This window comes from Pseudoalteromonas sp. 120-MNA-CIBAN-0494, assembly GCF_040308885.1.
Taxonomy (GTDB): Bacteria; Pseudomonadota; Gammaproteobacteria; order Enterobacterales; family Alteromonadaceae; genus Pseudoalteromonas; species Pseudoalteromonas nigrifaciens.
Map to the genome: position 1 here is coordinate 115,344 of NZ_JBEOOE010000004.1, position 57,671 is coordinate 173,014.

Below are 57,671 nucleotides of genomic sequence, written 5' to 3' on the forward strand. Positions count from 1 at the left end.
GGTGTAATTGCCCACAAAACAAGCTACTTGCTGCTGTATTAAGGTTTTACAATCGCTTTGTGCTGCAGCTTTACTTTTATAAGAGCCTAGCTTTAATCGATACAAAGTAACTTTGTTAGCTACTACAGGCTCGATATTAACGACTGTTTCAGTATGTATTATGTTTGGGGCTTTTAACTTTAATTGCGCTAATGCGCTATGAAGTGCGGGCTCATTTTTAAAAGCACCGACTTGTATAGAAAATAATGCTGGGGGTTTATCTAACCGAGTATTTAAATTAAATATTGTTTCTTTAGGTTCGCTTAAGGGGGGTTCTGACTGCTCTATTTGTTGCATAAGAGTGGCTGTTAGCTGCGTTAATTTGTGTTCTAGCTGGCTTATTTTGTCAACATTAGTTTGAGCATTTTTCCACTGTTTTGCAGAGTCTTGTAGTAAAACTAAATCTGCTTTTTTAATAAGTATACTTTGCGGCGCATTTACTGCGCCTTGTTTTACAAGCGGTTCTGCGCTTTCATTTTGCTTAGTTGTATTGCATGCACTTATAACTAATGACAATCCTAGTATTAGTGTAATGCGCTTAAAGTTCCATTTTAAAAGCATTAGGATTATTAACCTTTTTTGTTTATTTTTTTATAATTAATTTATAAAAAGCAGCTTAGGTAAGCTGCATATTCTATTGATAAATAAAGCATAAGCAACTTTATATTTAAAGCTAGTTGGTATAACTACAGCTTTACCGGTTTATCTGTGTAGTTACTTACTATGCAGTCGAGTTTATAAAGTTTAAACACGTTGCAATCGGCTTGGGCATTTTTAAAGTTTTGATACACGCCTAACTTTAATCGATAGTAGGTTTTATTATTAACATTTGCTGTTTCAACATTGGTGCGAATTTTATCTCTAAATAACGGCGCAGCTTGCTCATTGAGTTCTTGCCATGCTTTAACTAAGTCTTTTTCGGAATCGAGCGACGCAACTTGCAATGCAAAAACGTGCTTTGGGGTGTTTAATTTTACCGTTGGCTTTGTATTATAAGCTGGTTTAATTGCTTGCTGAGCTTTACTTGAGTAGCGTTGTTTGCGCGTGGGGCGATTATATTGGTTGTGATTTTTTTGATTAGACTGCGCAATTGCTTTGCTATTTATAATATCTATATGGTTTACCAAATAGGTAATATCTTTTTCTAGCTTTAAAAGTCGTTCAATCCCAGAGCGGGCTTGCTGCCATTGCATTGCAGCATCTTTTAATTGCGCCAGCTCTAATGCAGTAATAGACACATATTCAGGCGAGTCGTTTATTGGCTCTGCTAATAGCGTTTTGTTGGGCGCAGTTGCACAAGCAGTGCTAAACAAGAGTATAAGCAAACTCAATATTAAAGTATTATTTTTTTTATATTTAAACATGCATTCGCTGCCCTGAAAGTAGTGTAAGTACACTTACATTTCAGTTAAACATTCTTATAAGTAAGCGTTTAACTTTATTAATTGTGCTTGGATATATAACTGAGTTTATTTTATATCAATGATTACTGAAGCAATTAATGTACTTTTTAGCTTAGTAGTCAACAAATCAAACAGTAATTAACACAAATGTTACATTATATTTTGCAGCGTGTCTGCAGTTATAATGTTTTTATCGCCAAAGACTACGATATTAACGACTATAAAACAAAAAAGACGCCATATAGGCGTCTTTTAGTTACTTTTATAAAAAGTAGGTATGTTAAATTAATGTTTTAATAAACGTTTTTAACTCGTCAGCAAATTCTTCACGACGCAGTGCAAACTCAATAGTTGCTTTAAGATAACCAATTTTACTACCACAATCGTGGCTGCGCCCTTTAATTGCGTATGCATCAACAGTTTCGTGCTGCATTAGCATGGCAATAGCGTCAGTAAGCTGAATTTCGTTACCAGCTCCTTGCGGGGTTTTAGCGAGTAATGGCCAAATATTTTTACTTAATACATAGCGCCCTACTACTGCAAGGTTTGATGGTGCTTCATTAACTGGTGGCTTTTCTACCATGTTATGAATTGGCGAACTTTCGCCTTGTTTTAGCTCAACACTGCCTAAGTCAACAACACCAAATTGATCAACTTCAGCCATTGGAACTGGCTCTACCATTATTTGGCTATGTTGAGTTTGCTCAAAGCGGCTGATCATTTCGGCCAAGTTATCTTTACTAAGATCACTTTCCATATCATCAATTATTACATCGGGTAAAATAACCACAAATGGTTCGTTACCTATAATTGGCGCTGCACAGTTAATTGCATGCCCTAGGCCTTTGGCCTCGCCTTGGCGTACTTGAATAATGGTTACATCTTTAGGACAAATAGACTGTATTTCGGCAAGTAGCTGTCGTTTTACTCGTTTTTCTAGTGTGGCTTCAAGCTCAAAACTGGTGTCGAAGTGGTTTTCGATTGAGTTTTTACTTGAATGCGTTACCAGTACTATTTCTTTAATACCTGCGGCAACGGCTTCGTTAACTACGTACTGAATTAGTGGACGGTCAACAACCGGCAGCATTTCTTTTGGAATTGCTTTGGTGGCTGGTAACATGCGTGTTCCGAGGCCCGCTACGGGGATCACTGCTTTCATGGTGTTTTCCTTAATCTGTTTTGTTATACCGAAAATGGGTATTGAATAGCTTCGTGACACTCATAACCTGTCACTTCAAAGTCATCGCGTGTTACCCAGGTTTCTATATCGTTTAGTGATTTAATGTTTGGATTAATTTTTAACTGCGGCGATGCAAATGGCTCGCGTTTTAACTGCACATCGCGCATTAGCTCAAGCTGGTTTTCATAAATATGCGCGTTGGTAATTTTATGATACGCCTTACCCGCTTTATGCCCAGTAATTTGCGCCACTAATGCCAGTAATACAAAACACTGAATTTGATTAAAATTAAGCCCTAGCGGTACGTCGCAGCTACGCTGAATTGACGTTAAATAAAGTGTGTCACCTAATAATGAAAACGTGTGCGTGTGCATGCACGGGCGTAAACAGCCAAGCTCAAATTCGCCTGGGTTGTAAAAACTAATTATTTCACCGCGATCGTCTATACCATTTTTTAAGTTATTAATTACTTTTGCTAGTTGGTCTAGCGTTGAGCCATCTGGGCGCTGCCAAGCACGCCCTTGTACGCCATAAACACGCCCCATGTCGTCCTCACCTTTACGGTGCAGATTATTAAGCCAAGCGCTATTTTCGTTTGCGTTTGCATCCCAGGTTTTACAGCCTATTTCGCGAAACTGTGCCGCGCTATCGTAGCCACGCAAGTAACCGAGTAATTCGGCAATAGCTGCTTTGTAATAGCTTTTACGTGTGGTGATCATAGGAAACTGATTATTCGCCACATCGTACTCTAAATCGGCGTTGATCACGGTTAAACAGCGTGTGCCCGTACGTTTGTTTTCTACCCACTGGCCTTCATCAACAATACGCTGACATAATTGTAAATATTGTTTCATGGTATTTATTCTAACCCTTTACCGCTGTTTTTTGTGGTGCTTGCTTATAAGCCCAAATTAATAAGCCTAACCCGCCTACTATCATAGGCAGCGAGAGTATTTGCCCCATCGAGATAAAGTCGGCAAATAAACCCAGCTGTGCATCTGGTTGGCGAAAGTACTCAATACAAAATCTAAATGTGCCGTAACCTAGTAAAAATACACCCGCTACACTACCAGCAGGGCGAGGCTTTTTAATAAACCACTGTAAAATTAAAAATAATACTAAGCCTTCAAAAAATGCTTCGTATAGCTGCGATGGATGGCGTGCTAACGGCCCGCCGGTTGGAAATACCATAGCCCATGGTACATCGCTTACTCGACCCCAAAGCTCACCATTTATAAAGTTACCTATACGTCCAGCTAATAAACCTACCGGTACAAGCGGTGCAACAAAGTCGCCTACTTGCAGTATTGACTTTTTACGTGTCCAAGCAAAAATAACAACCGCGGTTATCACTCCTAAGGTGCCACCATGAAACGACATTCCACCTTGATCTATCCTGAACAAATATAGGGGGTTTTCTATAAAATAGCTAAATTGATAAAATAATACATAACCAATACGCCCACCAAGAATTACCCCTAGCATGCCGTAAAATAGGAAGTCGCCTACTTGGTCTTTAGTCCAACCTGAATTTGGTTTTGCCGCTTGGCGATTTGCAAACCACATTGCAAATGCAAAACCTATTAAATACATTAATCCGTACCAACGTACACTCAGTGGCCCGACAGAAAATATGATCGGATCGATTACAGGAAATTCCAGTGCCATAAAAATAAACCTTTAGCTAAAAACCATTTTAATTGCGATGATAACAAGTAACACCGCGAAAACTTTCTTTATTGTATTAACCGGTAAATAGTGGGTTGCTTTAGCGCCAATAGGCGCTATAAACCACGAGGTAATTACAATCCCAAATAATGCGGGTAAGTATACAAACCCTGCAAAACCGTGTTCTAAATCGGTAACCTGCCATCCGGCACTGATATAACCAATAGAGCCAAAAAAGGCGATAACAATTCCGCATGCTGCAGCGCAGCCTATGGCCTTTTTAATATCAACCGAAAAATAATGCAGTAAAGGCACTATTAGTGCGCCACCACCTATACCTATTAATCCAGATAGTGCCCCCATAATGGCGCATAAGCTGCCTAGAATAGGACCCGACGGTAAAGGTTTTTCTGACAAAGGTTTATTGCGAGCTGATAACACCATTCTTAAAGCAATAAATACCACGCTTACAGCAAATACTGTGCGTAATATTTGCTCGGGTATTAAGCTTGCAGCAAAGCCACTAATTAGCGCGCCAACAGCTACGCCCGACATAACCCAAGGTGCAATAACCCAAGGCACGTTATCATTTTTATGATGAGCCAGCGCTGAAGATGTAGAGGTAAACAAAATAGAAGCAAGCGATGTTGCAATGGCAATAACTAATACGTTTTCAACAGCCGTTACATTAAAAGCGAGTAATAAGGCACTTAATACGGGAACAATAATTAAGCCACCACCAATTCCGAGTAATCCGGCTAAAAATCCGACAACACAGCCTAGTAGCGCGCAACTTGCAACCAATAATCCTAGATCATACATAGTTATCCCATATACCTTTTATTATGCGCGTATCTTAATGGATTCTGATTACAGTTAACACGAGAATTTATTTTGGGGTGTAAAATAAGTTGCCTAATTCATGCTCTATCATAAAGCTGCGAGTTAAACGTAATACTTGCTTAGCCGACGATTGCGCTAAGCACTCTTTAAGTAATGCTTCCATTTCGCTGACATGTAAGCGCCTAAGCACCCATTTAACTTTATTTAATGATGATAAGTTCATACTTAAACGACGATACCCCATGGCAATAAGTAATATTGCGCCTTCAGGATCGCCGCCAAGCTCGCCGCATAAACTAAACGGTAGCTCGTATTGCTGGCACTCACGAGCCACATTATTTAACACTCTGAGCACTGCAGGGTGATACGGGTTAAACAGTTCTGCAACCCGCGCGTTTGATCTGTCTACAGCGAGCAGGTATTGCGTTAAATCGTTACTGCCCACTGAGCAAAAATCGACTTTTTTAGACCAGTCTGCCAGCATAAATACACTCGACGGTACTTCAAGCATAATACCTATATCGGGTCGTTCAATTGTTTGCTCTGGGTATTGCTCGTTAAGCTCAAAATACGCTTGCTCAAAAAGAGCTAATGATTCGTCTACTTCTTCTGTACCACTTATCATCGGCAGCATTATTTTTAAATTACCTAAGCCTATATTTGCTTTAAGCATGGCTTTGAGCTGATCTAAAAATAGCTCAGGGTGATCTAAACTAATGCGAATACCGCGCCAACCTAAAAAGGGATTTTCTTCGGTAATATTAAAATAATCGAGAACTTTATCGCCACCAATATCCAACGTTCGCATTACTACCGGATTAGGGTAATAACTATTAAGCACTTCTCGGTACCAGGTTTCTTGCTCTGATTGCGATGGAAACTGCCCTTTTTGCATAAACCAGGCTTCGGTGCGGTACAAGCCAACGCCGTCACAAATATGGGCACTGTTTTGCTGCGTGTTTAACTCCAGCCCCGCATTGAGTAGTAAACTTATGTGTTCACCATCAAGGGTGACCGCTGTAAAGTTTTGCTCGGCTAAAAAACGATTATTAAGTAAGTTGTCTTGGTGTTGTAATTCTGTGTATTCATCAATTAGCATTTGCGATGGGGAAATATATAACCGCCCCGAAAACGCATCCAAAATCATTGGTTTACTATTTAATTGCAGTAATGGAATATCTTCGATGCCCCAAATAGCAGGCACGCCCATAGCACGGGTTAATATTGACGCATGACTGTTTGCCGAGCCATTTATGCTCACCACCCCCACTAGGCGATCGTTAGGCACCTCAGCCAGCATGGCTGGAGTAAGTGTATGCGCTATAAGTATGGTATTGGGTGGATAATCTTTTATTGCGAATTCGGTATTAACAAGGTGGTGCAACACTCGCAGGCCAATGTCTTTAACATCAACCGCGCGCTCTTTTATGTATGGGTCTTGCATGGCATTAAACTGAGCGATTAAACGCTCAATTACTATTTTTAAGGCGCTTTTTGCACACCAACCTTGTTGCAACTCCATCTCAACGTTATGACCTAAGCTTTTAGCATCGAGTAATTGCTGATAAACATCAAAAACAGCCAAAGCCTCATGCGGAATAGAATCACTTAGTGTCATTGATAGTGTATTAAATTCTTTTCGGGTTGCCGCTACGGCTTGGGTAAATAAGCGTCGTTGCTCATTTACATCGCTTTCTTTTTCAAGCTCAATTGATTTAAAGTTAACTTTAGGAATAACTACAAATGCATGGCCAATACTAATACCCGGAGCACTCGACACCCCTTTTAATACCGAGGTTTGATGAGAAGACTCATCTTGACGCAATACTTCTTTTATTTCAGCATGCGCTAATTGTGAGGCAAGTTGCGCCGACAAAGTAATTAAAAACGATTCTTCATCTTGGCTAAATACACGCGCCATTTTTTGTTGTACTACAATAACGCCCAGTACTTTTTTTTGATGCACCACAGGCACAGACAAAAATGCGTTATAGCCTTCTTCGTTTACTTCTGGGGAGAGCTTAAAGCGGGGATGAGATTTGGCAAAGGCAATATTAATTGCCTCCTCGCGCTGTGCCACCAGCCCTACTAGGCCTTCGGTAAAGCCAATTCTAAACTTACCCACCGCATCGGGGTTTAACCCTTCGGTGGCCATAAGTACAAAGTTATCTTGGCTGTAGTCAGCAAAATAAATAGAGCAGCACTGGGTTTGCATGGCTTCTTTAACCATTGTCACAAAGCACGCTAAAGCACTGTCTAAATTCGCTTGTTGCGAAACCGACTCTGCAATAGACCTAAGTGTTGCCAGCATGTCCTGCTCCTTTAATTTACTAAACTAACTACCTTTTATTTCGCCAATGATCTTTTTGCTGTTCGCGTTTATTAAAAGGCATAGCAAAAGGAGCAAACTCTTTCATTACACGCCGATAAACATCGCGTTTAAACGACACCACCTGCCTTACCGGATACCAATAACTTACCCAGCGCCAATCATCAAATTCAGGATGATGGGTTTTAAGTAAATTTACGTCCTCATCTTTACAGCGTAGTTTTAGTAAAAACCATTTTTGTTTTTGCCCAATACATACCGGACTTGAGTCACGGCGTATTAATCGTTTGGGTAACTTATAGCGTAACCAATGTTTAGAACTTGCGACTATCTCTACATCTTCTGGTCGCAAGCCTACTTCTTCGTGTAATTCGCGGTACATGGTTTGTTCTGGCGTTTCACCATCGTCAACACCGCCTTGGGGAAATTGCCAAGAATGTTGACCATAACGTCTAGCCCAAAACACTTGTCCTTGGTTATTGCAAATTACAATTCCGACATTGGCACGAAAACCTTCGGCATCAATCACCTTAGTGCCTCATTTGTAAGTCGATTTTTAATGATTGTTCCACATTACCTGCTTTACGGCAAACAATATTGGAATATTTACTGTGGTTACTCACAGCTTGTGCATAACTTTTGTAAAACACGCTCATTTAGCAAACAAATCCACAATATAAGATCGCAAAACTGGATTTCTCCACAGATTCTGTGGATAAACATGTTTATATATGTGTACTCATTCAAACAACCTTAGTGTCACTTAATGAAAACTGAACAGTTTATTTTTAAATTTCATTATAATTCATGGGCTTATATTTATTTAACTGTTTATTAAAGTGTGTAAAATTGCACCAAACCCAAGGTGCACAAAAAACACTCAAAGGCAAAGATATCCACGGCTGGACTGATTTGCTATCATGGCGATGGTATTTATTCAACTTAAATAAACAGTATGCGACCTATAAAACCACATTCAATTAATGACTTAATGCAGCGTGTTAATAATATTGCTGGGCTTACCCTTGGCCAATTAGCCAATGAGTATAACTTTAAAACGCCTGACGATTTACTCCGTGAAAAAGGCTGGACGGGGCAATTAATTGAATATGTATTAGGCGCAACTGCTGGCTCAAAACCACTGCCCGATTTTGAAGATTTAGGCATAGAGCTAAAAACATTGCCAATTTCTTATAAAGGCAAGCCGCTAGAAACCACCTTTGTGTCGGTAACCCCACTCATTAACGTTACTGGCATGACCTGGCACGTAAGCAGCGTGCGTAAAAAACTAAACCATGTACTTTGGTTGCCTATACTCAGCGAGCGCGACATAGCCCCGTTTGATAGGATCATAGGCAGCGGCTTTTTATGGCAACCCACACCTGAGCAAGACGCTTTACTGCAACGCGATTGGGAAGAACAAATGGAGCTTATTGCGCTAGGGCGTATTGATGAAATATCGGGGCATTTAGGTGACGCAATTCAAATTCGCCCTAAAGCCGCGCACAGTAAAATAGTAACCGATGCTATTGGCCCTAATGGTAAAATTATTAAAACCCTGCCCCGTGGCTTTTATTTAAAAACCAGCTTTACCGGCGAAATTTTAAAACAGCAGTTTCAACTTTAATTTGTACAAATAGAAGTAAATTAGGGCGGCATAAAATTAAACTTGAGGCGACAACTAACTTGAAAAACTCCGTTGTGAGTAAATCATTTAAAATTTTTGCACAAAGAGAAAAAATGAGAGTAAATGAGCAGTGACAAGACACATTATTTAGTCTTTTTAGCTTCTCTAAAGCGTAGCGCCTCATAACCTCTTTGTGCATATATTCACTTAAAGTCTTTTCACACTACTTTTAACATATTTAAACTAAAAAGAGAGATAGAAAACCCCACCTAAAAATCGTATTTAAACTGTTACTGACAGTTATCTCACTTCTGATTTTCTGGTTACTGTTTTACTTTTTTTACCTAGGCAAAAAAAATCCCCACCAAAGTGAGGATTTATAAGCTTAAACATCATATTCTAATTAAAGAATTACTGACCTTTAACTTCTTTTAAACCGTTGTACGGTGCTTTAGCGCCTAATTGCTCTTCAATACGAAGCAATTGGTTGTACTTAGCAACACGATCAGAGCGGCTTAATGAACCAGTTTTAATTTGACCTGCGGCTGTACCTACTGCTAAATCTGCAATGGTTGAATCTTCAGTTTCGCCTGAGCGATGAGAAATAACAACTGTAAAACCAGCATCTTTAGCCATTTTAATTGCAGCTAATGTCTCAGTTAAAGAACCAATTTGGTTAAACTTAATTAAGATTGAGTTAGCAATACCGTTGTCGATACCACGTTTTAAAATCTTAGTATTGGTTACAAATAAATCGTCACCCACTAATTGGATTTTATCACCCATTAGTTTAGTTTGGTGTGCAAAGCCATCCCAGTCAGACTCATCAAGGCCATCTTCGATAGACACGATTGGGTACTGCTGAGTTAAATCTTGTAAGAAGAAGTTAAATTCTTCAGAGGTGAACTTTTTGCCTTCACCTTTAAGATTGTAAATATTTGCTTCTTTGTCGTAAAACTCAGAGGCAGCACAATCAAGCGCTAATGTAATGTCTTTACCTAGCTCGTAGCCTGCATTTGCAACAGCTACTTTAATTGCAGCTAGTGCCGCTTCGTTAGATGCAAGGTTTGGTGCAAAACCACCTTCGTCACCTACCGCTGTTGAGTGACCGTCTGCTTTTAGTACTTTAGCTAGGCTGTGAAATATTTCTGCGCCCATGCGTAGAGCTTCACGGAAGTTTTTAGCGCCAATAGGTTGGATCATAAACTCTTGAATATCTACAGAGTTATCTGCATGTTCGCCGCCGTTGATAATGTTCATCATTGGCAATGGCATAGAGTAAACACCCGGAGTACCGTTTAAGTCAGCGATATGTTCATAAAGCTCAACTTTTTTAGATTGTGCAGCAGCTTTAGCCGTTGCTAGCGATACTGCTAAGATTGCGTTAGCACCTAGTTTTTCTTTGTTTTCGGTACCATCTAAATCTAGCATTACTTGATCAACAGTGCTTTGCTCAAGTGCATTTTGGCCTGCTAAAGCGGTTGCGATTTCATTATTAATAAAACCAACGGCTTTTAATACGCCTTTACCTAAATAACGAGATTTATCACCATCGCGTAATTCTAATGCTTCGCGAGTCCCTGTAGATGCGCCAGACGGCGCCGCAGCACGGCCCCATGAACCATCAGCTAAATGTACATCAGCTTCAACAGTTGGGTTACCACGCGAATCCATAATTTCGCGACCAATTACTTTTACGATTACTGACATCTTGATTCCTCTATATTCCCAAAATGGTGAATTACTGCCAACTTAATTTAAACTAATTTGGTTGGCATTTAAAACAAATAAGCCGTGCAATATGCACGGCCTATTAATATTACGAAGACGCTTTTTGGTGGATGTGAGCCGCAGCTACAAACCCTTCAAATAGCGGGTGACCATCGCGTGGTGTTGAAGTGAATTCCGGGTGGAATTGCGCTGCAATAAACCAAGGGTGATCTTTGTTTTCAATAATTTCTACTAGTTTTTTATCTTCTGATAAACCAGTAAAGCTTAAACCTGCTTTTTCTAGCTGCTCTACAAAGTTATTATTAACTTCGTAGCGATGACGATGACGTTCTACTATTTCATCGCTACCGTATACTGCATGCACTTTAGAACCCGGTGTTAAATGACATTTTTGTGCGCCTAAACGCATAGTGCCACCTAAGTCTGATTTTTCATCACGCTGCTCTACTTTACCTTCAGCATCTAGCCATTCGGTAATTAAGCCAACTACAGGGCTTGCAGATTGTGCGTTAAATTCAGTTGAGTTTGCATCAACAAGGCCGGCTACGTTACGAGCGTATTCAATTAACGCCACTTGCATACCTAAACAAATACCTAAGTAAGGCACTTTGTTTTCACGCGCGTATTTAGCCGCTAATATTTTACCTTCAACGCCACGACCACCAAAACCACCAGGCACTAAAATAGCATCTAGATGAGCTAACGAATCAACGCCTTTGGTTTCTAAGTCTTGTGAGTCAATGTATTGAATATTTACCGTTAAACGATTTTTCAGACCGGCATGTTTCAATGCTTCGTTTACAGATTTATACGCATCTGGTAATTCAATGTATTTACCTACCATACCAATAGTTACTTCACCTGTAGGGTTAGACTCTTGATAAAGTACTTGTTCCCATTCAACAAGGTCAGCTTCAGGGACATCTAAATGAAAACGACGACATACAAAGTAATCTAAATCTTGCGACTTTAATAGCGCAGGAATTTTATAAATACTGTCTACATCTGGTAGTGATATAACCGCTTTTTCTTCTACGTTGGTAAACAATGCAATTTTTGCACGTTCGTTACTTGGCAGCTTACGATCTGAGCGACAAATAAGAATATCTGGTTGAATACCAATTGAACGTAGTTCTTTAACCGAGTGCTGCGTTGGCTTAGTTTTCACTTCGCCTGCAGGGCCTAAAAATGGTACTAGCGTTAAGTGAATAAATAACGCACGCTCACGGCCTATTTCTGTACCCATTTGACGAATTGCTTCTAAAAATGGTTGTGACTCTATGTCACCCACTGTACCGCCAATTTCAACAAGTGCTATATCATAACCTTCAGCGCCAGAATAAACACGTTGCTTAATATCGTTGGTAATATGTGGAATTACCTGAATTGTTGCTCCAAGGTACTCGCCACGTCGCTCACGATGTAATACATCTTTGTATACACGACCTTGTGTAAAATTATTGCGACTTGTCATCTTGGTGCGAATAAAGCGCTCATAGTGACCTAAGTCTAGATCGGTCTCTGCGCCGTCTTCTGTAACGTATACTTCACCATGTTGAATTGGGCTCATTGTGCCTGGATCAACGTTGATGTAAGGATCCAGCTTTAAGATAGTAACATTTAAGCCACGGGCCTCTAAAATAGCTGCCAATGATGCTGCTGCAATACCTTTACCCAACGAAGAAACAACCCCGCCGGTAACGAAGATAAATTTTGTACTCATGCGAACCCTAGAATATCAGGAATTAAAAGGAATATAATACCCAAACAAGTGATTTTGGAATATAAACAGGACGGGGAGAAATTGTACCAAAGCATAGCCAATCAATCCAGCTAAAATTAGAAATTGTAAGCACAAAAAACAGCCATAATTTTACTACAAACTATTTGACTTTTTTGATCTCATCCCATGCTGCATCCATCTCATCAAGCGTGGCAGACTCTAAACATTTACCTTGGGCATTTAAATAAGCTTGGACTTTTTCAAAGCGAGTTGAAAACTTGTCGCTGGCGCTGCGCAGTAATTGCTCTGGGTCGCGCTTTATATGGCGCGCAACGTTTACTGTAGCAAACAGTAAATCGCCCAGCTCTTCTGCACTATGATCTGAATACGGATTGTGAGCGAGTGCTTCTTTTACTTCGTCTACTTCTTCGCTCACTTTATCCAATGCACCATGGTAACTTGGCCAATCAAAACCAAGAGCTGCTACCCGCTGCTGAATTTTTTTAGCTTTGCTTAAGCTTGGCATATTAACGGGAATATCTTGCCACAGCGAAGATGTAGCGCTTGCAGTTTTAGCGCTGCGCTCTTGTGCCTTAATTGCTTGCCACTGCGCTGCAAGCTCATCATCGCTTAGCGCTGTTTGCTTGTCGAACACATGAGGATGGCGGCGCGTAAGTTTAGCGTTTAATTGTGTCACTATATCGTTAAAATCAAATAGTTTTTGCTCATTTGCAAGTTGAGCATAAAACACAATTTGAAAGAGTAAATCGCCAAGTTCATTTTTAAGCTCACCTAAATTGCCCGATTCAATGCAATCGGCTACTTCAAACGCTTCCTCAATAGTGTGCGGCACTATTGAGCTAAAAGTTTGCTTACGATCCCAGGGGCAACCAAGCTCAGGATCTCTTAGCGTTTTCATTATATTTAGTAGTTGCGCAAGCGCGGCGTTATCTTCCATATTTATTGCCCTCGCTTTGCACTGTGTACACCTTCAATTTGGTGTAACTTAGAAAGCACTCTATTAGTACCCGACAGATCGTGTACCTCTATTTGCATAGTAAATATAGCAATTTGATTATCATCAACGGTATTTACATTCATATTTAGCACATTCACTTTTTCGTTGGCTAACACTACACTTATGTCGCGAATTAAACCTGAGCGATCGCTGGCTTCTATTCTAATACTTAGCGCATAGGAGTTATGAATATCGTCTGACCAGCTTACTGAAATAACCCGCTCTGGGTGCTGAGTTTTTAAATTATCAAACGAGTCGCAATCATCACGATGTACACCAATACCGCGCCCTTGCGTTATATAGCCAATAATTTCATCCCCCGGAACCGGACGACAACATTTAGCAACATGACTCATTAAACTGCCTACGCCGTCAACCACAATACCGTTATTATCGCCGGTTACTTTTGTTGGGGTTTTAAAGCGTATTACCGGCTCGTCTTCGGCGCGATCGGTAACAAAGTTAAGCATTTGATTAAGGCGAATATCGCCTGCGCCAATGGCGACCATTAAATCGTCGAGCTCTTTAAAGTTAAAACGCTTAATAGCGGGTGCTAAGTCTCTATAATTTAAATCAAGTTTTTGCAGTTCGTTATCGAGTATTTCTTTACCGGCACTAAGATTTTTGTCGCGATCGAGCTGTTTAAACCAATGGTGTATTTTTGCTCTAGCACGCGATGATTTTATATAGCCTAATGACGGATTTAACCAATCGCGGCTGGGGTTTGGCTGTTTTTGGGTAAGAATTTCTACCTGATCGCCGGTGCTTAACTGATGGGTAAATGGCACAATTTTGCCAAATACTTTAGCGCCAATACAACGATGCCCCACATTAGAGTGAATATAATAAGCAAAATCTAATGGTGTTGCTCCCAGTGGTAAATCAAAAATATCGCCGCGGGGGGTAAATACGTATACGCGGTCTTCTACCACTTGGTTTTTAAGCTCTTGTGCTAGGTCGCTGCCATCAACCACTTCTTCTTGCCATTGTAATAATTTACGCAGCCAGCTAATTTTTTGCTCATAACCTGAGCCTCGCCCTGGCAATGCGCCTTCTTTATACATCCAATGCGCAGCAACACCCAGCTCGGCATCTTGGTGCATATCGCTGGTGCGAATTTGAATCTCTACCGTTTTGCCTTCGGGGCCAAATACCACGGTATGAATAGACTGATAGCCATTTTGCTTTGGCGTGGCTACGTAGTCGTCAAACTCTTTATGCAAATGACGCCAGTTAGTGTGCACTATGCCCAGTGCGCCGTAACAATCTTGCAGGCGCTGCACCACAATACGCATTGCACGAATATCAAACAGTTGATCAAACTCGTAGTTTTTTTGCGCCATTTTTTTATAAATGCTGTAAATATGCTTTGGTCGCCCGTAAACCTCAGCTTCTATGCCCGCCTCGCTTAAGCGCCTTTTAACTTGCGCTACCATGTCTTCCATGTAGGCTTCACGCGCTAAGCGTTTGTCATCAAGCTGTTTGGCAATGTTTTTATAAATATTGGGGTGTAAATACCTAAACGATAAGTCTTCAAGCTCCCACTTTAATTGCCCTATACCTAAGCGGTTTGCCAGTGGTGCAAAAATGTCGGCGGTTTCTTTGGCGGCAATAACGCGCTCTTCTTCTGCGGCATTTTTTACATTGCGTAAATGACATACTTGCTCTGCTAACTTAATAACAACCGCGCGCACATCCTCTACCATAGCAAGTAACATACGGCGAATATTATCAACCTGTACCGTGCCTTTTCCTTGATGCGCCAAAGTGCTAATAGTCGCCATTTGTGCGACCCCGTTTAGCAATACCGCAATACTGCTACCTAGCTGCTCTTCAACAGTTTCAAGGGTGACTAAGTTATTTATAAAATACGGCGTTAAATAAGCAGTAGCTAATGAGTCTGCATCAAGATTAAGCTCGGCTAAAATTTCGACCATTTCAATGGCTGTGCTTTGTCGGGTGGTATTGTCGCACGCTAAACAAAGTGCCTGTGCTTTATTAAGCAGCTCTACTTTTTCTGCCGACAGAGCAAGTAACTTTAAGCGACTAGCAAAATCCCCGGTTTCATCCTGTTGATGTGATTGACGTGTAGCTACCATAATGCGCTTTACCTCCGTTGAAATAACGCCATAGTTTCAATATGTCCGGTGTGCGGAAACATATTCATTAGCCCAATTTTATGCAGTTCAAAGCCTGCTTGCGAAATAATAGCGCTGTCACGGGCTAAAGTAACAGGGTCGCATGAGACGTATAAAATAGTTTTAAACTGCTTTAAAGGAAGTTGTTCTAATACCGTTATTGCCCCAGTACGTGAGGGGTCTAATACCAGTACATCTAAATTTTTATTAAACCACGAAGCCGTTTCAATTTTATTTGTTAAATCAAAGCAATTAAATTGAGCATTAGTGATTGAGTTAGTGTGCGCATTTTGCGTTGCCATTGCAACCGCTGAAGCAACCCCTTCTACACCAATTACTGTTTTTGCTTGTTTTGCCAGCACTAGTGAAAAGTTACCAATACCACAAAATAAATCTAATACGTTTTCGTCGCCTTTTAGTGCCAGCCAATTTTGTGCTTGTTTAAGCATTGCTTGATTAACGCTAGCATTAACTTGGATAAAGTTATTTAAGCCAAATTCAAACTTTAACCCTAACTCTTCAAGTGCATAAAATGGCATGGCTAAATGTGAGTGTTCAATCACTTCACTTTCGCTTTGCCACACTAATTGCCATTGTTGCTCAGCGGCACTTTGTGCTACCAATGCTTTTATACTCTCTGAAATAGGTTTTGTGTGGCGAATAATAACAAAGTTTTGCTCATCGCCTTGGCACAATTGCAAGTGAGATACACTGTGCAATGCCTTGTGTTGATTAATTAAGTTATCAAATACAGTAAATACATTTGCAAATACTTCACTTAGTACTGGGCACTCATTAATACTAATAATACTTTTAGAGCCACTTGCTCTATAGCCTACATGCATTTTTTTTGCTTTTTTATCAAACATTACCGCTAAACGAGCACTTCGTCGGTAATGAGTGGCTTTACTTAATAAGGGTGCTTGCCAGTTTAATTCATCAAGCTTGGCAAACTTTTCAAATAATTTGCTCACTGCTATTTGCTTTTCGACTACCTGTTGGCTGCTATCTAAATGCTGTAACTGACAACCACCACATTGATTATAATGCTCACAAAACGGCGCTACGCGATATTCACTCGCCTGTAATACTTTATGCGTTTGCGCTTCGCTATAACGCGCTTTGTCGGCGATAATGGTGGCTTTTACTTGCTCGTTTGGCAAAGCATTACTTACAAAGCACACTTTATTATTATGTTTAGCTATGCCGCGACCATGGTGATCCATGGCGGTGATATCGAGCACTAAAGACTGTTGTTTTAGCGGTTTTTTTGTTGCTTTAAATATTTGCGCCATTAGGCATTACCTTAAACATTTGATGAATCGACTCCAATTGCAGAATACCTCATTATCCGTATATACTCTGAGCATGCTAATAACAATAATAACGCTCCCAATATGACTAAATTAGGCTTACGCGATTCTGTTTTAACACTCACTCTGATCCCCACGGTGATCATTGGATTGTTACTCGGTGGTTATTTTACAATAAATCGTTACATTGAGCTTGATGAAATTTTATATCAACAAGGGACGACTATTTCAGAGCCCCTTGCTATTGCGCTTGAGCAGCCATTACTTGAAAAAAACAAACAACTACTAAATCGTGTCATTAGCTATACCCACAATAAGCACTCCCCGGTAGTAAAGGCGATTGCATTATTTGACGACAATAATAAGCTAATAATAACCAGTAACTATCATCGCTCGTTTGATGACTTGCTCAACAACGAGCAACTAAATAATCTTAATGCCACTCAAGTCCATAAAACAGATGATTTAATTACCTTTTTTACACCCATTATTAATCACACAAGTCCTGATACAAAGTGGGATAAATCGATATTTCAAACCTCACTAGGAACTGTGGTATTACAGTTAAATAGAGATCAAGCGGTTATTGGCCAGCAAAGAGCCTTACTGGTCAGTGGTATTGTTATTATACTAGCCCTAGTACTGGCTGCTATTTTAGCACTTAAACTTAGCCATATGTTTATGACCCCTCTTAATAAATTAGTACTGGCAACCGATAGGCTCGTAGAAGGTAAAAGAGAAACTGGTTTAAACGAGTCCATGATTGGTGAGTTTGAGTTACTCCGCGAAGGGTTAAATACTATTTCTTACTCTATGGTGATGCAAAAAGATGAAATGCAAAAAAACATTGATCAAGCCACCAGTGATTACCGCGAAACATTAGAGCAGTACGAAACGCAAAATATTCAGCTCACTATGGCAAAAAAAGAAGCTCAAGATGCCAACCGAGTTAAATCTGACTTTTTGGCAAAAATGAGTCATGAGCTACGCACCCCTTTAAATGGCGTGATTGGTTTTACGCGTCAGCTGCATAAAACGCCATTAAATAAAAACCAAAAAGATTACTTAGATACCATTGAACTGTCGGCTAATAGTTTAATGACCATTATTAGCGATATATTAGACTTTTCAAAATTAGAAGCGGGCGCTATGGAACTTGAGTCTATTCAGTTTCAGTTGCGCGATACCGTTAACGAAGTAATGACGCTGTTAGCCCCAAGCGCCCATGATAAGCAGCTTGAGCTGTCTATTTATATTAGCCCGCAAGTGCCCGATCACCTAACCGGTGATCCTACGCGATTAAAACAAGTTTTAATTAATTTATTAAGTAACGCAATTAAGTTTACCGAAAAAGGCGCTATAAAAGTCGACATTAGCCATAGACTACTCGATGATGAGCGCACCTCAATTTTAGTTTCAGTGGCCGATACAGGCGTAGGTATTCCTGTTGATAAGCAAGATGCATTATTTACCGCCTTTGGCCAAGCCGATTCAAGTATTACCCGTAAATTTGGTGGCACTGGCTTGGGGCTAATTATCACCAAGCATATTGTAGAGGCCATGAGTGGTAAAATTACACTTAACTCAGCCCCTGGTAATGGCACCTGCTTTACCTTTAATGGCGTATTTAGACTGCCTAATCATGTGTTTGCCAGTGACTTACCAACTAAATCTTTGCTCGGTAAGCATGTTTTATATTTAGAGCCACACGAGCACACCCATCATGCTGTTTTATCTTTGCTTAACGAATGGCAAATAAGTGTGACCGGCTGCTTTAGCGATGCAGAATTTTTAGCTGCAATCGACAATAAAGAGCAGCAATATGATATTTGTATCATTGGTGATATGGCCTCGGTTAACGATATGCAGCGTTTAAAGGCTCATGTAAAAGCGGTGCGTGAATCAACCGACTATTTATATTTAATGCTCAACACGGTATCGCATAGTATGCGTGAAGCCTTTATTGGCAGTGGCGCTGATGCCTGCTTAAGTAAACCACTTAACCATCGTAAATTGTGTGAACTACTTGCCGCGCCGTATCGATTAGATCACCCGGTGCACAACATTGAGCAAAATGAGCAAACACTCTTGCCGTTAAAAGTATTAGTAGTTGACGATAATGACGCTAACTTAAAATTAATTTATACCTTACTTAATGAGCAGGTTGAGCTAATAGACACAGCGCACAATGGCTCGCAAGCTTACAGTTTAAGTAAAAGCCATAAGTACGACGTAATATTTATGGACATACAAATGCCAATTATGGATGGTATTACTGCCTGTAAGTTAATTAAAGAATCATCATTAAACGAAGATACGCCCATCATTGCCGTAACCGCACATGCACTGCATAGCGAAAAAGAGCAGCTATTAAAAGACGGTTTTGAAGGGTATTTAACTAAACCGATTGATGAGGACATGCTCAATCAAATTATTTGCGATCACAGCCCACAACTACCAGTTAGCCGCGATAAACTAAAAAACATGCCACAAAGCCCGCCCCCTTTTAAGAGTGTGCGCCTTGATTGGGGCATAGCACTGCAACATGCTGGCGGTAAAAGTGAGCTGGCATTAGAAATGCTCAATATGTTATTACTCTGCGTGCCCGAAACACTTAGCCTATTAGCACAAGCTATTGCCGATGAAGACTGTAAACAAGTACTGAGCATTATTCATAAGTTACATGGTGCGTGTTGCTACACTGGCGTACCTAAATTAAAGTCGCTGGCCGAAACAATCGAAACCGCGTTAAAAAGTAACTGCGTATTAGCCAGCATTGAACCTGAGTTATTTGAACTACAAGACGAGCTAGAGAACTTACTACTTGATGCTAAAAATTAAAGGCTCGAAACTATAATACGATAGCTATTGCGCCATCAGTACAATAAACAGGAAGAGACTTTATAAGCAATAACAAAGTAATTGGTAGTATTGAATGGCGCGATCTTACTGTGGCTGATGCACAGCAAATCAGCGACTTTTATGCACACGTTGTTGGTTGGCAAAAAGAGCCTGTAGATATGGGCAGTTACAATGATTTTAATATGAATAACGCACAAGGGACAATTGCAGGCATTTGCCATGCTAAGGGCGATAACGCCAATTTACCAGCACAGTGGTTAATGTATGTTCGCGTAGAAAATGCTCAGCTTAGCGCACAAAAAACGCTGGAGTTAGGAGGCGAAATTATTAAAGGGCCGACTGAATATGGTGGCCAAAGCTATTTTATTATTCGCGATCCAAGTGGCGCTATTTTAGCAGTGTATTCTTAACTTTTAGTGGCTTTAATTGTACTCACCCAAGCTAGTTGCTAACTTGCATAACAGCCGGGCTCAAAATTAGAAGCTCCATGCACCTAATATAACTAAGTAGCAAGAAGCTTCAAGTAGCTTATTTAAAGCGAGGCTTTAGGCACGCGCTTCAAGCATTAAGCGTTTCATATCGCGTACGGCTTTATCTAGCCCATCAATGGCGGCACGAGCAATAATGGCGTGACCAATATTAAGCTCATAAATTTCTTCCATTGCGGCAATTGGTTTTACATTATGGTAATGCAAACCATGGCCCGCATTGACAATTAAGCCAATACTGGCTGCGTATTTAACGCCTTGGCGAATATGTTCAAGCTCTTTGCTTATTGCCTCATCGGTTGTAGCATCTGCATAAGCACCGGTATGAATTTCAACATACGGAGCGCCTGTTGCTTTAGCTGCATCTAGCTGCGCTTTATCGGCATCAATAAATAACGAAACTTTAATACCTGCGTCGCTCAAGGTTTTTGTTGCTGCGGTAATTTTTTCAAGATTACCCGCCACATCAAGTCCGCCTTCGGTGGTTAGCTCTTCGCGTTTTTCTGGCACTAGGCATACGTACTCAGGTTTTACCTCAAGTGCAATATTGATCATTTCATCGGTTACGGCTGTTTCAAGGTTCATGCGTGTTTGTATGGTTTTAGCCATTACATACACGTCACGGTCTTGAATATGACGGCGATCTTCACGTAAATGAATAGTGATACCGTCGGCTCCTGCATGCTCAGCTACACTTGCTGCATGTGCTGGATCAGGGTAGCTAGTGCCACGTGCTTGGCGAAGTGTTGCAATATGATCAACGTTTACACCCAAAAGAATATCTTTCATTATTTTACCTGTAAAATTACGTTTATTGAGAGGCCGCAAATAACTCACGACTTTTTAATGGTTTATTACCAAGTAGTGGCTTTAATAAGTAGCGGCTTAATTGCTTTGCCATATATAGCACATCTGCTTGGCTAAAGTCATGATTAGCTATGGCATTAAGTTGCAAACCGCTAAATCCAGAGCGCGGATCGTCTTGTACTAAAAAGCCAACTTCTGCAAAATAGCTATACGTTCGCTTTTCATCTATGGGTTCACCGCTGGCGTCAAAACTAAAATCGACGCCATAACCTAATAGTTCTAATAGTTGAAATTCGTAAGAACGCAGTACTGCTTGTAAATTAGCACCGCTATTAAGGTTTTTTAAGTGCGTATTATAAAGCTGAAAAACCTGATCAATCGGTTCATTAATTGGCACAATTCGATTAGTTAATTCATTTAAATAAAAGCCGCAATAAAGCTCATCACCTTTTAAAAAAAGTGGCGTACCGTGCAGTTCAAATTTGTTGATGTATTTTAAATCGTACTTGCCGTTGTAATGTACCAACAAGGCTTGGAAAGGTTGTAATTGCGCTTTATGTTTAGTGGCCTGGCGGCCACTAATACGGGCTAGCATTCTAAGTTGGCCAACGCCTTCTACTAGCATATCAAGCATTACTTGGGAGTCACTATAAGGACGCCGATGTAATAAATACGCTCTGTAGAAGTCGCTATCCATAATTTAAACTGCTAGCAGATTATTAGTCTTCACCATAACCTAGGCTTCTTAATGCGCGCTCGTCATCAGCCCAACCCGATTTAACTTTAACCCAAAGCTCTAAAAACACTTTATTATCGAGCATTTCTTCAAGATCTTTACGTGCTTCGCGACCAATGGTTTTTAGCTTTTCGCCTTTATTACCAATCACCATACGCTTTTGTGTTTCGCGCTCAACGAGTATTAAACCATTGATATGCCAAATACCGTTTTCTTGCCATTTAAACTGCTCTATTTCAACAGTAACAGAATACGGTAGCTCCTCGCCCATAAAACGCATTAGCTTTTCACGAATGGTTTCTGCTGCCATAAAGCGCATTGAACGGTCGGTTACGTAGTCTTCTGGAAAATAAAATTCACTTGGCTGAAGGCGTTTAGTTACTTCAGCTTTGATCAAGTCGATATTTTTACCTTGCTCAGCCGACACTGGCATAATACCAATAAAGTCAAACTTGTCGCCTAACCACTTCATATGAGGCAGTACTAGGTCGCGATCTTTTACTAAATCTATTTTATTGATCACCAATAATACCGGCTTACCACTTTGCGATACTTTATTAAGTACCATGTCGTCATCGGCATTCCAGTGGGTGCCTTCAACTACAAATATAATAAGCTCTACATCACCAATTGAACTTGATGCTGCGCGGTTCATTAAGCGGTTAATAGCACGTTTTTCTTCAACGTGTAGCCCAGGTGTATCAACGTAAACAGCTTGATGCTTACCTTCGGTATGAATACCCATAATACGGTGGCGTGTGGTTTGTGGCTTACGTGAGGTAATACTAACCTTTTGCTCAATAATTTTATTAAGTAAAGTAGATTTACCTACGTTAGGGCGCCCTACTATTGCGATCATGCCGCAAAACGTATCTATATCGCCATCGTGTGGTTGTATTAAGGTATCAAGGTTCATTTTTGAGTATCTTCAATGCTTTTTCAGCAGCTTTTTGTTCGGCTTTACGACGCGAGCTACCAACAGAAATAATGCTATCCATGCCATCAACAATACATTCAACCGTGAATGTTTGATTGTGTGCCTGGCCTTTTGTATCAACAACTGTATAGCCCGGTAACGATAGTTTACGAGCTTGCAAATGCTCTTGCAGCAGGGTCTTAGGATCTTTTTGATTAAGCCCTGGTGAAATAGCATTTAAACGCTCTTCATACCAAGATAAAATTAATTCGCCACAGCGTTCAATATCCGAATCTAAAAACACAGCGCCAATAATCGCCTCTACGGCATCGGCAAGTGTTGACTCGCGACGAAAGCCGCCACTTTTTAGCTCGCCTGGACCTAAGCGTAAATAATCCCCTAAGCCAAACTCTAAGCCAAATTCAGCCAATGTTTGACCACGCACTAAGGTAGAGCGCATACGGCTTAAATCGCCTTCACGCGCTTTAGGAAACTTAGCATACAGCGCATTTGCAATCACAAAGCTTAAAATTGAATCGCCTAAAAATTCTAGTCGCTCGTTATGCTGACCTTTATGACTACGATGCGTCATTGCTTGCTCAAGCAAGCCTTGATCTGCAAATATGTAGTCTATTGTTTTGTATAGTTCTGTTACATTTTTTTTCATTGCTATTGAATATTACCTAGGCGTTCAAAACGAACACCAGTTGGAACCCATCCTGGTAAAATGTCATCTGGGCCATTATCAAATTCAAAACTCATCCATATAAAGACAGCTTTACCCACCAAGTTTTCTTTTGGCACAAAACCCCAAAAGCGACTATCTTGGCTGTTATCGCGATTATCACCCATCATAAAATAATGATCAGCAGGAACAACCCATTCATCGGTAGGTGTACCTGGTTGCTGATAATAACGCCCTTTACGTTCAGGCGCCTGAGGGTTAATTAAAATATCATGGCTTAACGTAGTTAAGTTTTCATTTAAACGCGCTAATGCCATTGAGCCTTGCTTAAATTCGTCATCATTAATTAATTTAAAATCAATTTTATTAAATTCATTACAAAGCAGCTCACCCTGCTGGGTTTCACCAGCTTTACAATTAGGTTGAATATATAAACGCTTATCACGATAAACAATTATATCGCCAGGCAAGCCTATTGTGCGTTTAATAAAATCGACCTTTTCGTCTAGCGGGTATTTAAAAACAATAATATCACCACGCTCAGGCTCACCTACATCAACTAATTGGCTGCGCCATACTGGGTCTTTAATTCCGTACGAATACTTTTGCACTAAAATAAAATCTCCTACTAATAAAGTAGGCATCATTGAACCTGAAGGTATTTGAAACGGTTCAAACATAAACGATCTAAATATAGTGATAGCAGCAATCATCGGAAAAATCGACTTTGCTGTTTCAGTAAGCATAGGCTCTGGTGCGATTAATGCGGCAGTTTCTTCATCTAATTTACCACCAGCAGAAGCCTCTGCCATAGCCAAATTCGCATTTCGTTTCGGCGCAAACATTAAGTGGTCTATTAACCATATTAGACCTGAGCCTAAGGTTAATAGCACCAATAAAACTGAAAAATAGCCAGCCATTTATAATCCTTTGTTTTTATTTACCAACTTTTAAAATAGCTAAAAACGCTTCTTGAGGCACTTCAACGTTACCTACTTGCTTCATGCGTTTTTTACCATCTTTTTGCTTTTTAAGTAGCTTTTTCTTACGACTCACGTCACCGCCGTAACACTTAGCAATTACGTTTTTACGCATCTGTTTTATCGTAGTACGGGCAATAACATGTCCGCCAATAGCTGCTTGAATCGCAATATCAAACATTTGACGTGGAATTAGCTCTTTTAGTGCATCGGCTAATTGGCGACCACGTGATTGCGCACTATCGCGGTGAGCAATGATCGCCAGCGCGTCGACGCGCTCTGAGTTGATCAAAATATCAACACGTACCATATCTGATGTTTGGAAATGCTTAAAGTTGTAATCAAGCGATGCAAAGCCACGACTGGTTGATTTTAACTTATCAAAAAAGTCCATAACTACTTCTGCCATAGGAAGTTCGTAAGTTACCGCAACTTGCTTACCATGATATGACATCTTAGTTTGCATGCCACGCTTATCAACACACAAGGTAATAACACTACCTAAGTATTCTTGCGGCACTAAAATATTGGCTTCTACAATCGGTTCACGAATTTCTAAAATATCGTTTACCGCAGGTAAATCAGATGGGTTATCAATTTGGAAAGTCCCGTCTTTTTTAGTCACTACTTCATAAATTACGGTTGGTGCTGTGGTAATTAAATCAATATCGTATTCACGTTCTAAACGCTCTTGAATAATTTCCATGTGTAGCATGCCTAAAAAGCCACAACGAAAACCAAAACCAAGTGCTGTTGAGTTCTCTGGTTCGAAAAATAACGACGCATCGTTTAAGCTTAATTTATTAAGCGCATCACGAAACGATTCATATTCATCAGAAGCAATTGGGAACATACCTGCATACACTTGTGGTTTTATTTTTTGAAAACCAGGTAAACGCAATGGTGCCGCATTTTTTTGATGAGTAATAGTATCGCCAACAGGTGCACCATGTATTTCTTTAATACCAGCAATTACAAAGCCTACTTCACCGGTTCTTAAAATACCTGTGTTAGTTTGCTTTGGTGTAAATACACCTACCTGATCGGCTGTGTGTACGTGATCGTTCGACATGATTTTAATTTTGTCGCCCGCGCGCAGTTCACCGTGCTTAATGCGCACTAATGATACAACACCTTGGTATGGGTCAAACCATGAGTCAATTATAAGTGCTTGAAGAGGAGCATCTTTATCGCCAACCGGTGGCGGTACATCTTTAACTATCATTTCAAGTACTTCGGCAATACCAACGCCAGTTTTAGCGCTACATTGCACTGCATCTAGGGCATCAATACCAATAATATCTTCGATTTCTTCAGCCACACGAAGCGGATCGGCTTGTGGTAAATCTATTTTATTAAGTACAGGTATTACTTCTAAGTTCATTTCAATGGCAGTGTAACAATTTGCCAGTGTTTGTGCTTCAACACCTTGACCAGCATCTACAACGAGTAACGCACCTTCACATGCTGCTAATGAGCGTGATACTTCATAAGTAAAATCAACATGCCCTGGGGTGTCGATAAAGTTAAGCTGGTAGATCTCGCCGTCATTGGCTTTATAATTCAAGGTTACACTTTGCGCTTTAATGGTAATACCACGTTCGCGCTCAATATCCATTGAATCCAAAACCTGTTTTTGCATTTCACGGTCGGTTAAACCACCACAAACTTGGATCAAACGATCTGAAAGGGTCGATTTACCATGGTCAATGTGGGCGATGATCGAAAAATTACGGATATGCTTCATAAAATGGATTCTAAACTCTATTTTAATGGACTAAGTAGATATACCTAAACAACTTGAAAATATTTGTTTTTATATTTTCAAGTTGCTGTGGCGTAAGCGGGCAATTTTACATTTAATTGGCATCAATCACCATCTATTTGAGTTAAAGGAAGGCTAATTGGATGAATTTTTATCACTTTGATATCATGCCTGAATGATTTAACCCACATTTTAGCCATTAAAAAGCCAATACCGCCACCCAAAGCAGCAGCTAAAATTTGCCATCCTTCGGTAACTAACAGTAATTCAGCGGCAACTAGCGCAAAGCCTAGGCTTAAAAATAGCGGCAACATATATACAGTAAATGCGTGTTTAACAACGTGGCTGTCATCGAGCGACAAGGTAATTTTTTGTCCCACCACTACGGGCGTGTCAAATTTATAGGGAAAGGTTTTTTTAGCACTGCCAAATAACTTACTAAACACCTGCGATCCACAACGACCATTACAGCCTTCGCATGCTTGTTTTTGTTGTGCCTCTAAATGTGCAATGTGGCCACTAAGGGCCACAACTTTTAAGGTTTGTTCTATCATAACAACTCTTTATAAATCATTTATAATGCGCGGGTCACCGACTCTGCAATTTTTTTGGCCGTTAAACTAGGAATATTACCCACCACCGAAACGTCAAAATTACCGCCGTTGTGCACATAAACTGTGGTTGCCCCAGAGGTGAGTGAGCCACTTAAGCGCTTACCCGGCAAAGGTCTTTGTATAAATACCGACACTTCTACAAAGCCATCTGAAAATAAATAGTAGTCGGTTAATTCATTATTTAAATCTAATTTATGGCGGTCTGATTTTAATAATTCAAAGCCTGCTGGCAACCAGTCTATTTTCCACGTTTTTGCCGTATTACTGTCCAATGTTTCGAGTGAGTTATTTGGTAACGGGGTTGGAAAGTTGCGATTAAGTATTTCCAGCAACATACTAGCAGGCTGCTCTGTAACACTTATGTGGGTAAGTTGCAGTTGCTCTAAAGCTTCGCCTTGATGATTAACATAGGCCGCTTTTAGTAATAAAGAGGATTCCATATCAAGCCAAATCCAGTAGTTATATTTGTCTTCATCTTTAGATTCTATACGTACTAACTGAGCTGCTCGTCCTGATATACGCCCTTTTCCACCAAGTACAAAGTCATAATGGCCACTTAAACGCTCAACGTTTTTAAACAGTACTTCAGGAATTGGCCCTGCAATTGAATCAGTTGTAAGTGAATAAGGCTCTGATTGCGGCTCAAAATAAGTAACTTGGTTGTCAACGCGTACCATTTCTAGGCCCGCGCCATTGAGTAAACTTAAGTGTTCTATCTCAATGTCATCTTGTTTTGCATGTAACCAACGGTAGGGTTCCATGGTTTTACCTTTAACAACCACAAACGAGGCGTCAAAGTTACGGGTATGAACGGCATTAGCCATTTTAAGCAGTAAATCTTTGGCAGGATTGGTGTCGCTGGCAAAGGTATTAAAGCTGATTGCCAGCGACAGAATAAAAGTAATTACTTTCATTTAATTAGTTGTTTTCCTCTGGTTTTTTTGCATCCGTTTGCGCAGCCTCTAATGAATGTGCAACACGAGCTTGGCGTTGATGCTCTAAAACAAGTGCGCCAATACGTTGCTGCTGCAATTCACGCAAACCATTTTCTGCGTTTTTAAGCGCGGGCTCCGATGAATAACTCACTGGTGATGCAGTACCTGTAAAAGGTGTTGTTTGCAGCAATGGAATTTCGCTTTGTTGCGCGCCATCGCCCTGTGGCAACATATTTACGCCTACAATAGCAAACATAGCAACACTTGCTGCAATCGCAAGTTGTGCCACTGGCTTGCGCCAATTAAATGCCACAACTTTATTGTCGTTTATAGTATCACTTTGCGGCGCAGATTGCGCTTTAGACTGACTGAAATCTGCATATACTGGTTCGCTTTCGAGTGCTAACGCAACACGCTTGCTAATATCAATATGAATATCGCTGTGATCTTTTTGAGCTCGCATTGCATCACCAATTAACGCATAACGGCCAAAGGTAGCAACGTCTTGCTCTGCAATTTTTGCATCTGCTAGTTGTTGCTCGCCGTCAAGTAATGCAGATAACGATTCGTCATCTAACCTGTTAACGTGTGCTTTTATCATACTAAGACTCGCCTATTAATGGGTTTAATTTGTTATCAATTGCTTCACGGGCACGAAATATACGCGAACGTACCGTCCCGACTGGGCAATCCATTACCACAGCTATTTCTTCATAGCTCATCCCTTCAATTTCTCTGAGGGTGATTGCGGTTTTAAGATCTTCAGGCAAACTATCAATCGTATTAAAAATAACAGCGCGTACTTCTTCGCTCAGCAGTAAATTTTCAGGAGATGCGTTAGAACGCATTGAGTCCGCGCAGTCATAAAATTCGGCATCTTGTGCGTCTATATCACTTGCTGGCGGTTTACGCCCCTGAGCGACTAAATAATTTTTAGCACAATTTACTGCAATACGGTACAACCAAGTATAAAAGGCACTATCGCCCCTGAAGTTAGGAAGCGCACGATAAGCTTTTATAAACGCTTCTTGTGCTACATCTGCAATATCACCCTGATTTGACACATAACGTGAGATCAAACCGGCAATTTTGTTTTGATACTTCTTTACTAATAGGTTGAAGGCGTTTTTATCTCCTTGCTGAACCCTTTTTACTAGCGCTAAATCTTGATCCTGCTCGCTCATTCGAGCCGGTACTCCTGTGTCTAATTTTTGCTTATCATTCATAGTGTCGCCATTGTTCACAGATACTCTGACTCTTACATGAATAAAAAGTTCTGCTTTATATTGTTTTTTTATTAAATAGTCGTAAATAACCGTAGTTAGAGCCAAAATTACTACTTGGTATGATGGCAAATATGATACAACTACCACTATTGAAAACAAACATTGCTCTATATGGGCATTGTAACCGCAAAGTACCTCTGACATGAACCAAAATAAACATCACATTGCAGATGTCGCTATTATCGGTAGCGGCGCAGCGGGCTTATCACTTGCCTTATCTTTAGCTAACTATTGTAACGTTACCGTAATCAGTAAGGGAGCACTCACTGAAGGCTCCACACTCTATGCCCAAGGTGGTATAGCCGCGGTATTTGATAAGAAACATGACAGTATAGAATCACATGTGCAAGACACGCTCGATGCGGGCGGTGGCTTATGCGACAAAGAAGCAGTGCACTATACCGCTAGTAATGCCCACGATTGTTTGCAATGGTTAATTAATCAAGGCGTACCGTTTGATATAGAGCTGGATAGCCATGGTAAAGAGCGTTTTCATTTAACGCGTGAAGGCGGCCACAGCCACCGACGCATTTTACACGCCGCCGACGCTACTGGTAAAGCCGTACAAACTACATTAATCAGCCAAGTTCAAGCCCACAAAAACATCACCCTGTTAGAGCATTACAACGCCATTGATTTAATTACAGATAAAAGCGGCAATAAAGCCAGCTCACATATAAATGGCATGTATGTATGGAATAAAAACGCCAAAAAAGTAGAAACAATTGCGGCTAAATTTGTTGCTTTAGCTACAGGTGGCGCTAGTAAAGTGTATTTGTATACTTCAAACCCTGATGTTTCCAGTGGTGATGGTATTGCTATGGCATGGCGTGCGGGTTGTAGAGTGGCGAACATGGAATTTAACCAGTTTCATCCAACCAGTTTGTACCACCCTGAATTACAAAACTTTTTAATTACCGAAGCAATGCGTGGTGAAGGCGCTTATTTAAGACGCCCCGACGGCAGCCGATTTATGCACGAGTTTGATGAGCGTGAAGAGCTTGCTCCTCGCGATATTGTTGCTCGCGCTATCGACTTTGAAATGAAACGTTTGGGTGCCAATTGCGTATTTTTAGACATTAGTCACAAAGATAAAGATTTTATTATTGAGCACTTCCCCACTATATATGCAAAGTGTCTAAGTGTCGGGCTCGATATTACCAAAGATCCTATTCCTGTTGTACCTGCAGCGCATTATACCTGTGGTGGAGTAATGACTGACTTTAATGGTAAAACCGATTTAGATAACTTATATGCAGTAGGTGAAGTTGCTTATACCGGCTTACATGGTGCTAATCGTATGGCGAGTAACTCATTACTAGAGTGTATTGTGTTTGCCCATGCGGCTGCAAAAGACATTTTAAGCAAAATTGAACATGCACCAGAGCCCATTAATCTGCCGCACTGGGATGAAAGCCGCGTAGCTAATTCAGATGAAGAAATAGTGATTACTCACAACTGGCATGAACTAAGGTTGTTTATGTGGGACTACGTGGGTATTGTGCGCTCAACCAAACGCTTAGAGCGTGCACTACATAGAGTTGAGTTGTTACAGCAGGAAATACATGACTATTACGCTAACTTTAGAGTTAGTAATAACTTGTTAGAGCTGCGTAATTTGGTACAAGTTGCCGAACTAATTATTCGCAGTGCACTTGAGCGTAAAGAAAGCCGTGGCCTGCACTACACTATTGATTACCCAGAGCAAAACGCTAATCCAACACCTACTATTTTAACTCCACAGCGTTAATTGCATTAAGTGTAGCGCGTTTTAGGCGCGCATAGCTTTGTACATCAACACTATTGGCTGTAATAATCAGCCAATAGTTGTTATTAAAACCCTTAATATAAAGCCAAACACTATTGCCAATTAAGCGGCTTTTAGCACTTATTTCGCCTTGAATTAACCGTGTGTTATTTTCAAACCTAAACTGCTTTGGGGCTAAAATAATAACGCCTTCGAGTGGCTGTACAGCCTGCATTTTTAGCCATACAAGTATGGCCGCTACAAAGTTAACAACTATGCAAAAAATGATTGCCTCAAGTGAACTTAAAAATAAGCACAGCAATAATGTTAAAACACAAAAAAAGACCACAATAGGTTTATGGTCTGTTTTGTTTGCTGTAACTGTAAACCTATACACGAACTCGGTCTAAAATAAGTTGCACCATGCTGTTGAGCTGCTCATCTTTACATTCTTTATGGCCCATAAACCAAGCAAATAAGTCAGGATCTTCTTCGGTAAGTAAACGCTGAAAAATAGCTTGCTGTTCAACGCTAAGTGAATCAAAAGCATCCTCTACAAAGGGCATAAACAATACATCTAGCTCTAGCATGCCACGGCGACAAGCCCAACGGATACGTGCTTTACTATGAATTTCAGTCATTTTAAACCTCATATTTAATTGACCTGAGTTTAACAAATACCAATTAATTTAGCAGCTCTTAATCACTTATTAAAATAATAAAAACCCGTACAGAGTTAGCTGCTGTACCCAAGGTTGTATCTACGTTATTATGTTACCTCATTAAATAGTCAAAGAAGGTGTTTATGTCGATTGTTCATGCATGTGCTTTATCTCATCAGCTTATTAGCTTCTCTGGCGCAGATAAATTATCTTATCTTCACGGACAAATCACTCAGGATATCAACAAGCTAACCAACAACAATTATCTTTGGGCCGGGCACTGTAGCGCCAAAGGTAAGTTATGGGGCGTGTTTAAATTATTTTCTCATCAAGATCATTACTATTTAATTGGCTCTAAGGCTGAAGTAGAGTGCTCTTTAGCCGAGTTAAAAAAGTATGCGGTATTTGCTAAAGTAGACATTAACGTAGCACCACAGCGATTAATTGGCTTAATTAGCGACGACTTTACTGAGTTACTCACACAACTTAATATCGAATTTGCGGCGCAAGACACTGCATGCGATTTTAGCCATGGTAAAGCTCTTAAGCTTACCGGCAATCGACTTTTACTAATGGTAGATGAGCAATTTAACTTGCCTGATAACGTAGTAACGCTTGATAACGATATGCTATGGCAACAAGCTGCTATTTTAGCCGGCGAGCCACAGCTTAATGAGCAAGCGATTGGTGAATACGTGCCGCAAATGGTTAACTTGCAAGCAATAGGTGGCATTAGCTTTAAAAAAGGCTGTTACGCAGGGCAAGAAACCGTAGCACGAATGAAATACTTAGGTAAAAATAAGCGTGCTATGTATATCGTTTCAGGGCAAAGCGATGGGTTACTTACTGAGTTGGATCTAGAAAGACAACTAGGCGAAAACTGGCGCCGCGCTGGTAAACTTATCAGCCAGAGCTTTAATGAACAAAGTAAAACACTTACTGGCCTTGTAGTGTTGCCAAACGATACTGATGTTACTCAGGTACTTCGTGCAAAACACACTCCTTCGGTAGAGCTAAACATTCTTCCTCTACCCTACTCTCTTGAAGATGAATAAATAGGACTGACTATGATCGTTGCAGCAAACAAAGTGGTAAAAATGCATTATTCGGTATTAGATAATGACGGCAATACCATTGATAACTCGTTCGATGGCGAACCACTAATTTTTATTATTGGCACCGGCTATCTAATTTCAGGCCTAGAAAATGCTCTGCAAGGCAAACAAGCTGGCGACACGTTAAGCGTAAAAGTTGAACCTGATGAAGGTTACGGCGAACGTAGTGACAACTTAATGCAAGCTGTGCCTAAAGAAATGTTTGAAGGCATGGAAATTGAAGTGGGTATGCAGTTTCGTGCATCAACCGATGATGGCGATCAATCAGTCATGATCATCGACATTCAAGACGAAGAAGTTATTGTAGATGGTAATAACCCACTGGCTGGTATTACGCTTAACTTTAATGTAGAAATTTTAGAAGTACGCGATGCAACCGAAGAAGAACTAAGCCATGGTCATGTACATGGTGAAGGCGGTTGTGGTCACGACCACTAAAATGCCCTAAGCAAATAAAAAAAGCGCCTAAGGCGCTTTTTTTGTTACTAAACTCAATTTAATTACATTTAAACCGCAGCAGGTTTAGCATCATCGGAAGCTGCTTTAAGTGTTTCTGCAGGTGCTATTTTACCTTCAAGCGCTGTGAGTAAGCCTTGCTGATCATTAGTACCCACTCTGTATAAAGTGCCATCCTTAAGGGTAAGTTGAATAGCACTAAAACCAGACACTGTATATATCCAGCCATCGTGGGTAATACGAATACCAATCCCATGACGATACGAGTTTTGCACCGCTTTAGCTTCTGCAATATCTGCAAGTGCAATACTTTGCCCAGCAACACCAGGACCAAATGCCCAACTAATATGAGTGTCATTTACTTTTACGGTTAAGCCATGAAACAAAAAAACCACCAGCACTAAAATACCGGCAAACACCATAAGTGGGCCATCAGCCCCAATTAAATTCCAGGCAAGGGCTACAAAGCCACCAATCCAGGCTAATACAAAAAATATAAATAGCGCATACTGCTTATGCTGATACATAACACTCTCAAAATTAAATAACGATACGATTAAAAATAAAACAACTTAAAAGCTATAAACTAATGTTGCGCTGAGCTCTGAGTCAAACTTGAGCTTATTTTCTTCAGGTTTGGAATTATAACGATACATATAAGCAAACTTAAGTGATACCCCACCAATTACTTGGCTGATCAAGGCTGTTTCTGATTTTAATCGTGAATTAAGCCCCGACAAAGACTGCTCTATACTTACATCTTGGTTAAAGCGCGTTCGCTCAGAAACCAACCGCTCCCATTGCATAGCAAAGCGCACTAAATAACCTACTTTGTTTTTATCATCTTCGCTAACATCAGACTGCTCCTCAGCCACAGAGCGATACAAACCAGGTCCTATATCAATATCAACTTTATTTTTAACGCCTTGGTAAACGCGCGCACCATAACCTGTTGCTACAGTACTTTTAAACGCTAGACCGCTAAATTTATCTTCTTCGTAATCGCCATAAATAAAAAATGAGGAATTCTTAACGCCTACTTTGTAGTTACCTTGCGCTGATATAAACACCCGGTTAGCGGTCACATCAGACTTTCCGGTGTCATCGTTATGATCGCGTTTGTATAAGGAATCTATTTTAAATTGATTACGCCAGCTTTCAAAATCTTGATAAAGGTTACCTTTGAGTTTAAAACTGGTCGAATTAGTATTGCCTTTACTTAATATAAAACCAAATTCGGTGTCGCCGTAAAGCATTTCGCCTTTATGTAAATCATGAATTTCTTCATCCGAGAGTTGTCCGTATTCATGAAAATCTTCAAAAGGATCGACAGCCCAACTTGGGCGGCAAACCATTAAAAAAATTAAGAATAAAAACTTACGCAAAACACTCTCTCTTGTAGGTGATCATAAAACAACTTTAACTAAAACTGAGTTACTCAGTCTCTTTCCATAAAATGTGACAAAAAGGCGCGTCTTTATCACGGCTAATTAAAATTTTAGCGAATAATACATCGTCATTTTCAAATTCTAAGCCTACTAACACCTGCAAAAAATGATCAGCTTCAACTTCTAGAGCAACAAAATCCTGCCATTGCTCATCGGGCTCGCCCTCTTCAATAAAACCAAGTTCTTCTCTGTATTGATTAAAAGTTTCAACGTCTTGCTCATTCAGGTTGCTTGGTGCCAACTCTAAAAAAATATCGTACGCTTGATGAGTTGCTTCTTCTTCTGTGTATAAACGCGGGCCTGACATGAGTAGTTAACCTTTGAGCTTTTAAAGTATGATCATAATACCAAAAGTTATCGTTGTTTTGAGAAAAAAACGCTGAAAAAACTGACTTTCTTCAGTCTCTTAATTGTTATAAGTAAAATCAATCAATTGAGACCTGCCGCTGAGTAATAAATTCATTTTATTTTAGGGTCTGTTGACCTTTGCGGATTAAAATTTGTTCAAACTAGGGGCGATTTAATCACGGCGCGAGGTTTGTAACCTAGTGGGCTAAGTAAAAACCGAGCAACAAAGAGTCAATCGCCCCTAGGCAGAACCCTTCGGGCAGCGCATGTTTGGCATTGATGCTACGTTATCGCCTATTTATGGGGAATAACCACACCACATAGGCTCTGCCTTGCCTAAATACCAAACACACTGCTGCAAATTTAACCTTGAAAGATAAACAGACCCTAATCAACCACGCTCACTTTACTTAACTTAAATAACATCATAAGCTCAGGCAACAGGTCAGAGGAGTGCAAAATGATAAAGTTAGAAAAACAACAAGGCATTGCAATTGTCACACTAAGCAGAGCTCAAAAACAAAATGCTTTAAGCTTTGCTATGTTTGTTGAGCTTAATAAAATAATAAAAAAGCTTAAAAAAGATCGCAGCATCCGCGCCGTAGTTTTAAAAGGCGATGGCGATCACTTTTGCGCGGGGTTAGATATAGCCGCAGTTATGGCGTCGCCGCTTAATATTATTAAATTATTATTTAAATGGTTACCTGGCAATAAAAATTTAGCCCAGCGGGTAGTATTGGGTTGGCAATCGCTTAGCGTGCCGGTTATTGCCCAAATTAATGGCAACTGCCTTGGCGGTGGATTGCAAATTGCACTCGGCGCTGACTATAGAATAGTGCACCACGATGCCCAATTTGCCATTATGGAAGCGCGTTGGGGGTTATGCCCAGATATGGGGGCTAATGTTGTAATGAGCGGTTTAGTAAAACGCGACCAAGCACTATGGCTTGCCAGCCATGCTGATCCAATAAGTGCGCTACAAGCAAAAGAGCTTGGCTTGGTCACTCAAGTAACTGATGACACCGAGGCTGCCACACAAAAAATGTTGGAAATACTATTAGCCCGCTCCCCCGACACTCTGGCGGCAATTAAGCGCGTTACCCAGCAAAGCTATAAAACTCAGCAACGCAACATACTCGCCAAAGAAACCTTTAGCCAAATTAGATTATTACTTAGCCCAAATACCAAAAAGGCAATTGCTAAAGCAAAGGGTAAAACCGATATTCATTATGCCAACCCTAAACGCTGGTAAGATGATGCATGCATAAATAACAGGGATTTGTTAAAGTTAAATTCCTGACTTTCCAATGAGCTCTCTAATGAAATATGTGTTAAGTAGCGCAATTATTTTACTCTGCTTAGCGGCGGCTAAATTCATTATGCACAGTATTGGCGGCAGTTTTCCTGCGCCTTTACTAGCAATGGTTATTTTATTGCTGCTACTGTTAACTGGCATAGTAAAAGAGCATCAATTAAAGCCCTGCGCTTCACCTATTTTAAATATTATGCCCATCTTTTTTATTCCTGCGGGGGTTGGCTTTATTGAGCACCTTGGCTTAATAAAGTCGCATTGGCCTTTTTTAGTTGCCATTGTATTGCTAGTCCCTATTAGTACCTTATTGTTAGTGAGTAGTGTTATTGCCTACTTTAAAGGACGCGTAAATAATGACTGAGCAACTAAAATCGCTAACAACACAACTAACTCCAGATTTATGGTGGCTTAGCGTACCGTTTATTATTGCGCTGTTTTTATTATTAAGGCTACTTAACCAGCGGGTTAAGCATGTTATTTTAAAATCACTTACTAACCCTGTATTTTTAAGTATAGCTATTATTGCTTTACTCTTGGTTAATTTAAACTTGCCTTACACTAAATTTGCTAGCCACAGCCAATTACTAAGTTGGCTGTTAGAGCCCGCTATTGTGGCACTAGCATTACCTTTATATCAGCAGTTTGTTCATGTACGTAAAAACTTACTCTTAATTGTAACCACTTGTAGTTTAGGGATTATTAACGCCACTGTAGTGGCTTTTTTACTCAGCATGATATTTGCTGTACCCACACAACTTAGCGCCTCAGTTGCAGCATTGAGTGTAACAACTCCTATAACGCTAATTGTAACCGAGTCATTAGGCGGTATTGACTCGCTCGCTGCTGCCTTGGTTATTTTTATTGGTTTATTGGGTGCTTTATTTGGCTTTGTACTTTTTAAACTAATTAAAATTTATAACCATGAAGCGCAAGGCGTTGCCATGGGTACTGCCTGTCACGCTATTGGCACCGCAGCAGCATTGGTTGAGCATCCTAAAATAGGTGCATTTTCATCGGTTGCCATGGCATTAAGTGCGCTTTTAACGGCTGTAATAGTACCGTTTTTATATCCAATCTTAGTCAACACTTTGCTATAGTTAGCAAAAATATTTAACAGCCATCTTAAGAGCATATATGATCAGCCCAGAAATAGAACAGTTTGAAAAATACTACGCCATGCTTACCGAGTATTTAGTTACCTATAGCATGCAAATTGTAGGTGCTATTTTCATACTCTTAATTGGCTTATGGGTTGCGCAAAAGCTTGCCAACGTAGTGGCTAATTTAATGGCTCGCCATAATATTGACGTCACGTTAACTAACTTTGTGAGTAACCTAGTTAAAGTGTTGCTCATAATAATTGTCATTATTATTGCGCTGGGCAAAATAGGCATTAGTGTTACCCCTTTCGTGGCCGCTATTGGTGCTGCGTCGCTTGGTGCGGGTTTGGCAATGCAAGGTATGTTGTCTAATTATGGTGCTGGCCTTGCTATTATTGCCACTCGTCCTTTTGTGGTTGGCGACACCATAGAAGTTAAAAATGTCAGCGGGCAAGTTAAAATAATAGAGCTGGGGCATACAGTACTTATTGACGAAGAAAAGGTAGAAATAACCATACCCAATAAGCATATCCTCGGTGAAATACTCCATAACTCGTTTAAGTTTTCATTGGTAAAAGGCGAAATTACCATTGCTTACAGCGCGTGCTCAAATACCGCAGTTAAACTAATTGAAGATGTTGTGAATGGCCATGAGCTTGTGGCTAAAGTGCCCAATGCACAAATTGGTATAGAACGCTTTGCCGACAATGGCGTAACTATTAGCTACCGCTACTGGGTACCAACCACTAAAATAATCGAAACCAAGTTGGCTATTAATGGTGGGGTTTATAGCGCTATGAATAAAGCGAATATTGAAATACCTTTACCGCAGCGCATTGTTAGTATTATTAAAAGTGATTAATTTATAAACCTAAACCGTTTAAAGCGGTTTAGGTTTATCTATACTGGGGTTTAATTCAAGTTTAGGCGCACTCATACCTTTTAGTAATCGGCCAAAAATATCAGCCCCAGTAATAATGCGTTTTTCATCGCCCCATACCAGTACTACATCGTGCTCAATTGCCCCATCGAATGACTTGTCTAATGAATGACTGGCGCGAATTTTTAAAATAACGCCACTTAAGCGCATACTTTCATCGATCACTATTATTGGTCTGTGGCAAAAGTGGTACGGATCAAATGTGTCTGGCTCAAACAAAGCTGCGCGTAAAAAGCCATCCGCATCAACCACTAACAAAGGATCACCGGCCTGATTAGTAATAATTACCCAGTTGTAACCAGACTTGTGCAGTTTGCGTAAAAATTCATTATCGGCACTGAGTGTTAGTTCAGGAAATATTGGTAAATCAAGCTTGGTTGGTAACGCTATGATTGAGTCGGGATCTATCACTTCGCCTTCTTGAGTAACACTTATTTCATCTAAACTAAAAAAGTTAAGTGCACCAATACCTTCTACGTGCTGTACATCGGCTTCTTCAGCTTCTATGTGCTTACGAATAATACCTCTGAGCTCACTCTCTGCAAAGTAGGTAATACCTTCTTTGCCTAACCAAGCATCGAGTATTAGCCCTGTAGGCTTAGCAACGACATAAAACAGTAATTGATAAAACTTAATTAACGGCGACAACATGCTGGCCATTTTTAACGCATTACGTGAAAAATACGCCTGTGGTGTAATTTCGCCAATAATAGTAATAGCAATAGTTGAGAATAAAAAAGAACTTGCACCCATTAATACCGAGTCAGAAAGTAAGGTCAGCAGTACGTTAATACCTACGTTTCCCCACAAAATAGTCGAGAGTAAAAAGTTTGAATCGTTACGCAGTGCCATTACTTTTATCGCAGCGGCGTTACCTTTACTACTTTCCATTTCGAGTTGTAATCTACTTAGCGAAAAAAACGCCAAGTTTAAACCCGAAAATATTGCTGACTGCGAAATACACAGTGCAATAGCACACCAAATCATGACATCAAAAGTCATTGTTTTTCCTATTTATTTACGCGTTCCTTGCGATACAAGGCACTATAACAGTAGCAAACTACCTAAACCTAAAAAGGTAACAAAACCAACTATATCGGTTACTGTAGTTAAAATAACTGAGCCCGAAAGTGCTGGATCTATTTTCATTTTATCTAAAATAGAAGGGATCACTACACCGGCTAACGATGCTGCAACTAAGTTAAGCAAAATAGCCACGGTAATAGTAATACTTAGCATAACGTCGTTAAACCACAAAAAGGTCAATGCGCCAATAACAAAAGCCCATACAAAACCATTTACCGCGCCCACTCTTAGCTCTTTTTTAAGTAGCGCTGCGCGGTTAGAGTCGGTTACCTGGCCAAGTGCCAAGCCACGTACAATAACGGTGAGCGTTTGACTCCCGGCAATTCCGCCCATAGAGGCTACTATTGGCATTAATACCGCTAAAGCCACTACTTGCTCTATAGTTGCACCAAACAGGCCAATAAACCACGAGGCTAAAAATGCAGTCGCCAAATTTATACCTAACCAAATGCCCCGGTTTTTAGCACTTTTTCGCACACTCGCAAATAAATCTTCGTCTTCACGCAGACCACCCGCTTTAGCGGCAGCCTCGTCGGTTATTTCTTGGCGTAACTCATACGCTGAAGCAATGGTTAAACGGCCCAGTAATTTGTTATCAACATTAACAACCGGCATTGCCATTTTTTCGCTATGAATAACCACTTCCGCAGCTTCGTATAAATCATCATCTGCATGCAGCGATACATAGTCATGGTTTGCTAAAGTAATTAAACTGTCGTTGTCATTGGCTTTTATTAAATCATTAATTGCCACTTCACCAATTAAACTGCCCTTACGGCTCACTAAATAAATAACCTCTGTGAACTGCGGCAACCCTTTATGGAGTAACTTTTTAGCGCCTCCCGCGGTTAACTTTTCAGACACTTTTAAAAAGTCAAAACCTAACCAGTGACCTATTTGCTCAGAAGGGTATTGTTGCGCTAATTCATATTGCTTTGTTTGTGCTTCATCGAGTTGTTTTTTTGCATACTCAACAAATCGCTCAGGAATTACTTCTTCAAGCTCAAGCAGTTCTTCTACATTAACTTCGTCTAATAGTTTAAAACCGTCGCTATCATCTAAAGTTTGCAGTAACCATAAGGTGCTGTCATCGCTTAAATTAACAAATATTTCGTGTTGCGTGTCTTCATCTAACAACTGCCAAATTTCAAGGCGCTGCTCTTTAGGTATTGCTTCAAAAAGCAATGATAAATGCTCAGTTGATAATGTTAATTGTGCGTCTATTAATAACTTATTTTTGCGCTCTGTGGTGTCGCACTGTAATAAGTCATTTATGAGTTGGGGTAGTTTATCAACCGGATACTCAATCATCTTAAGCCTTAAATTTTAGTAGGTTATATTAATAAATAGTCACTTATTAATATGTATTGCTATTAGTGTAACGTAGCGGGCATAAAATATTGAAAAAATATGCAAACTCATCCGCTTTTTTCGCATTGTATGCGTAAAAATAACCAGCTGTTAATGTTTTTTATTATTTTTTAAATTTAATTATACAAGCACAATCACGACTTACTTTTGATATGATTTCAGATGCTTAAGTGTAGGCAATTTCATACATCTTCATTAACTAACCTGAACTCTGGTTAAGAGATTTACTAACATATTGAATCATCGTTATATTTAATTTTATTTTCTCTAGCCAGAGGTTTTCAGTGAAAACAAGGCGAATTTACGCGTCAATAGCTGGCCTATTGCAAGTAAATTCAACGCAGTTAGCGCTGAAAATAGCTGCTTGAGATAAGTTTATTATCCGGAGCTCAGGTTAACTAGGAAGGATTTTTTGCAGCAGGCAAAATAAAAGCCGTAACTAAAAATTACGGCTTTATAAATGATTAAATTTAAAAATATGTCTTAAATTTTAAACTGCCCTACCAACTCGCCTAAGCTTTCACCACGACCAGCTAAATGTAAACTTACCGATGACGTTGTTTTACTTGACTCTGTTAGCTCATTTACAATTTCTTGAATAGCAAAAACATTACGGTTTATTTCTTCGGTTACACTACTTTGCTCTGTTGCAGCTGTTGCTATTTGGGTACTCATATCGTTTATAGTGGTAACCGATGTAGTAACCGCGCCTAAGCTTTCTGAAATAGCACGTGATGACTCAACTGAGCGATTACAGCTTTGCTGACTTGCTTGCATAGCGTTAACCGCCGCAGTAACTAAGTTATGCAGCTCACTAAGCATTTCGCTAATTTCTAACGTACTTACTTGTGTACGACTTGCTAAGCTTCTTACTTCATCAGCAACGACTGCAAAACCTCTGCCCTGCTCACCCGCACGAGCCGCTTCAATTGCTGCGTTAAGTGCCAGTAAATTTGTTTGCTCTGCAATACCACCAATAACGCTTAATACACTATTAATCTTTTTAGATTGCTCACTTAATGAATCAACCTGTTCTGCAGCTGTATTTATTTCGGCCATTAAGTTTGATACTTCACTTAAAGATATATCAACACATTCTTGCGCTCTTGCTACTTCTTGCGTTGCTGCCTGAGTTGACACCGCAACTTGGGTCGTATTTTGCGCCACTTCGTGAGAGGTTGCAGACATTTCAGTAATCGCGGTCGCGACTAAATCAGTTTCATGATTATGTTTTAATAACTTATCTTCAATCACCAAAGTTTGCGTATTTATATCTACTGATGCTGTTTTAACATCGTTAGTTACATCAACCACACTGGCTATAATATCGTGCAATTTACTCACGAATATATTAAACGACTCACCTAATTGGCCAATTTCGTCGTGGCTGTCAATTTCTAAACGTCTAGTTAAGTCGCCTTCACCTTTAGCTATGTCATCAAGGCTTTGCACCATTCTTTGTATTGGTTTAAGCATATGGTTGGCAGCAAATAAAGCACCCGCAATAGTTAATAACAAACAAAAGAACGCAATGATCAATAAGGTGGTTACTTTTTCGTTCATGCTTTTTTGCATAGATAGCTCAAAGCCTTCAAGCTCTGCTTCTATGTCGTCCATATAAGCGCCAGTGCCTAGCATCCAGTTGGTTCCAGGGATCATCGCTGCATAACCAATTTTTTCAACTAAGCCGTTGGTATTTGGTTTTTGAAAATGATAGGTAAATGCTCCGCCACCCTGGCGTGCTTGTGCAAGTAAGCCCACAATGATTTTTTTACCATTGGGATCAGTCATGGCTATTTTGTTTTGCCCTTCTATCGCATCACCTAACATGGCATGAAAAACACTCACGCCATTAGTGTCATAAATAAAGAAATAGCCGTCTTCGCCAAAGGTTAGTTTTCTTAATGCATTTTTAGCATCTTGCTCAGTGCCATTTGCAAGCTGGTGCTGTACTACTTGACTACCAATTTCAATTTCAGTTTTTAATAGCGTTTGTTTATCTTTTAATAACTTACTTTTAAAAGTGTCAAAGCTGTGCTGCTGACTTTGCATTTCTAAATAGTACGAACTTGATAAAAAGCTGACCAATAATAATATTAGCGGCAAAATAGCTAGTAGTAACAATTTGCTTTTCAAGCTTAAATTACTCATTTCTTCTCCAAATAAACACATTGCAAGCTGTAAAAGCCCTACTCTTATTTTGTAACTTAGTCGCTGCAAAATTTATAATTTACTCTAGCCCCTCTTCATCACATAAACGGCTAAGTCTATTTAATTTAGGTAGGTACTTACTTACTTACTTAAAAGTATAACTAATGGCTAGTGATTATAGTCGTAGTTACTTTGGTTTAATACAAAAAGACGCCATTGTCATTAATAAACCTAAGCTGAATAGTAATAAAGTTGCAACTTACTCTAGTATAATTAATAGCTTTTAAAGTAAGTAAAACACCTAATACAGGTAAAATATTTAATTAATTGCCGCAACGATGAGCAAGCACAACATAAAATACTACTTACAATATAAACAATTTAAATTTGTTTAGTTTTTTTGCTTTTTGTAACATATAATTCAAATATTAGTACTAAACTCCTATAACAAATCAGGTATAATTATTTTAATTGCACCTTGGCTATTTATTAATTAAAACAAAGAGTTAATGAAGTATTTATTTTTTATACTGCTATTTATCACCGCAAATGTAACTGCTAAACCTGAGACTAATAATAGTATCGCTTTTTATTACTCTGCACCTATGCCCTTAGCTGAAATGACTTTTTATTCGCGTGTAGTAGTGCAACCCGAGCTAATAACCAAGCACGAGCTGAACTGGCTCAAACAGCGTAACATTGCTGTTTATGCTTATTTAAGTGTTGGCGAGTCGTTTTCAAAAAGTGAGTCTTCACTTAGTGTTAATCCTAATTGGAATAGCCATATTAGCGACTTAACTGCAGCGCAGTGGCAACAGCATATACAAAATAGTGCGCTATCACTAAAGGCACGTGGCTTTAATGGCTTATTTTTAGATACCCTTGATAGCTACCAGCTATTAGACAAAAAACATAATAAAAGCGCCCAGCAAGCGGGTTTAGTTTTTATTATAGAGCAGTTATCAAACACCTTTAATAAACAACTCATTCTTAATCGTGGTTTTGAGCTTTTACCGCAACTTAAAGGTAGAGCTAACGATCTGGTTGCTGAAGGGTTATTTAGCCACTTTAACCCGCTAGATAACAGCTATAAGTTAACCAATAAAAATGATCAAGCATGGTTAAATGCTCAACTTCATAAAGCGCAAGACCTTGGTTTTAATGTACAAGTAATTGATTATGCAAAACCTAAGCAACGCCTTGCTATGGCGCAAAAAATAATTAATGCCGGTTATACTCCTTGGGTAACTGATGGCCACTTACAAACATGGGGAACATCTAATATAGCCCCAGTTCCACGTCGTATCTTAATTCCGTACAACAGTAATATTGAACCGCTTATATACACTACAGTACACTTAAACCTTGCTACTATGATTGAGTATTTAGGTTATATTCCCGATTATATTAATGTAGCCAAACGCGCTCTACCTGTAGTTGACCCAAGCTTGCACGCCGGTATTATCTCGTGGACTAGTTTTGATACCTTTTACACACCAACTATTACTAATTGGCTTGAAGCAAACTTAGGCGTAGTGCCTGAACTAATTTTAGGTGAACTCCCCTCATCAGCAAATAAGTTAATGTTGAGCCTTGGAGCCGAGCCGTTAGATGTTACACCTTTAGGCCCTTATGAGCTGGAGAGTTTTACCCCTTGGCTAAAAGGTGAATCAAGTATACCGCCAGTTGTAACTAACCCGTACTTTCTTAAATTAGCCGCTAATTCAAAAGCGCTGATTAGTATAAAAGCAGCCGATGGCACATCGCTAGTACAAGGCACTAAAACCAAATATGGTGCGCTAGTGGTGGCTCCATGGTTAATAGACACCTTACCTATGGAAGGTAGAAAGTGGGTAATAGATCCTCGTACCTTACTCACAAAAGCAATGGGCCTGGAACCTATTTTAGTACCCGACACCACTACACAAAGTGGTCGGCGCATGTTAACCATACATATAGATGGCGATGGGTTTACCAGTGTTGCGCATTTTGCAAAAAAGCCTTATTCAGCCGAGGTCATTCTCGACAAAATAATTAAGCACTATAAACTACCTTTAACCTCATCGATTATTCAAGCCGATATTGAGCCCGGCGGTTTACACTCAAAAATGAGCCCTAAGCTTGAGCGCATTGCTCGGGATATATTTAAACTTCCTTATGTTGAAATTGCTTCGCATACTTACAGCCATCCATATTTTTGGACGGCACTTGCCGGGCGTAAAGATATAGACGAGGAAGATACTGTATATGGTTTAAAGCTAGATATACCCGGCTACAACACCATTAGTTTAGAAAAAGAAATTACCGATTCCATTAAATATATAAATGACAAACTAGCCCCAGCAAATAAAAAAACTGTGATTATGCTATGGTCAGGCGATGCAACCCCAGGGCCTAAAGCACTTGAGTTGGCACGTGATGCCGGAGTGCTTAATGTAAATGGCGGTAATACCGACGTAAATGCAGATAACCCAAGCCTAACGCATGTATCGCCTATTGGCCGACCTGAGCGCGATTTGTTGTATCAAATTTACGCGCCAATATTAAATGAAAACGTATACACAAACTTATGGCATGGCCCTTATTACGGTTTTAAACGCTTAACCGAAACCTTCGAAATAACCGAAAAACCATACAGATTAAAACCCTACACTATATATTTTCATTTTTACTCGGGTGAAGTCCCTGCCGGTCTTGATGCACTAAAGCATAATATTGATTATGTTTTGGCAAGACCAAACACCCCAGTGCATTTAAGTCATTACGCTAAAGTAGCAAAAGACTTTTACTTTTCAGCCTTAGCAAAAAATAGCGATGGCCAATGGTTATTTAGCTCTAAAGATATTAAAACCCTACGCGTTCCAGATGTTTTTGACATGCCAAATATTTCCCAAAGTAGTGGCGTGGCTGGAGTTACCCAAAAAGGTGACTATGTGCATGTAGTGAATAATATTGCACAACTTAGTTTTGATCATAGTAAAGAAAATAAAGCCCCCTATTTAGCCTCTGCTAATGTCATTATTGATAATTGGCAAGTAAATGGCCCTGTAAGCTTTACGGCTTGGGTACCGGCAACGCTTGATTTAATCAATGCAGGTGCTTGCGTATTTGTTTCTCATTTAGGTGAGCGATACAAAGGCCTTACACGCGGCGATATTACACAATTTAAAATACCAGCAGGTGACTTTTTTGGTTATCTTAACTGCAACGCAGGGGTTTAATAATGACTAATAAAAAACGCCCTCAGTTAATTTCTTTAAAAACAATTTTAGTTATATTAGCCGTGAGTTGTTTTGCACTTTATGCGTTATTTCCGCGTACTTTGTTTTTTGAAAAAGAAGCTTTATCGCAAGATTACACCTTTGAAAAATCGTATTTAAATGCTGCGCTTAGTACCGATCCTAATAATGAAAAGTTACGTGCAAAGCTAATTGAACTGCACATAAAACTCAGTGAATATGCAGCTGCCACTAGTGAGCTTGAAAAACTACCTAAAAGCGATAAAAAATCACTACTTGAAATTCAGTTAATGTACGCTTTATGGTTAGCAAATGATGCAAAGAAAGATGACCGATTTGAGGAGCTATCGTTAAAAGTAGGTGCGCTAAAAAACTGGGACGAGCAAATACTTAACATAGCTAAAGCCCTTGGTTTACATGCTAAAGTGGCACTTTACTATCAGCAAAATGCACACCCCTTACTCGCTGCCGATTACTGGTTGAGTGCAGGGGAGCCTGCAAAAGCACTCGCAATATATAAAAATAATATTAATGCAGATATTGCGCCTAAAGCCATAACCACTGCACTGGGAGCAAATAACCCTGAGCAAGCCTATGCCTGGTGGAAAACATATGGCGATAGCACAAATATCAAACGCACCCTTTATTTAGCTAACCTAGCCGGTAATACCCAAGATGCCGCCAGTGCTATCGAAAACTTACTCAAGCAAGAGCCAAATAATAACGAATATCTAACTAAGGCAATGTATTTGCGCCTAGCCGATGGTAACACCCTAGGTGCTGAGCAATTATTAACACAGCTATTAATCAATAATCCAAACGATAAAGAGCTACGTTTGCTTAACTGGAAAATGAAACGTTGGCTAAATAAGCCAGAGCAAGCACTTGTAGAATTTAAATGGCTAATGGCCAACCATGCAGTTAACGTTGCCATGCTAACCGACAGCATTAATGACGCCGTGGCGTTATATTTGTACCAAGACGCCAACGATATTTTTCAATATAAAGCGCAAAATAGACAGCTCTCAGATAAGGGTTTCGTTCGTTGGATGCAAACTAATGAGTTTATTGGCAACCCAGAGCAAGAGCTCAATAATATAGAGCGTTTTGAGCAAATTAATGGCAAAAGCTTACTGTCGCAATATTGGAAAGCAAAAGTATTGCACGATACCGGTAACTTAAATGGGTTAAGAGCATTATGGCCTAGCTATAAAGGCCCTAAAAACGAAGAAGATTTATTATGGCTGGCACGCGCATTTTGGCTTGCAGAAGACTATAAAACTGCGCTCACTATTTTGCAGCAAAAACAACAAAGCACCGACGATGAGTTTTGGAGTGCCCGTGTTGATATGGCGTTAAGGCTGCAAAATAAAAAAGAAGAACTATATGCCTATGAGCAATTAAAAGAAATTAGCCCACTGAGTGTTGGTGACATGCAACAGTATCAGCAATTGCGCTTTGAGGGGAACCCCAAAGGCTTGCTTGAGTACCTATGGCAACAAGCACCACTGAGTGATAGGCAGCTTATTCAAGTTACGCAACTGAGCGTGCAACTTGGCGACGCTGACTCTATTGCTCGCGTACACAACGAACTTGAAAAACAGCGCTACAATAAACAGCTTTATCCAGCATGGTCTTTACTGTCGAATTGGTATCAAAATCAAAACGATTTAAATTCTGCTTACACCACTCTTAACAGAGCGGCAAAACTTAGTGAATATAACCCTGATGTAGTCCTTGCCCAAGGCTGGTTAGCGCTGCAAATGCACGACACCATAATGATAAAACGTATACTAGCTAACTATTCGCAAACTGAGCCTTCTTATAATTGGGCGCAACTTTTAGCTAGTTTATCTATTTATGAAAAATCGTATAACAGTGCATACTTTTATTTACGCCAATTAGCTATAAGTAACCCAAAAGATTTAACCACCTTAGTTAATTTAGCCGACGTTTTACAGCTGCTTGGCTATAACGCCAATGCCACAGAACTACATCATTACCTATTGCAGCATTTACCTAAAGATAAATACGCTTACCGAGGGCTAATGTACCGCTGGGCGGGCGCTATGGCAGTGCCGCATTTAATGCAATTTAACACTATGGATGAACTTGCACCCGACACTATTAGTGAGCCTGTTGCAAATTGGTGGCTAGCCAGACGAGCAGCAAAAAACTTAGCGCCTTGGCAAACTCTGCAGTTAAATATGATTAACGGTGAATTTAATAACGTTGAGCAACAGCTCACTGAAAACACTTTAAGTGAGCTTGATCAATTAAATGCATTGCTGTATTTAAAACAACCTTATGCCACCATGCAGCGTTGGTATGAAACGTTAACAAATGAGCCTACAGAGGCGCAAACTAGTTTATTACGCAACGCACGAAATGCTTATTTTAGAGCGCTTGAGGTAAACTTTTCGCCTGAGGCGGGCTTAAACAGCAGTCAATATGATGTAAACGTGTACTTTCCCTATGCAAAAGGCCAATGGAAATTAAGTGTTAGTAGCCAGCAAAACCTTAACAATAATGGCTTACTGTTCGCCATCGAAGATAAAATGACTTGGGGCCGATGGTATTTTGATGCCAAAATTGATACTCACCAAGGCACATTAGCGAGTCGTCAAGGGCTTAGTTTAGATACGCGTTACCAATGGGATTCGCGTACTCAAGTAGGTTTAAAGCTTGAGCATAATGTAGAAAACCGCCAATCTGAAACACTATTAAGTTTTGCCCAATTAGATAAAGCCACCGCATATATAAACTACAATATTGATGGCAGACAAAGCGTGCAACTTTCTGGTTCTGCGCTGTCTTTTTCACGTAGAAGTGATAACAGCAGCATAGTAAGCGGGCAAGAATACAATGCCCGATACCAATACAACATTTTAAAAGACCGCCCTGTATGGAGCGCCTACTTTAGCGCGCAATGGCAAGATTTTGACTCTGTAAATACCTTTATTAATAATGAAGCTAATTTATTGCCAATCGATCTTCAGCCTTTTAGGCGTTTAGCCCTAGGCACTTCATTTGCATCTACAGGATCACTAGAGCCACCTTATTTAGGCGCTAGCCCTTCGTGGTTATTTGACATCAGTACAGGCTATCAAACCCTTAACGACACCCTAGATATTTCAGTTTCAAGTGGTGCGGGTTGGTCTATTTTAGGCGATGATTTATTTAGATTACAGCTGGGTTATCAAAGTAGTAATAAAGTGGGTAACTCAGATACACAATTACAATTAGGATATTACGTACATTTTTAATGTTAGGAGAGATTATGTTTCGTTTAGTTATACCGTGTTTGGTATTAGTTTTATCAGCTTGTACAACCAGCCATGTGGCTGATGATGTTGAGCTTAGAGCAACAACAACAGTGGCATTATTACCACTTGTAAATCATGCACAAACACCGCTTGCTGGTGAGCGCGCAGAGGATATTTTAGCCAGTATTTGGCAGCAAAATAAGCTACCTACTTTAATTCGTGCGCCACGCACTAACAATAATGAACTACCACCGCTAGACGATCAATACCGTGTAAATAACGCAATGCAGTGGCTAAGCACGCAACAAGCTGATTATATTATAAGTGGTAGCATTGAAGAGTGGCGTTATAAAGCAGGACTTGACGGCGAACCTGTGGTTGCTTTAACTCTATCATTAACGGCTAGCGGCCAAACAACTCCACTATGGACTGGCACAATTGCTAAAAGTGGTTGGGGACGAGATAGCATTGCTGCGGTAGCCCAAGATGTCATAGCCGATTTACTATCTTACATAGAGGTTAGTGAGTGAAAACACATTTCTTTCGCCCAAGAGAGGTTCCTGAGCTACAGATATGGGCTGAGGTATTTATATTTACCGCGCTGGCTTTAGGGCTACCCGTGCTGTTTAACACAGCGGATCCCTTTTGGACGCAAGGTGGGTTTTCGTGGCCGGTTTTAGGCCCTCTGCTGGTAGCATTACGTTACGGCTTTTCAAAAGGCTTTATTAGCATACTAAGTTTGCTTATTGGCCAACTGCTGCTTGTAGAAACAGATATTTTAACGCCCCAAAGTGACTTTAATATTAACGCTATTTTAGGTTATGTTATTGTCATTATGGTCACTGGCGAGTTTAGAGATGTATGGGATCGCACCAATCAAAGGCAAACTATTCAACTAGAATATGTAACCGAACGATTAGAGGTGTTTACCCGTCAATATCATCTTATTAGCTCCTCGCATGATCGCCTTGAGCAAGTGCTCGCTGGCCATACGCTTAGTTTAAGAGAATCCCTGCAAGCAGTAAGAGAATCTATTGGGCAACTAGAAGAAAGGTGTCTAGATAAAGCCGCACAAAGTATTTTAAATTTATTTGTTGAATACGGAACATTAGAAAAAGCGGGTATATACAAGGTTGAAAACAACATCATTGTAGATCCGCCACTTGCTGCTATTGGTAAAATGAATACAGTATCCATGTCAGATCCGCTTGTCAGTGCTATGTTTGCAGAAAACGAATTAGTATCGGTAAAAGACGTAAAAGCCTCTTTAGGTGTAAGTCAGTACCATATTGCGATTCCAATTACAGATATTAGCGACACAGTTTATGGGGTTATATTAGTCGAAAAAGTGCAATTTTTTGCTCTTAAAAACACCACACTTACCTTGCTTGCTGTTATGGCTGGACACATTGGTGACTTACTCCGTCACGAAATAACTAATCCGGTAATGCAAGCCAATGAAGCGCCCTACTTTATTAAACAAGTAAAACGTGCAAATAAAGAGGCTAAACGCTATAAAATCCCATCGCATTTATTAAAAATAACAGCTACAAATATTAATCCTGAATCGCGTCAACTTATGAAATATTTAAGCGAAGCCCGCCGTGGTTTAGACATTTATTTGTATAACAACGAAAAACAAACATTACTGCTACTTATGCCTTTGGCTGATGAACTTGAAAAAGCAGGATTCATTGCCCGCTTAAATAGTTGGAGCAAAGGACGTACTGGCAAAAACCTAACTGATTTAGGTATTGTTATCGAGCAACAAATAGCATTGCCTATTAATAATGACGATTTAAAAAGATTGGTCGCATTTCATGATTAAAATTATCATTGCAGCCATCTTAGGGTGTATATGCGAGTATTTTGCATTACTGCAAATACTCGACACTCCCAACTGGCTAATTGTTACTTTACTCCATGCATTAGCTAGCCTTTTTTATGCTTTTATTAGCTATACACTCATTCCTGTAAAATACAAAACAACCCCATTTAGCAGTGTTTTGTTTTTATTTTTATTACTGCTTTCACTGCCCATACTTGGCATTATAGGTGTTGTATTTGCATTAAGCTTTGCCCTATGTAAACCAATCAAAAATGACGACATTGAAATAGAAGAACATAAAATCCCAGCGCTTCCCTTTGAAGCTAAAATGACTTCGGCAAATCCGTCTTATTCTATTGGTGGCTTAAAAGCTATTTTAAAACACGCCAGTGAGCCTAATAAGCGTTTAAGTGCTGTAATGTCTGCACGTCACATGAGTGACGCACGCGCTATTCCTATTTTAAAACTTGCACTTAAAGATCTAGAAGATGATATTCGTTTACTTGCTTATTCAACACTGGATGGTAAAGAAACTAAAATAAACGAAAAAATAAGCCAATATCAGCAAGAAATCACCTTAACAAGCACGCAACCCGAATTAGGTAAATTGCAACAGCAACTAGCTGAGCTGTACTGGGAGCTAAGTTATTTAGGCTTAGCCCAAGGCGCGCTAAAATCCTACGTACTAGAAAAAGCAGAGCTACTGGCTCTGCAAAGTGTTGAGCATGTAAAAGCCCCTGCCACCTTTGTGTTATTAGGCCGTATTTGTTTATCGCTAAACAAATACCCGCAAGCACTAACGCACTTAACACACGCTACAGAATTTGGCATGGCGCAGCGCCATGTATTGCCATATAAAGCTGAAGTCGCTTTTTACATGGGCCTATTAGATGATTGTAAGCGCTATTTAAATGAGCTCCCTAAACAACCTGAAGGTAGCGAACTACGCCATTTACAGGAGTACTGGCATGGCTGAAAAGAATGCTGACATATTACTACTTTTAGAAGGTACCTACCCATATGTACGCGGTGGCGTATCAAGTTGGGTGCATCAAATAATTGAAGGCTTACCACATTATAATTTTGAGTTGGTATTTTTGGGTGGAGCACCTGAGCACTACGGCGAAATTCAATACCAGCTACCTGATAATGTGACTAAATTACATGTTCATTATTTAATTGAAAATAATACCACTGAAATAAAAGCGAAGCATGGCACTAAATACAAGCAAGAACTGTTTGATTTTTGGCAACAGCTGCAAAGCTACTTTCGTGACTGTAACGACCCTATACCCACTGAGTTATTAAAATTTGCTTTTGAAACACTCGGCAAAAAAGATGGCATTAATGCAGCCGATTTTTTATATAGTGAGTCATCTTGGCAAGCCCTTTCAAAATACTATTTAAGCTATTGTGATGAATCGTCATTTATCGACTTTTTTTGGTCATATCGTAATTTATATAAGCCGTTATTTAAAATAGCAGAAATTGCTAGGGGCCTGCCAAAAGTAAAACTAATTCATTCCATATCAACAGGCTACGCCGGTATTTTAGGCTCAGGCGCCAGTGCAATAAGTGGTACGCCTTTTTTACTTACCGAGCATGGTATATACACAAAAGAGCGTAAAATTGATTTAATTCAAGCAAGCTGGATCAAAGATTCGGAGCAGAGCTTAGGTAAAAATTTAAATACCGAAATGGGCTTTATTCGGCGTATGTGGATCAACTTTTTTGAGCAAATTGGCCGTACAACGTACCAACAAGCAACTAAAATTATTTCTTTATACGATGGTAATATGCAACGCCAAATTAAAGATGGCGCAGAGCCGGCAAAAACGCTTGTGGTACCTAATGGCATTAAAACAGTGCGTTTTAAACAAGCCCTGTTACAACGCCCAGAAAAAACGCCAATGGTAGTTGGTTTAATTGGTCGTGTTGTGCCTATTAAGGATATAAAAACATTTATACGCGCAATTAAAGAAGCACAATCTATTATACCCACCCTAGAGGGCTGGATAATTGGCCCTTTTGAGGAAGATCCAAAATATTATCAAGAATGCCAGTTATTGGTCGACAGCTTAGATTTAATCGACAATGTGAAATTTTTAGGCATGCAAAACATTGCTGAAATACTGCCTAAGTTAGGCGTTGTAGCACTCACCTCAATATCTGAGGCGCAGCCTTTGGTACTACTAGAAGCAATGGCTGCTGGCGTGCCTGTATTAGCCAGTGATGTAGGTTCTTGCCGCGAAATAATAGAAGGCGCAACCGCACAAGACAAAGCCTTTGGCAAAGCTGGCGAAGTGGTAGCAATAGCCTCACCTAGCGACACTGCTCAGCAAATAGTAAATATATTGCAAAACGAGCAAAGATGGCGCGAATATCAAAAAAGTGGCCTTGAACGGGTACAAAAATTTTATGATGAGAGCCATATGTTTGCTCGTTACGATAAACTTTATAAGGACACAATGGCATGGCCGGAATAGGTTTTGAGATACGTAAGATTCTCAAAAAAAACACCCTGCTTTCAGTATTTGAAGCTTACGGCTACGCTGGATTAATTGGCTCAGGCCCTTGGTTACTATCTATTATTGCTTTAATGCTTATTGGTATTTTAAGCTTGGGCATTGTGCTACCAAAAGTACTGATCATTCAATTTTTAACCTTAGTTACCTACATGATGGCCGCCTCGCTTATTTTAACTGGCGGCTTACAGCTATTATTAACGCGTTTTATTGCCGACCTACTTTTTACTAAAGATGATGGTCAAATACTGCCTAATCTACTTGGCGCGCAATTAGTTACCACCATAGCTGCGTTACTCGTTGGCCTTGCTGTGTGGCCATTATTGCCACTGCCAGTAGTGACTAAATTAATTATTTTAGGTGCATTTGTCGGCTTATGTAATCAGTGGCTCGGGGCTATATTTTTATCGGGTATGAAAGAGTACCGGCTCATTTTAGTTACTATGCTTAGTGGCTATTCTTTTATGGTATTACTGGCATATTTACTAAGAGATTGGCAATTAGATGGATTGTTTTTTGCTTTTTTTGCTGGCGAAGCGCTGTTATTTTTTAGCTTTTTATTTATGATTATTCGCCGCTACCCTGGTGATAAGTTAATTAGCTTTGATTTTTTAAATAATAAAAAAGTGTATTACAGCCTGTTCTTTTGTGGCTTGTTTTACAATATAGGTGTTTGGGCTGATAAAATTATTTTTTGGTACTCTCCTAGTACTTCAATAGAAATTATTGGCACTCTCAGGGCAAGCCCTATTTACGACTTACCCATATTTTTAGCCTACTTGTCTATTATTCCTGGTATGGCCGTGTTTTTAGTAAGAATGGAAACCGACTTTGTAGAGGAGTACGACCGTTTTTACACTGCAATACGCGAAGGTGCCTCTTTAAATGAAATTTATTTATTAAAAGATAATATGATACAAACTGCCCAAGGTGGTTTATACGATATATTTAAAATTCAGGGTATTACCGTAGCTTGCTTATTACTTTGGGGTGAGCAAATACTCACTTTTATAGGCATAGATCCTAACTACAAAACCTTATTATTTATCGATGTAGTGGGTGTGGGTGTACAGGTTATATTTTTATCAATACTCAATATTTTATTTTATTTAGATAAACGTTTTACTGTGCTGGTACTCGCAGCAATATTTTTAGTCGTAAATGTTGTTTTTACCTATTTATCGGTTGCACTTGGACCACAGTTTTATGGCTATGGCTTTGCATTTGCAACTATTATTAGCTCGGTTGTGGGTTTGTTTTGGTTATCTAAACAGTTTGAAGATTTAGAATACGAAACCTTTATGCTGCAATAATAAACGCTTAACATTTTAGGCTATTTGCTTAAACCAAGCTTATAATGCCAAAACTAATAAATAAGTGTAATAAACATAAATTGATTATTACACTTATTTCTCCCAATAAAATTCTTTTATAAAGGAATATTCAATGGCTTTTGATTATGGATCGATTGATCTTGGACTTAAAAACCCCTTCAAGCTTGAAGGTAAAGTAACCGCACTAAGAGGTGCTATAGAGTCAATTACCGGCATTACGCTGCTTGTTGTTGCTGCAGGGTTAGTTAAAGAAGATGCAACTGCTGGGTGGATCTTGATGCTTTTTGGGATGATTATTTTAGGGTTTGGCATTGCTTCACTCTCAACAGGTATTTATGCCACACTAAAATACTTTGTTGGCCGTAATCACCCTACGTCACTGGCTTATAACTACAGTAAATCGCAAAGCTCTACCGCAAAAGAAGAAAAAAAAGAAGTTGCCTATAACGACCAAGAACTAGAAGAAATGCTTATGGGTCGTAAAAACATTACTTTTAAAGAGCCTAAAGGCTTTTTATCTCGCTTGTTGCATAGCCTTATTCCTAAACTAATGTTTTTACCCTACCCGATGCGTAATATTGCCCAGCAATTATTTGGCTCATGGGTAAGTACCTTTGTGGCACTTATTGCGTATGGACTGGTAGCTTTTGTATCTTTGTCGGGCTTTACCGGTGAAGCAGGCGAATTAGCATTTCCCATATACAGTAGCATTTTAATGTTTTATGTATTGTTCTCATGGCGCTCGGCAGGTAAACCAACCACTCGCAATGCTGCAAGAGAAATTGAACCACTTGGTGGTGGTGCACTGGCTAAAATTATTTCGCTATCGTTTATTTTACCCATTATTATTGGCCTTTCTATGTCGTGGTTAATGCAAGAACAACACATTAGTAAAGCGCAAATAGATGTTTGGTTTGAACAATTACCCAACCTACATGCGGGTATGTATTTAGTCGCTATTATTATTTTAGCCACCTTGAGCTGCGCACTGGTTTTTACTATGTTAAAAGCACGATTAAATAGCATAACACCAAGCACTGAGGTATCTGAGCTGCGCGAAAACTGGCAAGAATCTGTACACCCTACTGAAATTTTTATTAATTTAGATAACCTAGTAATGGCTAACCGTCGTTATAAAGAAGTGCCTAATCGCGTATACCGCGAGCTCAACCCACAACTGCAAGAGCAAGTAGAAGGAAAAGGCGGCTTTAAAGGCGAAATAATTCAAGAAATACAACCTAAACTACATGAGCTAGATTTAGGTAAAGGTTTTAGTATGGCTAGATTATTGGCGCTACTTAGTGGTAATTTTCTGTATTTAATCGCGCTTATTTTCACGGTATTATTAGCCTACTCTTTCATCGATATTTATCGTTATATTGATAGCGCAAATATCAATTCAATAGAGCAAGCACTTAATAATCGTCATATTTCACCTATCAGCGAGCTAGTAATGGCAAGCGTACATTTATTACTGATAGGTGTATTAATTAAAGCCTTTGCTCAGCTATTAAGTAGCAATGCACATTTGTTTTTTGCTGAAATGCAATTTGAATCACTTCTGGTCTATTTTAAATGTGAAGGTACATTTACTGAGTCTAAAATATCAACCGGTACAGGTATTCACGACAGCACTCGCTCTGAAAACACCTTAGTACGTAGCAGCATTACCCCTTGGGTTATTGTTTCGCGAATAGTAACCACCACTTTTGCAGCAACAGGTATGAAAAATCTTGAGCATCCACGCCATATTATGGAAATGCACAAAGACGAAGGTCAGTTACAAGCAATTAAAAACGATGTGATTGCGTTCTTAAAAGATCGCGAGTCAATAGCCTCAATTACCAGTGAGCGTGATTTAGGTAACGCGTCGCAAATTCATCAGCTTAATCAGCAAACACGCGCTATGCCAACACAACAAAGCGCAATTACAAAAAATGATGAAGAAGCCGCCGGCTTTATCAGACAACAAGATGATTTAGCCTCAGAAACAAAGTCATAACACAGTAACTTAATTATATATCAATGCCACTGGCAATCAGTGGCATTTTTAACAGCAACTATACCTTTTGAAACCCCAGTTAACTTTGCTCACTTTAATGTCATGCTTGTTCTAAATTAAACCTTGTAACAACACACAAAGCCCTTGCTTTATGCGCTAAAACGCAAATAATAAAGCAATCTATAATTGGGTAAGAATGAGAGAATGAGCTACATACTAACCACACAATGCGCCGATGATGTAGGGCTAATAGCCAAAATCACCGGGCTTTGCCACCAGCATAATTTAAATATTACACGTAATAATGAATTTGTAGACAAAGACGCTAAACGCTTTTTTATGCGTACAGAGCTCACTGGTGAGCCACAAAGTAACTTTTTACCACTACTACGCGAAATACTACCTGCAGACGCTAAAGTAGCTTTACACAATGGTACAAAAACTAAAGTTGTGTTACTTGCTACTAAAGAAGCACATTGCTTAGGTGGCGTATTATTAAAGCAATTCGAACAAGCGCTAAATATTGAAGTGCAAGCCGTTATAGCAAACTACCCTATTTTAGAGCCGCTTGCTAAAGGGCTTAATGTCCCTTTTCATGTTATCTCTCATGAGGGATTAACGCGCAGCGAGCACGATCAACAAGTAGGCGATTTAA

50 protein-coding genes (2 of these 50 cut by a window edge) are annotated in these 57,671 nt (G+C 39.7%); 19 read left to right on the top strand and 31 right to left on the bottom strand.

All coding sequences use genetic code 11. The features are described from left to right. The 8 genes from AAEY55_RS04970 to rppH all read right to left on the bottom strand — a co-directional run. Window positions 1-600, bottom strand: partial view of an SPOR domain-containing protein gene (locus AAEY55_RS04970; protein WP_089367857.1) — the 5' portion only. 12 nt of this gene lie to the left of the window's left edge; the window shows 600 of its 612 coding nt (coding positions 1-600); it begins with the start codon at window positions 598-600; its stop codon lies beyond the left edge, outside the window. Window positions 601-725: 125 nt separating this feature from the next. Then, window positions 726-1,403: an SPOR domain-containing protein gene (locus tag AAEY55_RS04975; protein WP_089367856.1), complete on the bottom strand. Its 678-nt coding sequence runs from the start codon at window positions 1,401-1,403 to the stop codon at window positions 726-728. A gap of 319 nt (window positions 1,404-1,722) precedes the next feature. Beyond that, complete coding sequence (gene galU, locus AAEY55_RS04980) at window positions 1,723-2,601, bottom strand: UTP--glucose-1-phosphate uridylyltransferase GalU (RefSeq protein ID WP_011327445.1); 879 nt, start codon at window positions 2,599-2,601, stop codon at window positions 1,723-1,725. A 23-nt stretch (window positions 2,602-2,624) separates the two neighbouring features. Beyond that, window positions 2,625-3,476, bottom strand: coding sequence for a thymidylate synthase (locus tag AAEY55_RS04985; RefSeq protein ID WP_089367855.1), 852 nt, complete (start codon window positions 3,474-3,476; stop codon window positions 2,625-2,627). 10 nt (window positions 3,477-3,486) lie between these two features. Then, a complete protein-coding gene (lgt, locus tag AAEY55_RS04990) occupies window positions 3,487-4,290 on the bottom strand; it encodes a prolipoprotein diacylglyceryl transferase (RefSeq protein WP_089367854.1) in 804 nt (267 codons plus the stop codon). A gap of 12 nt (window positions 4,291-4,302) precedes the next feature. Next, window positions 4,303-5,112, bottom strand: coding sequence for a sulfite exporter TauE/SafE family protein (locus AAEY55_RS04995; protein WP_089367853.1), 810 nt, complete (start codon window positions 5,110-5,112; stop codon window positions 4,303-4,305). A gap of 67 nt (window positions 5,113-5,179) precedes the next feature. Beyond that, entirely contained in the window at window positions 5,180-7,444 is a 2,265-nt protein-coding gene (ptsP, locus tag AAEY55_RS05000; RefSeq protein ID WP_089367852.1) for a phosphoenolpyruvate--protein phosphotransferase, read from the bottom strand. Between the two features lie 28 nt (window positions 7,445-7,472). Then, entirely contained in the window at window positions 7,473-7,991 is a 519-nt protein-coding gene (gene rppH / locus AAEY55_RS05005) for an RNA pyrophosphohydrolase (RefSeq protein ID WP_008111786.1), read from the bottom strand. 426 nt (window positions 7,992-8,417) lie between these two features. Between rppH and mutH the strand changes: the two genes are divergently transcribed. Further along, the gene (mutH, locus tag AAEY55_RS05010) at window positions 8,418-9,089 is read left to right on the top strand and encodes a DNA mismatch repair endonuclease MutH (RefSeq protein ID WP_089367851.1); all 672 of its coding nucleotides are present in this window, start codon (window positions 8,418-8,420) and stop codon (window positions 9,087-9,089) included. A 411-nt stretch (window positions 9,090-9,500) separates the two neighbouring features. On the opposite strand, the gene eno is transcribed toward mutH, so the two are convergent. From eno to rlmD, 5 genes are all read right to left on the bottom strand, one after another. Further along, the gene (eno, locus tag AAEY55_RS05015; protein ID WP_058372749.1) at window positions 9,501-10,799 is read right to left on the bottom strand and encodes a phosphopyruvate hydratase; all 1,299 of its coding nucleotides are present in this window, start codon (window positions 10,797-10,799) and stop codon (window positions 9,501-9,503) included. Between the two features lie 109 nt (window positions 10,800-10,908). Continuing rightward, on the bottom strand, window positions 10,909-12,543 hold the full coding sequence (locus tag AAEY55_RS05020; RefSeq protein WP_011327437.1) for a CTP synthase: 1,635 nt from the start codon (window positions 12,541-12,543) through the stop codon (window positions 10,909-10,911). Window positions 12,544-12,703: 160 nt separating this feature from the next. Next, a complete protein-coding gene (gene mazG / locus AAEY55_RS05025; protein ID WP_350550337.1) occupies window positions 12,704-13,501 on the bottom strand; it encodes a nucleoside triphosphate pyrophosphohydrolase in 798 nt (265 codons plus the stop codon). A gap of 2 nt (window positions 13,502-13,503) precedes the next feature. Beyond that, a complete protein-coding gene (gene relA / locus AAEY55_RS05030) occupies window positions 13,504-15,660 on the bottom strand; it encodes a GTP diphosphokinase (RefSeq protein WP_350550340.1) in 2,157 nt (718 codons plus the stop codon). 8 nt (window positions 15,661-15,668) lie between these two features. Further along, window positions 15,669-16,994 carry a 23S rRNA (uracil(1939)-C(5))-methyltransferase RlmD gene (gene rlmD / locus AAEY55_RS05035; protein WP_350550343.1) on the bottom strand — a complete coding sequence of 442 codons (1,326 nt, stop codon included), beginning with the start codon at window positions 16,992-16,994 and terminating at the stop codon, window positions 15,669-15,671. A 102-nt stretch (window positions 16,995-17,096) separates the two neighbouring features. On the opposite strand from rlmD, the gene barA reads away from it, so the two are divergent. Beyond that, window positions 17,097-19,853 (top strand): two-component sensor histidine kinase BarA, encoded by a 2,757-nt coding sequence (barA, locus tag AAEY55_RS05040; protein WP_192531825.1) that lies wholly within the window; start codon window positions 17,097-17,099, stop codon window positions 19,851-19,853. Between the two features lie 110 nt (window positions 19,854-19,963). Continuing rightward, complete coding sequence (locus AAEY55_RS05045) at window positions 19,964-20,284, top strand: VOC family protein (protein ID WP_350550346.1); 321 nt, start codon at window positions 19,964-19,966, stop codon at window positions 20,282-20,284. 135 nt (window positions 20,285-20,419) lie between these two features. Here the strand turns inward: AAEY55_RS05045 and pdxJ are convergent, their stop codons facing one another. From pdxJ to rpoE, 10 genes are all read right to left on the bottom strand, one after another. Beyond that, window positions 20,420-21,151, bottom strand: coding sequence for a pyridoxine 5'-phosphate synthase (pdxJ, locus tag AAEY55_RS05050; protein ID WP_011327431.1), 732 nt, complete (start codon window positions 21,149-21,151; stop codon window positions 20,420-20,422). A gap of 22 nt (window positions 21,152-21,173) precedes the next feature. Then, entirely contained in the window at window positions 21,174-21,866 is a 693-nt protein-coding gene (gene recO, locus AAEY55_RS05055; RefSeq protein WP_011327430.1) for a DNA repair protein RecO, read from the bottom strand. A gap of 22 nt (window positions 21,867-21,888) precedes the next feature. Further along, window positions 21,889-22,821, bottom strand: a complete 933-nt coding sequence (era, locus tag AAEY55_RS05060; RefSeq protein ID WP_011327429.1) for a GTPase Era — start codon at window positions 22,819-22,821, stop codon at window positions 21,889-21,891. Continuing rightward, window positions 22,811-23,488, bottom strand: a complete 678-nt coding sequence (rnc, locus tag AAEY55_RS05065; protein ID WP_041454353.1) for a ribonuclease III — start codon at window positions 23,486-23,488, stop codon at window positions 22,811-22,813. The genes era and rnc overlap by 11 nt, the downstream gene beginning before the upstream one ends. Before the next feature lie 2 nt (window positions 23,489-23,490). Beyond that, complete coding sequence (gene lepB, locus AAEY55_RS05070; RefSeq protein WP_350550349.1) at window positions 23,491-24,426, bottom strand: signal peptidase I; 936 nt, start codon at window positions 24,424-24,426, stop codon at window positions 23,491-23,493. Window positions 24,427-24,442: 16 nt separating this feature from the next. After that, a complete protein-coding gene (gene lepA / locus AAEY55_RS05075; RefSeq protein WP_011327426.1) occupies window positions 24,443-26,233 on the bottom strand; it encodes a translation elongation factor 4 in 1,791 nt (596 codons plus the stop codon). A gap of 122 nt (window positions 26,234-26,355) precedes the next feature. After that, on the bottom strand, window positions 26,356-26,805 hold the full coding sequence (locus tag AAEY55_RS05080; RefSeq protein WP_011327425.1) for a SoxR reducing system RseC family protein: 450 nt from the start codon (window positions 26,803-26,805) through the stop codon (window positions 26,356-26,358). A gap of 20 nt (window positions 26,806-26,825) precedes the next feature. Next, entirely contained in the window at window positions 26,826-27,779 is a 954-nt protein-coding gene (locus tag AAEY55_RS05085; protein WP_011327424.1) for a MucB/RseB C-terminal domain-containing protein, read from the bottom strand. 4 nt (window positions 27,780-27,783) lie between these two features. Beyond that, window positions 27,784-28,401, bottom strand: coding sequence for a sigma-E factor negative regulatory protein (locus tag AAEY55_RS05090; RefSeq protein ID WP_011327423.1), 618 nt, complete (start codon window positions 28,399-28,401; stop codon window positions 27,784-27,786). A gap of 1 nt (window position 28,402) precedes the next feature. Beyond that, a complete protein-coding gene (rpoE, locus tag AAEY55_RS05095; protein WP_011327422.1) occupies window positions 28,403-28,984 on the bottom strand; it encodes an RNA polymerase sigma factor RpoE in 582 nt (193 codons plus the stop codon). Window positions 28,985-29,228: 244 nt separating this feature from the next. On the opposite strand from rpoE, the gene nadB reads away from it, so the two are divergent. Then, entirely contained in the window at window positions 29,229-30,836 is a 1,608-nt protein-coding gene (gene nadB, locus AAEY55_RS05100; protein ID WP_011327421.1) for an L-aspartate oxidase, read from the top strand. On the opposite strand, the gene AAEY55_RS05105 is transcribed toward nadB, so the two are convergent. Together AAEY55_RS05105 and AAEY55_RS05110 are read right to left on the bottom strand one after the other, a co-directional pair. Beyond that, window positions 30,814-31,182, bottom strand: a complete 369-nt coding sequence (locus AAEY55_RS05105) for a hypothetical protein (RefSeq protein ID WP_179807123.1) — start codon at window positions 31,180-31,182, stop codon at window positions 30,814-30,816. The genes nadB and AAEY55_RS05105 overlap by 23 nt on opposite strands. A gap of 40 nt (window positions 31,183-31,222) precedes the next feature. After that, window positions 31,223-31,474 (bottom strand): succinate dehydrogenase assembly factor 2, encoded by a 252-nt coding sequence (locus tag AAEY55_RS05110; RefSeq protein ID WP_011327419.1) that lies wholly within the window; start codon window positions 31,472-31,474, stop codon window positions 31,223-31,225. A gap of 164 nt (window positions 31,475-31,638) precedes the next feature. Here AAEY55_RS05110 and ygfZ point away from each other — a divergent pair, with 164 nt between their 5' ends. Next, window positions 31,639-32,550 (top strand): tRNA-modifying protein YgfZ, encoded by a 912-nt coding sequence (gene ygfZ / locus AAEY55_RS05115; RefSeq protein WP_182684463.1) that lies wholly within the window; start codon window positions 31,639-31,641, stop codon window positions 32,548-32,550. Window positions 32,551-32,562: 12 nt separating this feature from the next. Continuing rightward, complete coding sequence (locus AAEY55_RS05120) at window positions 32,563-33,048, top strand: peptidylprolyl isomerase (protein WP_011327417.1); 486 nt, start codon at window positions 32,563-32,565, stop codon at window positions 33,046-33,048. 68 nt (window positions 33,049-33,116) lie between these two features. Here AAEY55_RS05120 and AAEY55_RS05125 read toward each other — a convergent pair whose 3' ends face one another. The 3 genes from AAEY55_RS05125 to AAEY55_RS05135 all read right to left on the bottom strand — a co-directional run bounded on the left by AAEY55_RS05125 (window position 33,117) and on the right by AAEY55_RS05135 (window position 34,821). Next, the gene (locus tag AAEY55_RS05125; RefSeq protein WP_350550354.1) at window positions 33,117-33,593 is read right to left on the bottom strand and encodes a hypothetical protein; all 477 of its coding nucleotides are present in this window, start codon (window positions 33,591-33,593) and stop codon (window positions 33,117-33,119) included. A gap of 45 nt (window positions 33,594-33,638) precedes the next feature. Then, window positions 33,639-34,421 (bottom strand): DUF481 domain-containing protein, encoded by a 783-nt coding sequence (locus AAEY55_RS05130; RefSeq protein ID WP_086995029.1) that lies wholly within the window; start codon window positions 34,419-34,421, stop codon window positions 33,639-33,641. 79 nt (window positions 34,422-34,500) lie between these two features. Continuing rightward, window positions 34,501-34,821 carry an HI1450 family dsDNA-mimic protein gene (locus AAEY55_RS05135; protein WP_011327414.1) on the bottom strand — a complete coding sequence of 107 codons (321 nt, stop codon included), beginning with the start codon at window positions 34,819-34,821 and terminating at the stop codon, window positions 34,501-34,503. A 501-nt stretch (window positions 34,822-35,322) separates the two neighbouring features. Here AAEY55_RS05135 and AAEY55_RS05140 point away from each other — a divergent pair. From AAEY55_RS05140 to AAEY55_RS05155, 4 genes are all read left to right on the top strand, one after another. Beyond that, window positions 35,323-36,114 carry a crotonase/enoyl-CoA hydratase family protein gene (locus tag AAEY55_RS05140; RefSeq protein ID WP_089367841.1) on the top strand — a complete coding sequence of 264 codons (792 nt, stop codon included), beginning with the start codon at window positions 35,323-35,325 and terminating at the stop codon, window positions 36,112-36,114. Between the two features lie 67 nt (window positions 36,115-36,181). Beyond that, the gene (locus tag AAEY55_RS05145; protein ID WP_011327412.1) at window positions 36,182-36,535 is read left to right on the top strand and encodes a CidA/LrgA family protein; all 354 of its coding nucleotides are present in this window, start codon (window positions 36,182-36,184) and stop codon (window positions 36,533-36,535) included. Then, a complete protein-coding gene (locus tag AAEY55_RS05150; RefSeq protein WP_086995023.1) occupies window positions 36,528-37,271 on the top strand; it encodes an LrgB family protein in 744 nt (247 codons plus the stop codon). The genes AAEY55_RS05145 and AAEY55_RS05150 overlap by 8 nt, the downstream gene beginning before the upstream one ends. 37 nt (window positions 37,272-37,308) lie before the next feature. Then, window positions 37,309-38,136, top strand: a complete 828-nt coding sequence (locus tag AAEY55_RS05155) for a mechanosensitive ion channel family protein (protein ID WP_011327410.1) — start codon at window positions 37,309-37,311, stop codon at window positions 38,134-38,136. Between the two features lie 18 nt (window positions 38,137-38,154). Here AAEY55_RS05155 and AAEY55_RS05160 read toward each other — a convergent pair whose 3' ends face one another. From AAEY55_RS05160 to AAEY55_RS05170, 3 genes are all read right to left on the bottom strand, one after another. Then, a complete protein-coding gene (locus AAEY55_RS05160; protein WP_350550358.1) occupies window positions 38,155-39,216 on the bottom strand; it encodes a CNNM domain-containing protein in 1,062 nt (353 codons plus the stop codon). 42 nt (window positions 39,217-39,258) lie between these two features. Next, entirely contained in the window at window positions 39,259-40,611 is a 1,353-nt protein-coding gene (locus AAEY55_RS05165; protein WP_011327408.1) for a magnesium transporter, read from the bottom strand. A gap of 543 nt (window positions 40,612-41,154) precedes the next feature. Further along, complete coding sequence (locus tag AAEY55_RS05170) at window positions 41,155-42,822, bottom strand: methyl-accepting chemotaxis protein (protein ID WP_179807067.1); 1,668 nt, start codon at window positions 42,820-42,822, stop codon at window positions 41,155-41,157. 509 nt (window positions 42,823-43,331) lie between these two features. Here AAEY55_RS05170 and AAEY55_RS05175 point away from each other — a divergent pair. The 9 genes from AAEY55_RS05175 to purU all read left to right on the top strand — a co-directional run. Beyond that, entirely contained in the window at window positions 43,332-46,043 is a 2,712-nt protein-coding gene (locus tag AAEY55_RS05175) for an endo alpha-1,4 polygalactosaminidase (RefSeq protein ID WP_350550362.1), read from the top strand. Between the two features lie 2 nt (window positions 46,044-46,045). Then, complete coding sequence (locus AAEY55_RS05180) at window positions 46,046-49,327, top strand: tetratricopeptide repeat protein (protein ID WP_350550365.1); 3,282 nt, start codon at window positions 46,046-46,048, stop codon at window positions 49,325-49,327. A 14-nt stretch (window positions 49,328-49,341) separates the two neighbouring features. Beyond that, window positions 49,342-49,857, top strand: a complete 516-nt coding sequence (locus AAEY55_RS05185) for a protein PelC (RefSeq protein ID WP_350550368.1) — start codon at window positions 49,342-49,344, stop codon at window positions 49,855-49,857. After that, window positions 49,854-51,155: a PelD GGDEF domain-containing protein gene (locus AAEY55_RS05190; RefSeq protein ID WP_182683785.1), complete on the top strand. Its 1,302-nt coding sequence runs from the start codon at window positions 49,854-49,856 to the stop codon at window positions 51,153-51,155. The genes AAEY55_RS05185 and AAEY55_RS05190 overlap by 4 nt, the downstream gene beginning before the upstream one ends. Beyond that, window positions 51,148-52,131, top strand: a complete 984-nt coding sequence (locus AAEY55_RS05195) for a HEAT repeat domain-containing protein (RefSeq protein ID WP_350550372.1) — start codon at window positions 51,148-51,150, stop codon at window positions 52,129-52,131. Before AAEY55_RS05190 ends, AAEY55_RS05195 begins: the two co-directional genes overlap by 8 nt. After that, window positions 52,124-53,641: a GT4 family glycosyltransferase PelF gene (gene pelF, locus AAEY55_RS05200; protein ID WP_011327401.1), complete on the top strand. Its 1,518-nt coding sequence runs from the start codon at window positions 52,124-52,126 to the stop codon at window positions 53,639-53,641. The genes AAEY55_RS05195 and pelF overlap by 8 nt, the downstream gene beginning before the upstream one ends. Then, on the top strand, window positions 53,629-54,993 hold the full coding sequence (gene pelG / locus AAEY55_RS05205; protein WP_011327400.1) for an exopolysaccharide Pel transporter PelG: 1,365 nt from the start codon (window positions 53,629-53,631) through the stop codon (window positions 54,991-54,993). Before pelF ends, pelG begins: the two co-directional genes overlap by 13 nt. Before the next feature lie 133 nt (window positions 54,994-55,126). After that, the gene (locus tag AAEY55_RS05210) at window positions 55,127-57,016 is read left to right on the top strand and encodes a hypothetical protein (protein ID WP_011327399.1); all 1,890 of its coding nucleotides are present in this window, start codon (window positions 55,127-55,129) and stop codon (window positions 57,014-57,016) included. 204 nt (window positions 57,017-57,220) lie between these two features. Beyond that, a protein-coding gene (gene purU / locus AAEY55_RS05215; protein WP_011327398.1) for a formyltetrahydrofolate deformylase crosses the window boundary here: on the top strand, window positions 57,221-57,671 show its 5' portion. It continues 380 nt past the right edge of the window; the window shows 451 of its 831 coding nt (coding positions 1-451); it begins with the start codon at window positions 57,221-57,223; its stop codon lies beyond the right edge, outside the window.

What these genes read in the sequence shown, in the direction of transcription:
- AAEY55_RS05020 (WP_011327437.1), bottom strand. Translation starts at nt 12,543, where the DNA reads ATGAGTACAAAATTTATCTTCGTTACCGGCGGGGTTGTTTCTTCGTTG.
- rpoE (WP_011327422.1), bottom strand. Translation starts at nt 28,984, where the DNA reads ATGAGCGAGCAGGATCAAGATTTAGCGCTAGTAAAAAGGGTTCAGCAA.
- galU (WP_011327445.1), bottom strand. Translation starts at nt 2,601, where the DNA reads ATGAAAGCAGTGATCCCCGTAGCGGGCCTCGGAACACGCATGTTACCA.
- nadB (WP_011327421.1), top strand. Translation starts at nt 29,229, where the DNA reads ATGAACCAAAATAAACATCACATTGCAGATGTCGCTATTATCGGTAGC.
- AAEY55_RS05140 (WP_089367841.1), top strand. Translation starts at nt 35,323, where the DNA reads ATGATAAAGTTAGAAAAACAACAAGGCATTGCAATTGTCACACTAAGC.
- lepB (WP_350550349.1), bottom strand. Translation starts at nt 24,426, where the DNA reads ATGGCTGGCTATTTTTCAGTTTTATTGGTGCTATTAACCTTAGGCTCA.
- AAEY55_RS04985 (WP_089367855.1), bottom strand. Translation starts at nt 3,476, where the DNA reads ATGAAACAATATTTACAATTATGTCAGCGTATTGTTGATGAAGGCCAG.
- AAEY55_RS05135 (WP_011327414.1), bottom strand. Translation starts at nt 34,821, where the DNA reads ATGTCAGGCCCGCGTTTATACACAGAAGAAGAAGCAACTCATCAAGCG.
- AAEY55_RS05175 (WP_350550362.1), top strand. Translation starts at nt 43,332, where the DNA reads ATGAAGTATTTATTTTTTATACTGCTATTTATCACCGCAAATGTAACT.
- AAEY55_RS05080 (WP_011327425.1), bottom strand. Translation starts at nt 26,805, where the DNA reads ATGATAGAACAAACCTTAAAAGTTGTGGCCCTTAGTGGCCACATTGCA.
- AAEY55_RS05160 (WP_350550358.1), bottom strand. Translation starts at nt 39,216, where the DNA reads ATGACTTTTGATGTCATGATTTGGTGTGCTATTGCACTGTGTATTTCG.
- rlmD (WP_350550343.1), bottom strand. Translation starts at nt 16,994, where the DNA reads ATGGCGCAAATATTTAAAGCAACAAAAAAACCGCTAAAACAACAGTCT.
- lepA (WP_011327426.1), bottom strand. Translation starts at nt 26,233, where the DNA reads ATGAAGCATATCCGTAATTTTTCGATCATCGCCCACATTGACCATGGT.
- AAEY55_RS05085 (WP_011327424.1), bottom strand. Translation starts at nt 27,779, where the DNA reads ATGAAAGTAATTACTTTTATTCTGTCGCTGGCAATCAGCTTTAATACC.
- relA (WP_350550340.1), bottom strand. Translation starts at nt 15,660, where the DNA reads ATGGTAGCTACACGTCAATCACATCAACAGGATGAAACCGGGGATTTT.
- AAEY55_RS05130 (WP_086995029.1), bottom strand. Translation starts at nt 34,421, where the DNA reads ATGGTTTGCCGCCCAAGTTGGGCTGTCGATCCTTTTGAAGATTTTCAT.
- AAEY55_RS05090 (WP_011327423.1), bottom strand. Translation starts at nt 28,401, where the DNA reads ATGATAAAAGCACACGTTAACAGGTTAGATGACGAATCGTTATCTGCA.
- mazG (WP_350550337.1), bottom strand. Translation starts at nt 13,501, where the DNA reads ATGGAAGATAACGCCGCGCTTGCGCAACTACTAAATATAATGAAAACG.
- AAEY55_RS05120 (WP_011327417.1), top strand. Translation starts at nt 32,563, where the DNA reads ATGATCGTTGCAGCAAACAAAGTGGTAAAAATGCATTATTCGGTATTA.
- recO (WP_011327430.1), bottom strand. Translation starts at nt 21,866, where the DNA reads ATGGATAGCGACTTCTACAGAGCGTATTTATTACATCGGCGTCCTTAT.
- pelG (WP_011327400.1), top strand. Translation starts at nt 53,629, where the DNA reads ATGGCCGGAATAGGTTTTGAGATACGTAAGATTCTCAAAAAAAACACC.
- AAEY55_RS04975 (WP_089367856.1), bottom strand. Translation starts at nt 1,403, where the DNA reads ATGTTTAAATATAAAAAAAATAATACTTTAATATTGAGTTTGCTTATA.
- ygfZ (WP_182684463.1), top strand. Translation starts at nt 31,639, where the DNA reads ATGTCGATTGTTCATGCATGTGCTTTATCTCATCAGCTTATTAGCTTC.
- pdxJ (WP_011327431.1), bottom strand. Translation starts at nt 21,151, where the DNA reads ATGAAAGATATTCTTTTGGGTGTAAACGTTGATCATATTGCAACACTT.
- AAEY55_RS04995 (WP_089367853.1), bottom strand. Translation starts at nt 5,112, where the DNA reads ATGTATGATCTAGGATTATTGGTTGCAAGTTGCGCGCTACTAGGCTGT.
- AAEY55_RS05195 (WP_350550372.1), top strand. Translation starts at nt 51,148, where the DNA reads ATGATTAAAATTATCATTGCAGCCATCTTAGGGTGTATATGCGAGTAT.
- AAEY55_RS05165 (WP_011327408.1), bottom strand. Translation starts at nt 40,611, where the DNA reads ATGATTGAGTATCCGGTTGATAAACTACCCCAACTCATAAATGACTTA.
- AAEY55_RS05185 (WP_350550368.1), top strand. Translation starts at nt 49,342, where the DNA reads ATGTTTCGTTTAGTTATACCGTGTTTGGTATTAGTTTTATCAGCTTGT.
- AAEY55_RS05150 (WP_086995023.1), top strand. Translation starts at nt 36,528, where the DNA reads ATGACTGAGCAACTAAAATCGCTAACAACACAACTAACTCCAGATTTA.
- eno (WP_058372749.1), bottom strand. Translation starts at nt 10,799, where the DNA reads ATGTCAGTAATCGTAAAAGTAATTGGTCGCGAAATTATGGATTCGCGT.
- era (WP_011327429.1), bottom strand. Translation starts at nt 22,821, where the DNA reads ATGAACCTTGATACCTTAATACAACCACACGATGGCGATATAGATACG.
- AAEY55_RS05125 (WP_350550354.1), bottom strand. Translation starts at nt 33,593, where the DNA reads ATGTATCAGCATAAGCAGTATGCGCTATTTATATTTTTTGTATTAGCC.
- AAEY55_RS05210 (WP_011327399.1), top strand. Translation starts at nt 55,127, where the DNA reads ATGGCTTTTGATTATGGATCGATTGATCTTGGACTTAAAAACCCCTTC.
- rnc (WP_041454353.1), bottom strand. Translation starts at nt 23,488, where the DNA reads ATGAAAAAAAATGTAACAGAACTATACAAAACAATAGACTACATATTT.
- AAEY55_RS05155 (WP_011327410.1), top strand. Translation starts at nt 37,309, where the DNA reads ATGATCAGCCCAGAAATAGAACAGTTTGAAAAATACTACGCCATGCTT.
- ptsP (WP_089367852.1), bottom strand. Translation starts at nt 7,444, where the DNA reads ATGCTGGCAACACTTAGGTCTATTGCAGAGTCGGTTTCGCAACAAGCG.
- lgt (WP_089367854.1), bottom strand. Translation starts at nt 4,290, where the DNA reads ATGGCACTGGAATTTCCTGTAATCGATCCGATCATATTTTCTGTCGGG.
- AAEY55_RS05110 (WP_011327419.1), bottom strand. Translation starts at nt 31,474, where the DNA reads ATGACTGAAATTCATAGTAAAGCACGTATCCGTTGGGCTTGTCGCCGT.
- pelF (WP_011327401.1), top strand. Translation starts at nt 52,124, where the DNA reads ATGGCTGAAAAGAATGCTGACATATTACTACTTTTAGAAGGTACCTAC.
- barA (WP_192531825.1), top strand. Translation starts at nt 17,097, where the DNA reads ATGACTAAATTAGGCTTACGCGATTCTGTTTTAACACTCACTCTGATC.
- mutH (WP_089367851.1), top strand. Translation starts at nt 8,418, where the DNA reads ATGCGACCTATAAAACCACATTCAATTAATGACTTAATGCAGCGTGTT.
- AAEY55_RS05170 (WP_179807067.1), bottom strand. Translation starts at nt 42,822, where the DNA reads ATGAGTAATTTAAGCTTGAAAAGCAAATTGTTACTACTAGCTATTTTG.
- AAEY55_RS05145 (WP_011327412.1), top strand. Translation starts at nt 36,182, where the DNA reads ATGAAATATGTGTTAAGTAGCGCAATTATTTTACTCTGCTTAGCGGCG.
- AAEY55_RS05180 (WP_350550365.1), top strand. Translation starts at nt 46,046, where the DNA reads ATGACTAATAAAAAACGCCCTCAGTTAATTTCTTTAAAAACAATTTTA.